Below are 56,344 nucleotides of genomic sequence, written 5' to 3' on the forward strand. Positions count from 1 at the left end.
TTTGTAGCCATGTAAACACTATATGAACATGCGCTGACCTCGCGCGACACACTACCGTTAGCGGTCACAATAAAGGGTCATAACCAGCGGTTATGACCCTCACCGATCAGCTTTCACGCGTCACGCCGTGGTTGCGAAGCCGGGCTTTCGGCCTCGCGCCCTGCATTCTGGGCGGATTCCGAAGCAAGTTCCTGTCCAGGCTCGCGAGCCGCGCCATCACGAGCGGCACCATCACGAGCCGCGTCCGAACCAGCACCTTCACGGCCAGTCTCCTCACGAGCCGCATGAGCGACCGGCATGGACGCATGCTGCGCGCCCTCGCGTACCGCCTCCATCGCCCGGTTTTCGGCCTGCATCTCAGGAATGCGATGCTTGAGGTAGGGGTACATCGTCGCCACGGTCAGCAGCACCACGGCGATGGCCATGCCGATGAGCACATACTGGGCCTTGAAGAACAGGATCATCAGCGAACCGAATGCGATCAGCGCCGCCCATCCCCACAGGATGAGCACGGCGCCGCGCACCGAATGGCCGATGCGCAGCATGCGGTGATGCAAGTGCATGCGATCCGGATGCATCGGGGACTGCCCTTTGGCAAGACGCCGCACGATGGCCAGGCACATGTCGAGCACAGGCAGGAACAGCACCAGAATCGGCAACAGGATAGGCATGAACACCGGCAGATAGATGCTGGCGTGGATGGATGCGGGATCCAGTCGCCCGGTCATCACAATCGAGGCGCAGGTGATGAGGTAGCCGAGCAACATCGAACCGGAATCGCCCATGAAGAGTTTGGCGGGATGCCAGTTGTGCAGAATGAAGCCCACACAGATGCCGACCATCATCACATCGATCAGCGTGGCCAGCGAAGCGTAGCTGGGCGAATACCGGGCGATGATGTAGGAGTAGATGGCGAATGCGATGCCGCCGATGGCCACGATGCCCGAGGCCAGGCCATCCAGACCGTCCACGAAGTTCACGGCGTTGATGGACGCCACGATGAGGAATGCGGTGATCGCCATGGACAGGCTCGGCGAAGCGGTGACCAGAGAGCCGCCGAACGGCAACGATATGATCTGCAGACCGCCCCATGCCACGAACACGGATATGAGCAGCTGGCCGGCGAGCTTCAGCATCCAATCGAGATCCCACAGGTCGTCCGCCATGCCGAGCAGGCTGATCATGATGCCTCCGGCGAGAATCACCCACATCTGGTAGTTGCCGGTGAACAGCCCTGAAAGGAACATGGTCTTGCTGGCGAAGATCGTGGCCACGGTGAAGCCGATCAGCATGGCGAGGCCGCCCATGCGCGGGGTCGGAATGGTATGCACGTCACGTGCACGTACCTCTCCCACGGCGCCGATTTCAATGGCGACATGTCGGATCAGCGGCGTCACCAGCCAAGTGACGCCACCGGCAATGGCAGCAATCAGCAGATAGATTCTCACGCGCCCAGTCCTCCGCCGTTCAGGTGAAGGGCCTTGCGGATCAGGCTTTGCGCAATGACTCCTTCACGCAGGATTTCGATGCCGTCCCGGCCATATGGGTCGGCTTTCACCACAGTGCTGGAAACGTGCCCCGGCGTGGAGCCGCCGTCCAGATACAGGTCGATCTCATCACCGAACGCTGCAATGGCCTCGTCCACGCTTTGCGCGCTTTCCTCACCGGAACGGTTCGCGCTGGATGCGGCGAGCGGACCGGTGGCGTTCAGAATCTCAAGGCACAGCTGGGAGTTGGGGATGCGAATGCCCTGAGTGCCCGGGCGGCCATCGGCGGTGTCGGCCAATGTCGCCAGCGTGCAGTCGGGGCGGCCCACCGCAATCGGCGAGAACGCGCCGGGCAGGAACGCGGCGGACAGCCGGTTCAGGGGCGAAGGCAGGTCGAGGCCGAGCTCGTCAAGCTGGTCGATGGACGACAGCAACACCTGCAACGCCTTGTATCGTGGGCGATGCTTGAGTTCGTAGATGCGCGAGATGACTTCCCGGTTGCGCGGATCGCAGGCCACACCGTATACGGTGTCCGTGGGGATGACGATCACTCCGCCTTCGCGCACAACGCGCGCCGCCTGCGCCAGTGATTCATCCGTGATCTTCAACGCCTGTGCAGACCCCATAGCTGTTCGCCATCTCCGTTCACTTGTCATAACCAACAATCCACTATTGCATCATCGCACCACGACGTGCGTCAAGTGGCGAGACCACGAACCTCATCCTTACATCTGCATCCATCCCATATGCCCGTGTTCTTTCCTCCTCACATTTCCTGATACCAGTCCCGTGTCTATGGCGAGCGACGATTATGGTTGACGCATAGGCTTTGTGATGGCCATTGTCGAACTGGTGTTGAAGGAGTGTCCCATGAGCATCGCAACCGCAACCGAACTGCCTCCCGTCGAGCCGCGTCTGCCGCGTGCCAGCGAGCGTGAGGAGATGCTGGCCGGCAAACTGTATAATCCGGCCGACCCTGAGCTGGTCGCCCTGCGCGACAAGGCCGCCGATCTGTGCACCCGGTTCAACGCCACCTCCCGCGCCGATCATGCCACTCGAGCCGCAATCCTCGACGAGCTGCTTCCCGGCCACGGCAAGGGGCTAGATGTGCTTGGCCCGATTTTCTTCGACTACGGCTGCAACACCACCATCGGAGAGCGCGTGTTCGCCAATTTCAATTTCACCGTGCTTGACTGCAATCCGGTGACCATCGGCGATGATGTGCTGTTCGGCCCGAATGTCTCTCTGCTGCCGCCGATGCATCCGCTGCGCTGGCAGGATCGCAATGTGCGACAGGCTCCTGACGGTTCGATGTACGACTATGAATACGGCAAGCCGATTGTGATTGGCTCCAACTGCTGGTTCGGCGGCAATGTGACGGTAATCGGCGGCGTGACGATTGGCGAAGGCTGCGTGATCGGCGCCGGATCGGTGGTGACGCGCGATATTCCGCCGCACACGGTGGCAGTGGGTAATCCCGCCCGCCCAATCAAGGAAATCACTGATAAGGACGCGTCTGTTCTGCAGTATTACGCACAGTGAATGATGTAATCATCGGAAATCGTGGGATGCAACTGCAATTTCGGCGCAAATGCAATTGCATCCCACTTCTATAGCGCAATGCTTATTGCCATTTATGCAAAAATGGCGGATTTCCAACGATTCCTCTAGTGAGCCCGTGAGATGTGACTGCGGATTTGCGGGATGCAATTGCGATTCAGGCGATAATGCAATTGCGTCCCACAAATCATAAGGAATCAACTACTTTTCCGCGAACAGGTACCGATCGCGTCCGGTCCAATCCTTACCAGTGGAAGCATTGACAAACCCAGTAGCTCGTGCGTAAGCCACAAGCCGGTCGCCTTGGCTGATGTCGTGCTCCATAACCAGCGCTCCATCCGCCTTCAGCAGTCGATACGCACGTTCGATGATTCGTTCCGGAATCAAAGTGCCATCCGCGGAACCACCATACAGCGCCAATTCCGGATCCCAGTCACGAACTTCCGGCTGCTCGGGAACATCAGCTTGCGGAATATACGGCGGATTGGTGATGACCATATCCACAGTGCCGTCCAGCTGGGCCAAAGTCGCCAGTGATGTAGCATCACCAATTTCCAGCTGATAGTTCGACGCGATGGATGGATACCGCTTGGCTGTGCGCGCAAGGTTATGCTGCGTCCATTCGGCGGTGTGCGGGGAAAGTTCCACGGCCCATACTTGGCTGCCTGGTACTTCGCTGACCACGGCAAGCCCAATCGCGCCGGATCCAGCACATAAATCAACCACTCGCGGATGCATGAGCCCATGTTGGGTTATCCAATCAAGCCCTGCTTGCACCACGGTTTCGGTCTCTGGCCGCGGGATGAACACGCCGGGACCCACTTCAAGATCGAGATAACGGAACGGTGCGTGGCCCACAATATATTGCAACGGCTCACGCTTGGCTCGGCGCTCGAGCATCGCCCGGAACCGCGCATCATCGAAGCTGATGGTCTCCCCCATCAACAGAGCCTTATCGATATCGCGCAATTCCATGCCAGCGGCTTCAGCCAACAGCAGCTTCGCATCATGGTCCGGCGTCTCGATGCCGGCCTCGCGCAGCTGCACACCTGCGTCCCGAATCACGCTATCTACGGTTGCCATTGTCTCCCTATCCGACCGCAATCCAATTGTTTCAACATAAAGGAGGGGCTGGCTGGGACATGTGATGTGAGACCGTAGGCTTGGCCGAACGGCCTTGAGTGTGTCGAACATCATATGTCCCAGCCAGCTCCGGCCAAGCCACGTTATTGAATCAATGAAACCTACTGCTGATTTGCGAGACGATCAGCTTCGTCGGCCTGAATATCCGAGTCGATAACGGCCTGCAAATCACCATCCAGCACAGCATCCAAGTTGTATGCCTTGTAGTTGGTGCGGTGATCGACGATACGGTTTTCCGGGAAATTGTAGGTGCGGATGCGCTCCGAACGGTCCAGCGAGCGCACCTGGGAATGACGCATATCCGCAGCTTCGGCGGCCTCCTGCTCATGCTTCATGGCCAGCAGGCGGCTCTTCAGTACTCGCAATGCGGCGGCACGGTTTTGAATCTGGGACTTCTCATCCTGCATGCTCACCACGATGCCGGTCGGAATATGCGTCATACGCACAGCGGAATAAGTGGTGTTCACCGACTGGCCGCCAGGACCGGAACTCATGAAGATATCAATCTTCAGATCCTTCGGATCGATTTCAATCTCGTCATCGTCTTCGTCGGCTTCCGGGAACACAATCACGCCAGCGGCGGAGGTCTGGATGCGGCCCTGCGATTCGGTGACAGGCACTCGCTGCACGCGGTGCACACCGCCTTCATACTTCATTGAGGCCCATACACCGTCTTCCGGAGCCGGAGTGCCCTTGGCGCGAATGGCAATCTGCACGTCCTTGACACCACCAAGCTCAGTGGTGTTTTCAGACTGAATGTTCACGGTCCAACCGCGCTTTTCCGCGTAACGCGTGTACATGCGCAGCAGGTCTCCGGCGAACAGTGCCGCTTCCTCACCACCGGTACCAGCCTTGATTTCCATGATGGTGTCGCGGGCGTCATCGGGATCGCGTGGAATCAATGCGGTCCTAAGCTTTTCCTCGGCGGCCGGCAGTTCGCCTTCCAACCGCTTGGCTTCCTCGGCAAAGTCCGCATCTTCACTTGCCATCTCCTGAGCGGCTTCCAAATCATCCTTGATTTGCAGCCATGCCTTATAAGCGCTCACGATGGAGCCAAGTTCGGCATGACGACGGCCCAGCTTACGCAGTTTGTCGGGATTGGACACAATCTCAGGACTTGCCATCTGTTCTTCGATGGTCTGGTACTCCTCAAGCGCGGTCGCAGCCGCTGGGAATTGTTCGTCTGCCATTACGTTTCTTTCCAAAGTCAACAATTACTGTCTTGCATGCGCGTTTCACATGCGCATAGATACAAAAACGCCAGTCCTTAGGAGAGCATGCCGAAGCATGCCGACCGAGCGGACTGGCGTGAAGTATGCTACTTGCTCTTCTTGCCGTAGCGCTTCTCGAAGCGAGCAACACGACCACCGGTGTCGAGAATCTTCTGCTTGCCGGTGTAGAACGGGTGGCACTGAGAGCACACGTCAACGAACATGTGGTCTTCCTTGCCAGCGGTGCGGGTCACGAAAGTGTTGCCGCATGAGCAAGTCACCTCAACCAGGTGATAATCAGGATGAATACCCTGCTGCATTTTACGTCTCCTATGGATTCGGGGGACCCGGGTCGCAATGCCCCTATGGCATAGCGTGAACCGGAACCTGAAAGATGTTACTCTCGTACATGGACGTATACGAGTGAGAATGAGTGGGGCCGCAGGGGCTTGGACCCTGGACCGGGCGGCCTCGGTCCAGGGTCCAAGCCCCTGCGCGGCCGCGCATTTTTTCGACTGTTCACCTTAGCAGCCTGAGTGGTCCTACATTCAGATGACCACAAGGGAGGTGGTCAATATGAGAATGCAACCACAACCGTGGCCAGACTCGTGGAAGGAAACCGCAGAGCAATGGCTGGTCTATCTGACGGCGTGCGGACGCGCCGCCACAACCATTGAAACAAGAAAAAGAAAACTTGCCGGCTTCGCACGCTGGGTTGAGAAACCACCGGAAAAGGTCACTCGCACCGACTGTGAAGCATGGATGGGCCGCGAGCATCTGGCAGCGGAGACGCGCAAGGGCATTCGGGCAACGTTGACCGGATATTTCGAATGGATGCACGATCACGGCTTCATCGATGAAGACCCTGCTGCAAAATTGCCGCATATCGCCGGTTCGCGCCCTCATCCGCACCCGTGCCCCGATGCCGGTATACGGATGGCGATGGAGGGAATGAGTGAACGCGACGCGCTCATGGTGAGACTTGGAGCCGAGTTGGCTCTCAGGCGTAGCGAGATAGCCCAGATACGCGGCACCGACGTAATGACGGACGTGTTGGGGGAACGCTGCCTGATAGTGAACGGCAAGGGAAACAAGCAGCGGCTCATACCGTTGACTTCCGAGCTTGCCGACCTTATAACCAAGGCCGGTGACGGCTGGCTGTTCCCTTCCCGGAACGACGGCGGCAAGAGCCATATCCGACCGGAGCGCGTGGGAAAGATAATCAGCCGTCGCCTGCCAGAGGGTTATTCCACCCATAGTCTGCGCCACCGCGCGGCCACGCGCGCCTATGTGCAGACACGCGATCTACTCGCCGTGTGCGCCCTGTTGGGTCATACGAGCGTGGCGACTACGCAAAGGTATGTGGCCATGCCTCCCGAACATCTGAGAGGCATGGTAGCCGCGTTGGCGGTGTGATTCACCATTTAATCGCGTGCTGGGCGCGGGACTTGGCACTGATGGGGTTGTCCTTCCACCATGCCCAGAGCGCCGCGCCAATATTCCACATCAACGCCACCAGCTGGTTGATGGTGTCGTCCGCGATGGGGATGGTGTCAACGCCGAACATGACCAATGCCGCGTTGACAAGACCCAGCAGCAGCACGGCGAAGCGTGCGATGGTTGCTGCGCTCACGCCCGGAGTGCGCTGGTCCCCGCCTTCCACCTGTTCCTCGTATTCCTTCATTGTTCAGCCTTTCTTTTCGGTGGCGGTCATGCTGATTTCCAGCGAAGAGAGTTTTGACTTCACCGCGTCCTGCACGATCTTGGCGATTTCGCCGGGGTCGGCCCCCATTGACTTGCTGAGTGCGTCGATTGCCGCCGATTGCGCCGCTTCGGTCGTCTTGATGGATGCCAGCGTGTTGTCGGTGATTTCCGCCGCCCTGGTCATCCACGGCCCCTTGCTGCTGGTCTCCATTTCCGGCACGCCCGCCTTCTTGAGGACCGTCAACTGGTCAGGTACTCCGATGTATTTGATTCCGGTGAGGATGTTCCAGTAGTAGACCTTTCCTGTGTCGAGGTCGTTGAAAAGCATTTCTGCCATGTCGTTTCCTTTCCTTGGGGTTGTACCGCCGTTCAATAGTTGGTTTGCCCTGGTGATGACGCGGGCCACGTCCAAACCGTTGATGGTTCTGTCGGGGCAACCGGCATGAGTGGTGCCCGGCACTTCCCTGTGAAGCACGATGTTTCCGCGTCGTCCGCCCGTCTCGTCGTGCCATAGTTTCGTCCAGCCGTAGCGGCGTGCGATGTCCGCGCAAAGTCGCGCGGATGCCTCGTATTCGGCGGCGGTCGGGGCGATGCCGGCGATGCCACCAGCGTGCTCGATGCTGATGCCCGAACAATCGCTTGCCATGTTCGCGTCGCACCATGCGCCGTTAGCTTCGTCCACCCATTGGTAGATCGTGCCGTCCGTTCCTACGCCGTAGGTGCTGGATGCCCTGTAGCTGGGTCGTTGGAAACATGCGTTGGTTCCTTCGAGGCTGCCGACCATGATGTGCAGGGTGATATGGGTGACCTTGTAGCCGTTGCGCCCGTTGTAATGGTTCGGGCTTCCTTTCCATAAGGCCTTTGAATAGCCGACCATGTTGCTCCTTTCAGTCGTCGTGGTTGAAGAGGCCTTCGGGTGGTTCCGGTGGTGGCGGTGGCGCGCGCCTGTAAATGGCGTCCACCAGCTGGCGGTTCCATTGCCATAAGAGCGCGTTGTCGGCCTGCATCTGCTGGGCCAGCCGGTAGGCTTCCATGCGGTCGCGTGCGGCGGTGACGAGCTGCTGGGCGAATGCTCCAAGCACGATGCCGATGACACCGACTATTGCCACCAAAACGTTTTCGCTCATGTGTTCTCTTTTCTTAAGGTCGTGGTTCGCAGGGTTACGGGTTCCAAGAGGTCAAAGGCGGTGTAGTCGCACGTGTTTTGCAGCCGAACCAGACCGTGAGGCATAGCCTGACATGGCCCAGGAAATTCAAAAGCAAGCCGCAAATCGTGGGATGGTATGCAAATGACAATCTGTATTCCTGCTCGATAACCGACTGGACTACGGACGGCTGTGTTTTGAATATTAAGAACGTGGGGGAAGTCGCCAATCAGATTGACGGTTTCGTGTATGCCATCGCGTGGGGTGAATTCGCCTAACTGAAGGTGACGCCGGCCGGTATCGGTAGGGTGCACGGCGTGTGAATGCAACGGTCTCCATTCGTCAAGGAACCGATCACGGTGATATTCCCGTCCGTGCCCCATGTGGCCTGCTTGCCGAAATTCCCGGACTGTATCGCCCATAAACACCCCAACGGCACGGGCGCTGATGGTTTCACGCCCGACGAATACAGGAACACCGGGTAATTGCCTACTGTAACGGTGCTTCTGAAGCCGGTGAGGTTCACATGAATCAACCCCAGTGTCGGGTTCACGAGTATTTCATTTGCGCCGCCATATAAGTCGGGGGCGAACGATCCGGTGTTCTGCATTTTGAATTTCGCGGACCTGTAATCCTGCGTTAGCTGGTTTTTGAGGGTGTCGAGCATTGCGCTGGTGGCGTAGGGGAGCCATGCCGAACCGTTCCAATAATATGGTCCGTTGTTTGATTCGGTGGGGTCTGCGGTCACGTAGCCGGTTTGGCCTGTGGTGCCTTTGAGTCCGGCCAGTGTCTCCAGGGTGGTGGCGATGACGGGTTTCACGCCTTCGGGGGTGTTGCGGTTGTCCACCTCGTTCAATGCGGTTTCCACGCCGTTGGCCATTTTGGCGAATTGTTCCGGCGCGGCGGATACAAGGTCATTGCCTTCGAGATAGGGGATGCCGTAAATGGGTGTCGTCTTCATTACTGTTGTTGTCCTTCCCAGTTTGGTTGGTCGAGTGGTTTCGGCTGTTCGAAGTCGTGTATCAAGCCGAGTTCGGCCAAGCTCATGACGGTTTCAGCCCATGTGGCGGGCCATGCCTTCAGGTCGGCCCATGTGGATGAATCCGTTTGGACGAGTGGTAGCGGCCATAGGGTGACTTCGTTTCTGAGGACTGGCGTGGAGTCCTGCCAGTCGAACGTGAGCGTGCCGCCGATGGCGGTGTATGCGCCGCCTGTGGCCGGCCTGTTCGATTCGTCGGTGAGCTGGCCGCTTCGCATGCCCTGGAATATGAGTGGGCCCGGTGGTGAGGTCAGGTAAAGTTCCGGGTGCTCTGCGGGGTCTATGCGCCGCCCGTCGAACACGATGGTGTCGGGTGTAAGTCGCCGGTCCTTGGTTTCAATCCAGATGGCCGTCTGCTGCCGGTCGGTATCCGATGGTTTCCAGGTGGCGCCGCCCGCTCGGGTGAACACGCCACCGCTGTCGTCCTGCAACGTCATATCACTTTCGAGGGTGATGCTGGACTGGGTGGCGGTCAGGTTGGCGGGCAGTCGGTTCTGATCCGTTAGCGTGGCTTCCGCTTCCTCGAAACCTAGCACGCCTTTATCGTCGGCCGTGGCCTTCTTTCCCTTAATCACGAGTTGGGTCACGGGTTCCGGGATGGTCAGGCCTTGTTCGTCATCGGTTTCCACGAGCTTGGCGCTGATGGCGGGGGTTTCGTTGACGGTCATCACGCCTTCAACGGTCACGCCGATGGTGACGGGACTGTTCAACGGCGTGTATTCCACGCGGCTTGCATCCTTGTGCGGCACCTCGTACCACAATGGTAGTTCCGGATGATGCGCGTAGAGCCGGTGCAATAGGTCCAATTGGGTCGGGTATTCGTCCACGCCGTAGGATGCGGGGGTGCCGGTGGTTTCGAGTCCGGTGGCGTCTGCTGATGGCGCGCCGGCTTCGATGGCACGCCTGTTCAGCTCGTTGAGCCTGTCCGCTGTGGTGGTGTTGACCCAATGCTGTTCGTTCCATCGCGTGTCCGTCGAGGTCGGCCCCTGGCTGGCCAATCGTTTCCACAGCAGCAGGCGGCCGGATGCGCTCAGTTTGAGTTTCCAGCCGTCACGGTAGGCGGTGGCGGTGCCGCCGTTGCCGATGATTCCGTCGAACAGGGTTATGGCCGTGTTGTCAGGTGTTCCGGGTATGGAAGGCGAATAAGCGGAGTGCAGACGGCTTAGTGGGTTCTTCTGCGCGCCCCATGCGCCCATATCCGTGGTGAGCATGTTCCACGTGGGTTGTTCGGTGATCTGCACGAGCAGTCGCGCGCCGGCCAGTGTGATGGCGTGGCCTGTCAGCCAGCCTTTCCGGTCGCGTATGGTGAACGTCATCACGGAGGGGTCCGGCTGGCTGTCGATGTTCTGCACGCCCCATTCGATGCTGAATGTGCTGAACGCGGCTATATCCTGTTGCGGGTCGTTGAGGCCTGTCCAACCTTCGCCCCAGTCGATGAACATGTAGGGTTTCTGCATGTTATGAACGCTTCCTGTCCCAGTCGCGCAATACCTGGCGTATGCGCTTCGCCGCGTCTTCTCCGTCCAATACCCCGTTGACTGTGATGTTCACCGTCATGGGCTGGATGGAGGGCGTGCCATCGAAGCCGGCTTGCACGCCGAAGCTCATGCCGGCCAGTCCGCCGTTGATTCTGGCGATGCTGCGGCGCACGTCACGGTCGAAACCGGTGGTGAGGCCTTTGGCGAAGCCTTGCATGATAAGGCGGCCGTTGTTTGTCAATAGAATCTTGTCGTAGCTGGGCGGTCCCTTATGTTCCTTGATCCAGTCGGCTATTCCGCCAACGAATCCGGTGACGTTGTCCCATGCGGCCTTCAGACCATTGAGGAAACCGTCAATAATGCTCTTGCCCGCATTGTAGAGCGTGTTTCCCACGTTGCCTATCGCGTTCAGGATGCGCCCCGGCAATCCACGGAACCAATCGACCACGTTGTTCCATGTGTTCGTAACGGACTGCGCCGCGTTGCTGAAGAACGCTCCTATTCTTCCAGGCAGTGCCTGGAAGAAGCCGATGATGTTGTTTACGCAGGTTCCTAGCCAGTTGGTGAAATTCGACCATATCTGACGGCCGGTCTCGGTCTGGGTGAAGAACCACACCAATGCGGCCACCAATGCGGCTATGGCGGTGATGACGAGCATGATGGGGTTGGCGTTCATCACGAGGTTGAACGCTGCCTGCACGCCGGTGGCGAGCTTGGTGGCGGCCTGCCATACGCCTATCGCCGTCTGCCATGCCTGATAGGCGGCCACCGCGCCGCCGATGCCGACGACGAGAGAGCCGAGCCATTGCGCGTTTTCCTGCATCCATGTTCCCGCCGCGTCCAACGTATCGGCGATGGCGTCGAGGATATCGCCGAACGTCCGTGATGCGTCGGCTCCCGCGTCCAGATTGCCGGTCAGTCCGAAGGTATCGGCCGCGAACTGGACTATGGGGCCCAGCACAGCGCCCACGCCTTGAGTGAGGCTGTCGAATCCGGCCTTTACCGAATCGGCGCGCGATTTCACCGCGTCGAACACTCCTATTGCCGTGTCGCGTATGGTGAGGATCGCGGAGACCAGGCCACTGTCCTCGCTGACGTTGAACGCCTGCGCGAACTCGCTGGTAAAGGTCCCATCCTTGACAAGCGAGATGATGCCCTTGAGCGCGCTCGTGGCCTTGGAAGAGAACGCCGTGATTTTCTCGGCCGCGCCTCCTATCGCGGAGGTGACCATTGGTTTCACGAGGTTGAAGGCGTCCGTGAGCCCACCGGTCACGGCGGCTTCGAGATTGCCCAACGCGCCTTCCATCGTCTGCGTCGATGTGGCGGCCTGTTTGGCCACGTCGGTCATGCCGAGTTCCATTATCGCGGCGTTGAATTCGTCGGCGGTTATCTCGCCTTCTTCCATTGCGTCGCGGAAATTGCCGGTGTAGGCTCCGGCCTTCAGCATGGCTTCCTGCAACCTGCCGGCCGCACCGGGGATGGCGTCGGTGAGCTGGTTCCAGTTCTCCGTCGTCAGTTTCCCGGCTCCGGCGGTCTGGGTCATGACCATTGCCACCGATTTGAACGTTTCGGCGTTGCCGCCCGCCACGGCGTTGAGGTTGCCGGCCGCTTCGGTCAAGCCGGTGTAGTCGCCGATGCCGTTGGCCGCCAACTGGGCGGTGGTGTTCTGGATGGTGGACAGGTCGTAAACGGTTTCGTCCGCGTATTTACGGGCGGCTGCGGTGGCCTTGTCCACGGCGGCCGTGTCGATGCCGGCGAAGCTCATGGTGTTCTTGAACTTGTCGGTGCTGTCGCTCATCTCCATGACGGCCCCGGTGAATCCCTTGAGCTTGTCCCAGAGCATGCTTACGCCCTTGGCGGCGATGTTGCCCATGAACGAGCCGAAAGCGGACGCTTTGGCGGTGGCCTTCTCGAACGCCTTCACCGCGTCGTCGCTGTTGCCGGTGATTCTAACCGACATTATGGCGCTTTTACCCATGTTCCACCTCCTCCATTCGGGTCATCTCCTCGTTTAGCAGTCGTATGCCGGTGCCCCAGTCCAGGGGGCTTGCCTCGTTCCGCCACTGCCACGGCGTGCCGCCGAAACGGTTGGCGAGCAGGAACGAGAGCATGCCCAGACTGTCCTCGGGCCACTCGGCTAGTCGGTAGGGTTTTCCTCGTCCACCTCGCCCGGTTGCTTGAAGTCGATATCGGCCACGGTGTCGAGCCACTGGTCAAACGGGAGCGTGGTGGTGCCCTTCAAGCGTGAGGCCGCATACGCGGTGTAGTAACTGATGCGTTGCGGGGAGTCCTGCACGCTTCCCCAACCGTTGACCTGCGCGTGTTCCTCGGCCTTGCAACGGGCCCGTGGCGTCATGTCAAGGCGTTCGGTGCGCCCATCCGTATAGGTGATGATGAAATAAGGCATGATTGCCGTCATGTTCAGGCTCCTTTGATCTGGCTCATGGTCTTGTCTATGAATTCCTTGTAGAGGGGTTGCCAGCGGCTCTCGCTCTGGGCCACGCCGTCGTTCACGAACTGGCGGCCTTTGATATGCCTGGCCGGCCAACCGTAATTAATCACGCCCGCGTAGGGAACGGCTTTGCGGCCGGCGCGGATGATGCCGGCCTTCTGGGTCGCGCCCACGCGAACGCTTTTGGCGAGCCTGCCGGTCTTGCCGCGCGTGGTGAGCGCCTGCACGGCCGGCAAAGCCACGTTCGCCGCCTTCCGGTTGACTTCCTTGAGTTCCTTCAGGTCGGCGCCGGCCTTGCGCATGGTCTGCACGAAACGCTTCTGGCCCACGACCATCAGCGCCTTACCATTGCTCATGCGCCGGTGGCGGGGGTGTAGGCGGCATGCTTCACGTTGGTGATGGCGAAGCTGATATCATTCGTGTTCTTCGATTTCACGTCACCGCCGATGGCCACGGGTGAGATGGTCGCGTCGAACGTCCATTTGACGCCGCCGTTCTTGTTCGGGATGAACTCGGCCGGCAACGTCTCGCCCGCATGGTCGAACAGCCAGGTCGCGAGACCGCCTTCGGTGAAGTCGTCGCCCACGGTGCCCTCGAACGTCCATGAGGTCGTCACGTTCGTTTCCTGCGAGCCGTCGAGATAGTTCACCGGGTCGTCACTGGAGTTCGAGGGGTTCAGCTGGGCCTTGGTCAGGTCGGCGGATAAATCCATTGGGTTTTTCTCGTCCGTGATCTTGAACGAGCCCGGCCCCAGAATACGGGTCTTGGTTGCCATGATGGTTCCTTTCCTTAGATTGGGTTCAAAGTGATTTCGTAGGCGGCCAGTTCGCCCGCGTTGGCGAGGTTGAAGCCTGCCGGAACGGCTGACCGTAGGGGGATGTTCGCCTGGTGCATGAGGTCCAGCACGTTGAGGATCACGTCAAGCCCCTTGGCCTGAGTGGTCGGCGTGCCGGCCGTGACCATGAGGCGGAACGTGAGCTGTGGCGGCATGGGGTGCCAGCCGTTCCACTGGTAGTCCGGTGGTTCGATCCAGACGCTGGCCTTGCCTGGAGTGGGTTTCACCGATGCGGGGTCTGTGGTCACTTGGGTGACGAGCCCGCCCAAACCGGTGAGCTTGTCCGAAAGCTCGGCGGTGGCCTGTTCGTAGTCGTTCATGCCACGCCCATTCCGGCTGGTATGCCCAACGCCCTGAGTTTCGGCCAGGCGGCGCGCAACGGGTCGGTGCTGATTCTGAACGGTTCCACACCGTCCACGGTCAGACCGACGATGCCGTTGCGCGCGTCCTTGGCCTGCCACAGGTCGAGGCCCACGGTCAATACCACGTCGTCCATCACCGGGGTGGGTATCTCATGGCCGGTGACGTGCGGTTTCAGGTAGGCGCGAGCCGTTTCGAGCATGCTCGAAAGCTCAGGCCTGTCGTCAACGTCCAGCGTGCCGGCCAGTTTGGCGAGCCGGTCGGTCAACGGGTCTTCCTCCGAATCGCTCATAATGCTGCTTCCTTCCTAGATTTTGTAGAGTTGCGGGGTGACTGAGCCCGCGTAGGTTTCAGTCGGGTTCAGCGTCAACTGGCAGCGCACCGATGTGGGTTCGGTGAGCGTGAACGATGCCGGCGCGTTATAGATGGTGTCTGGATTGGATGGCGGGTATTGGAGCCTCGGCGTAGGATAGACTCCCGTTCCTTGCATGGAGAGCACATAGTCACCAGCCGCCAGAACGATATCCTTGTAGATGCCGCCCCACTGCGAGGGGGTGCCATTCAGCATGTAGGCTTCGCCGTCTCTCTCGCATTTCACCCCGTAAGCCGAGGTTGATTTTAAAGTGGGCCATAGGTTCATGGCACTAATCCCCCCCCCCGATGCGTTTGTGTCATCCGGTGGTGTCCACTCGGTCGGAGTGGAGCCTTGTTCCAACTGCAATCTCACATCAATCGGCCCGAACGAATCGTTTGAATCATTCAGGTATCGACAGAACCCGCATTTGATGCCCTTGTCGATCTGCTCCTGGCTCAGGCTGAAGGTGACAGCAGTCTTGCCTGCCGCCATATACGCGATGCGGTCTTCTCCAGGGGTCAGGGTTCCGCTCCAGACTCCGGCGTAGATGTTCGCAGGTAATTTTTCCTGCACTGATAGGGAGTACTGGCCTGGCTGTGAAACGGCCGGGGTCGGCCAAGCGAGGCCCGCCCCTGGTGTCAGGCCTTCATCCCCGGTCAGCGACAGTGATTTGTCGGCATTCACCTTGGCGGTGAACCCGTTCGCGGTCGCCGGACCGTATGCCGTGAGATTGCGGGAGGGGGTCACGCTTTTGGGGAGAACTTCACCGGTAGGATGCCCTGCTTGAACGTGGTGCCGAACGCGGCGTAACCGTAGACGCTGAACTGGCGGGTCAGGTTGATGATGTTGTCTGCCTGAAGCTGGAACGGCGCGCCACCCGACTCCCACATGGTGACGGCGGTCTTGTCCATGAACACCACGGTGCCTTCCGGCGCGCCGTCGAGCATGTTCACGTCGCGGCGTAGAAGTCGGCCGGTGATGCCTGCCGGGTCCAGAGAGCCGAGCGTGGTGGCCCCCTGGCCGGAAACGTCAAGGAAACGGTCTCCCTCGTCGGTCAGGTGCGCGATCTGCTTGAACACGTCGGGGCTTACGCCGATGTAGTCAAGGCTGGCGTTCACGTCATCGAATTTCGCGGCCGCGTCGATAATCAGGTCAAGCCAGTCGTTCGGTTTCATGTCGGCGGCCGTCTTGGCGACGGTGAGCTTGTCCGCGTCGGCAACGCCGGCGATGGCACCGTACAATGCGGTGCGTGCGGCGGCTTCGGTGGCCTTCGCGTAGGCGTTGGTGAGCGCGCGCATGTAATAGTTGACACCGCTGGCCGGCATGCGGTCGATGCGCTGGCGGGTCAGGTCGCCGTAACCGCCATAGGTGTCGATGGTGGCGGACTCGTCGCCGAACGTGATCTTGCCGAACGGGAGCGGGTCGCCTTCCTTGGCCTGCTTGCCCACGGTCGTGGTGTCGGTCTTGAGCACCAGATAGCTCATGGTCATTCCCTCGGCCGGCAACGTCTCATGGGTGAGCAGGCCGGCGATGCGGCGCTTCTGTTCCAACAGTCGGATACGGTCATTGATCCACGTGGGCTGAGGGTCCACGTCCGCGACGGTGGAGCCGGTGTAATCACGTTCCAACAGTGCGGTGTATGCCTGGCGTGCGGCGTCGGCCTTGCCCTGGTCATCCGAAACGAGGGCCTTCACTAGTTCGCCCTGATTGCGGTAGGCGGACAGCGGAGAGCTGGAGTTCGCCGGCTCCAGTCGGCTGGTCAGGGTGGTTTCGATGCTGCGCAGGCTGTCCGCCTGTTCGTCCTGGCGGGACTGCAAAGAGTCCAGCAGCTTCTTCAGTTCCTCATCCATTGGTTTTCCTTCCTGTTTGTTGCGATGGTTGGTGATTTTCGCGTTTTCATACGCCGGCCAGCTGACCAGCGACGTTTCCAAGAGGCGGACGCGGCGGCGGTGCGTCACTCCGTCTTCGTCCTTGCTGTTCTCCAATGGCACGAAGCCGACTGACAGCGAGTCCAAAGCGCCTTCGTCCAACAAGGCCACCGCGTCGCGTCCCTGCTGGGTGTCGGCGATGCGAGCGGTGATGTGCAGGCCGTCTTCCCGGTTCTCGCCGTTGGTGATGCTGCCGATAAGCGTGTCGTGCTGGTAGTAGAGCTTGGCATTGTCAAGCCCTTCAAACACGGTGTCGGGGTCGAACGTCTCACGTTCGCCCCACACGTCGATGATGTCGCCGAACGGTACGGCGATGCCTTCCACGGTGCGGCCGTCGCCTTCCTTGGAGCGGGTGAGCCGTCTTCCCTTCAAACCGATTTCATGCTTCATCGTTCTGGGTTCCTTCCTGACTGGTGCCGGCTTCGGCCAGCGGCGGCATGCCTTCGTGGGCTCGCGCCTCGTTGACGGTCATCACGCCGGCTTCGATGGCGGTCTTATAGGTTTCCATACGGGTCTTGGTGTCCGAACGCCGGAATGCGTCCCAACCGAATTCGACCACATGGCCGCGTGGTATCACAGTGGATAAAGCGTCACGCATGGGTTGCACGTAGGCGTCCAGGGTGAAGTCGGCGAACTGGCTCCATTCCTGTTCCACATTCGAGTAGGTGAGGCTGCTTCCCGATTCGGCCAGCATCAGCTTCGGCGGGATGCCGAACAGGCGGGACAAGAGCGTGGTATCGAACTTCTGCGTCTCCAAGTACTGCATATCGGCGGGTGAAAGCAGCAGTGGCGTGTATTTCATGCCAGCGCCTATCACCTTCACGCCCTTCATGTTCTTCTCGAACTGGCGTTTGGTGTTTTCCGAGATCTCGTTGTTAATTATCTTGTCCGAGCTGAGAATGCCGGAGGGTTGCGCGGGTTCCTCGAACCACAGGGCCTTCGCGTCGCGCGCGTCCATAGCGCCGTTGATTTCCGCGCGGCCGGCCTCGATGGGACCGATGCCGTGCATGCGCCCCGGAAGGCTCACGAACGGAAGGTGCAGAATATCCGCGTCCTGGTAGGTGCGGCCCAGGTATCCGTAGCGTTTGATGGGGTTGGCCGGGTCATTCGAGATGTTATCGATGGTCACGAGCGATGCGGGGAGCACGCGCAAGCCCTTCACGCTGCCGTCAAGGCCACGCAATTTCAGCCAGAATGCCTCGCCTCGCACGATCAGGTCGCCCACGGTGAGCTTCACGAACTCGGTGCGGTAGCGGTTCGGATCAGGGCGTGCGATAACGTCGGCCTGCGGGGTTACCTCCACGCCGTTGCGCAACTGGCGGATAGGCAAACCTGCTATCGAGGTTTCAAGAATCTGAACCGCACGGAACACGGTGCTGAAGTGCATCACGTCACGATCCGCCGCCACGCGGGACGGTGGAGTGGCCAATGGGCCGTCATCGCTTGTGGCGGCACGGTAGGCTGGTGCCAGCGTGTCGATGATGCGCTCGAAAAGATTCATGCGCCCATGAATACCCGTAAAAAAAATATCTCGCCACGGTGATGGGGTATCTAGGGGTATCTAGGGGTATCTACGGGTATCTAGGGGTATGCGGTCGGCGTGTCGCGGGTTAGAACACCTGTATGTCGTCCACGTCGAACGCGGGTAGGTGCATGTAACCCCAGTAAGCCATTGTCATGGCCTCCATCGCGTGCACGTCGCCCGCGTTCCGGTTCCATAGCCATGCGTCGCCGCTTTTCCTTTTCGCGGCGGTGCACACCTGCTCGTCCAATAACCGGTCGGGCGCGTGTTCCACGGCGTGCTGTTCCAAAGCGCTCACCAATGATTGCGGCGCGGTTATCGCGTCCGCCGCCCTCAAATCGGTGAGCCGGTACGCGGGTTCATAGGTGGCGGGGTCGATGGTCGATGCGAGCACGTCGGCCAACGCAGCCGATGGGCCACGCCGGTCAATGCAGATGGGAGCCCTGTAGACGGCCTGGAGCTCACGAAGGAATTGCGGGGCCTGCCCGGTGCCGTCGAGTTCCTTCACGATCTGCACGATGGGCGGCCTATCGCCGCGAGCGATGCAGGCGGCCACTATGGTCTTGCCGGCTCCCATAGTCACGCCCACGCCGAAACACAATTTGAGCCCGCGTGATGGTTTCACCGGCTGACCGGTTGTGTCCGCCCATAGAATCGAGTCTATGGCGCGTTCGGTCACTCCATCGTCGCGAATGTTGCCGAACGCGCGCGCCCATCCTTCCGCGTCGTCGTCGAACTGCTGCCTGAATTCGGCCAACTGGTTGAAGTCGAACAGGTGGCCAGCGCCTGGATGATAGGCCCAGATGGTTTCCAAGTCCTCGGGGTCTGCGTCGAACGGGATACCGAAGTCGAAGAACGCTGTGCGTTTCGGTATGTCGCCGGCGCGCAACCGGTCCAGACGGTCGTTGAAGTATTCGCTGTTTCCGTTGCCCTCGGTGGATGTCCACCAGATTTGCGGTCTCACTCCGGTGAGCTTCAATCGTGTGGTGGTGGTCGGTATGAAACCGTCCTTGAGGTTCTTGGCCTGCTGCTTCGATAGGCTCCATACCTCGTCCACGTTGATAAGATCGCCCTGCACGCCGTGGCCTGCCGCCTCGGTCGCACCACCCGGTCTTAATTCACTGCCGTTGCGAAATTCCAAGGACATGCTGCCGTTGCTCATGCGTGGTTCCTTCGAGAGGCGACGCAACCGGCTTTTACGCCATGACTTCACGAAGTCGCGGAACTGGTCGTTAGCGTCCTTGCCGGTCTGCGCGAGATACCAGGTCTTGCGATCCGGGCCCCACAGGGCGTTACGCACGTCGTAGCTTTTCGTGATGGTCGTTTTGCCCGCCTGGCGTTGCACGGTCAATACCAGTTCGTCATACCAGTAGGTGCCGGTCGCCGGGTCGATTTCGCTGATAACGTCTATCACCTGACGTTGCCACGGGATAAGCGGCTTGCCCAATAGGGTGCTGAACCTGGCGACAAGAGCGCCGTCTGTCTCACGGTCGGGGTTGCGCGGCGTCGCATGACGCGGCTTCAGCTCTGGCGGCTGGCTGTGATTCATCGAGCGGCCTCCTGCAAAAGGTCGCTGAGTTCCTGGTCATCGTCCACGCCCTCGTACATGGTTTCAAGCTGTTGTATATAGCCGAGAAGGCTGGTCATGTTCCTTGAGATTTCACGTCCGCGCGAATTCTGCACGTCGATGTTGCGGGCGATGGAAAGCATGGACGAATAGATGAAGTCGGCCATCGGGTTGTCTTCCTTGCCATGCCGATATTCGGTGATGAACTTCTCGGTGGCCTTTTCCTGCGGACCCTTGACCAGTCCGGCGTTCTCGAAACCCTCGAAACCTGCCATAACGATTTGCTCCAATCAGAGTACTGGTGTATTTTCCCTAAATGAAGCTATTTTTCCTGCCCGGTTTAGGGGTTCCGTCCCTATTTCCGGGCTTTTTTATTTATCCTGTGGGGAACCAAAAACGGTGAGGCGCGGGCTGTTCCTTAGCCATCGATTCCAAAAAAACGAGACGGTCACCAGCCCGCAAGCCAATCGTCTTCATCGGTTTCGGTTTCCACGGGCTTCGATGCGAGACCCAAGGCCGCGAGCCGTTCGCGCCGCTCGTTCAGCCTCGCATCGATGGATGATTGGGTGAGCCCGAGCCGATACCACTGGAGTATCGCGCGTTCCTCACCACGCACTCCACTCGCCCTGGCCTTGCATCTCTCCAACACCTCACGCTTGCCTGGATCACATACCACGATGTCATAGTCCAGGCTTATCCACTCGTCCAACAGTCGAGGACTGCGCGGGGTCATGGGCATGGCCTTCACCAGCCAGATACCCACGGGCTCCACCACACGCACCGCCCTGCGATATGCGCCGTACCATGCGCCGGTCGCCATGTCCCTGAGCCACTGCTGGCCATGATGCTCCACACCATCACCAGACAGCAGAGCCCCAGCCAACACGTCGAAGTCCAGCACGATATCGCCGGGTTGCCTGTGCATATCCACATACGTGCTCTTCCCACCGCAAGGCGGACCAATCACCGCGTGTATCGAAGCACCGTAATGGTTCAACGTCCTATCACTGCGAAGGCTGTTGCAATGCTTGCAAGCTCTGCGGAGGTTGCTCACGATGGTGGGACCGCCCGCACGATCCGGCACGATGTGGTCGGTGGTATCCGACACCCTGGCGCATCCCGGCATATCAAGCCAGCAATCATTACCCCAGCGTTCCATGACCTCGGCGGCGATACGCGGCGGTACCCGCTGCCTATCCTTCCTTGCCGGCATGCTTCCACCTCTCCACCTCGCTACGCTCATAACGCACGAGCCGGGAGCCCGGCCAGCGCGTCCACTTCGGACCCATGCCCACCGACTGCCGCCACTTACGCACCGTATCCGGTTTCACGCCCAACAGGTCGGCCACCTCCACCGTCGTCATATACTCGCCCATAATCACCTTCTAGAACAGTGGAATGCTGGTCTGCACATGGTCACGCGGCTGACTTTGCGGGTTGCGAGGTTTCCGGCTCAAACGTTCCGAGCGAGCCAACGCCCATTTACGGAAGTCCCGACTATCCACATACCACGTACCCTCACGCCGGTAGATACGCAAACCAAAGCGTGCGAGGTCGCGGAACTCCACCAACGTATCCACGCCCAACACACCAGCCACCTGGAAGTACTGAAGCTCGGTGATGCCCAGCTTGCCGGCCTGTTCGTCCACACGATCCGCAAACCACCGCAGATACTCGGCGGCATCCCACGGGTCGCACAGATCGGTCAGGTACTCGAACAGGTGAGGCTTATTCGATTTGCCCATCAGTCCACCAGCCATCCATAAGCACCCGCATACTTGGCCAAAGCCTCGAACGCCTCCCTGGCATCCCAGCAGCGCATCCCGTACTTACGAACCTTGGAAGGCGGGCAATCGGCGCGGCGCATCATCTCCCACAGCTGGTTATCGTCAATCCTTCCGGTACGGCGCACCAGGCCACTCCAACGCGCGATCTGCTCGGCCGTGACAAGGAACGATTCGGTGGTCTTCCTGGCGGCGATGAAGTCATGCAGTTTCGGAAGACTCCTAACCGCGCAATCCTTCAAAGTTTGTTCGAACGTTTCCCTGCTCATCTATCAACCTTTCAAACACATGTACCAACCACCCCTTCACCTCCCATCAACCTTCGGGTGGTGAGGGGAGCAGAGCGGGTCAAGACCCAGAAGACTTCGGCTGAAAAACGCATTACACGCTTTCGCGGAAGTCCTCTGATTGGGTCTCGCGCTGCTTGGGAATGCTTCGTAACGGAGCCGGTCCTTCGCTTGCAAGAGCAGGCTGATGCCTGCCAGGAATGGTCCCCCATGACAGCCCCACACAAGCGTGTGGCATGGCCGCCCGATTCTGCCTTTACCGGCGGCTGTCAGGGGTCGGTGGCTCTCTCTTCGTCTCACAACTACCGCTAGAGCAAAGCGGCGGACTTCCCGCCACCACAGCGGGCATAGGTCGCCTAACCGCTAGCCATACGGCGGTATCACAGGCATTCCATTATGAGTGGCCAGAACAAGGCGCTGGCACGCCAACAAAGACGGGGGCTACTCGGGTTCCGGCATAATAGCCAGCACGCCGATAAGGTTTCTGACTTCTTCCGGCGTGAACACGTACAGTTTTGACCTGAAGTCCTTACGCCGCGTGTGCGGAGTGATGCACAGCAAAAGGCAACCGTTCACTGTCCGAGTGGACTGGAACCTATAGCCCATATCTTCTTCGGCTGGCGGTTTCTGCCTGCTCAATTCGACCACCCCAGAAACTCACCAAGACTCACGAACGCGAGAGCGACACCGAAAGCGAACAACACCAGTGGACTCAACAGCAGCAGGCACACGCCTTGCAACAGCTTCCTCATGATTCACCCCGATTCACAGCACCATGAACACGCTCGGGAACACCGGCCAACACCATTGCCGTACACAAGCAGACGACTCCCAGCAATTCCCAGAAACCCATCACCGTGAAAATCAAGCCCACGAACACGGTGCAGAACGTGAGCACCGACTTATAGATGGTTGACAAGCTTCGCCCTGACATGACGCGCCTTCCTTATCTCTTCCGCAAAACGGCGATTGATACGAACCATGTCGCTCATGCTCAGATCACGAATCACCAACGATCCCTCCTCACACGAGATGTTCAGCATGAACCTGTACGGGTCGCCCGAATCCTCCACATGGGTAAGAACCGGGTCGAACACGTTAACCGAACTCTCAGGGTCGAACCTGCTCATAACCTCACCTCCATCGGTACGTCTGCTTTGCAAGCAGAGGGTTGACAACGTTTAGGTTCCTTCCCCCGCCGTAGGCTTGATAAGGAAGAAAAGAAACAAGCCACAAACCGAAGGAAGGAAGAATAATGGGAGTTGACGTGATGGCTTCGCTTGCTTTTGCCGGTATTTCCACCGTCGCGGCCGTTGGGGCCGCAATAGCGGCGGTAATAGGCAATAAGAAAGCGCAGGGAGCCAACGACATCGCCACGCAAGCGCTCGGGAAGAGCGACAAAGCGAACGAGCTGAGCGAACGCGCGAACCAAATCGCACAAGATGCGCTCGAAGTCAGCAGGAGCCAGCACCTGCGAGAGACGACGCACGAGGTCGTCGATTGGACACTCGAGATTGATGACGCAGGAGTGTTCACCCTGTCCAATATCGGCACCGATTCTGCCTGCAATGTGGCTGTAGTCATCACGGGTGTTCCCGAGGAAGGATGCGAGTCCGCAGAATGGAGACTCAACGAGTCTCGGAGGATACAACACGACATTTCGGCCGGCCGCCAAATCATTATCGATACCCCGCAAATACGCGATGTGGTCGAGCAGGCCAGAACAACCTTCCTTTACATCCCCGGCGTCTACGATCACAGGGCGCACATGGATATCGAGGTCACAATCTACTGGGAAAACTCCGTAGGAGTCCTCTCTTCGAAGGTCATTAAGCGTCATTTCGACTAGAATCTGCGCCGGAGTCATCACGCCACCTCCAAGGGTTTCGCGTAATCGGAACGGCCGGTGAGATAGTCCAGGCTCACGTCGAAGTAGTCGGCGATACGCGACAAGTCACGAAGAGTGAAATTACTGCGCCCATGCAGCTTGGCGTTAAGAAGCTGGAATGAAATACCCATTTCTTGAGCCAAGGAACGCTGAGTGATGTGCTGCTGCCTCATGAGTCCCCTCAATCTAGTTGACACGGCATCAGACGTACAGACTAAAACCATGTGTTACTTTCTACAGCCAAAATAGCGCTACATCAAGTAAGACACACCGAAAAAGTAAAATGTGGTTGTATTATGTAGTTATGACAGCAACAATGAATATGCCAAAAGCGAAGGTAAACGCACAGGATATTGTGGCCGCTAACGTAAACCTGATGATTACGGCGCGACACCTTCAGAAGAAGGATCTAGCCAACGCATTAGGTTTAGCCCCTCAAACGATTGCGCGTAAGCTACGTAGCGAAATTACCTGGACTATTAACGAGACTCAGGCGGCAGCAGATTTTCTCAATACAGATGTGGCAACGTTGCTTAACCCTAATCTGACCATGCATGAGCTGTTAGGGTATAAAAATACCGCCACCTCGGATGAGTCCAAGAATGGCGGTATTTCTGCGAGTAATGAGTGGGGCCGCAGGGGCTTGAACCCTGGACCGGGCGATTATGAGTCGCATGCTCTAACCGACTGAGCTACGGCCCCACATTGGTTTGCATCGGCAAAAGCCAACCTTAATAGTGTAGCACGGTGGCCAGCCTGCGCCTCGCCCTGCGCTACTTTCCTTGCTCCGTCAGGTATTCCAACGGATTGTCGATGAACCTGCGCAGCCCCAGCTCCGCGGCACCGTACATCGAGGGATGCTGCGCCACCGGCGGCACGCAGACGCGAACCTGGATAGCCGGATAGCCCAGAATCTCCGAACGCAGTCGCCCTTCGAGCACATTGCCCAGCTCGTCTCCGAAATGCGACCACAATCCACCGAGCAGCACCGTGTCGACATCCGTCAGATTCACTGCGGAGGCGATGGCGGAAACCAGTGCGTCAACGGCCTTGTCCACCACTTTGGCGGCCACCTCGTCTCCGGACCGCCAGCGGTTCAGGAAGGATTCGATGGCCTTGGCACTGGCGGCCTCATCGCCTTGGGCGATCCCGGCAGCCTCCACCAAGGCGCGTCGGCCGGCGAACACCTCCAGACAACCGTGGCGGCCGCACCGGCACAGCGGACCGTCCATCGCCACGGACACATGGCCGATCTCTCCGGCGAAACCGTGGGAGCCGGTCACCACAGCACCGTCACGCACCACAGCGCCACCGATGCCGACGTCGGTCGACAGGTAGATGAACGAATCGGTGCGGTTCACCACGTTCAGGAAATCGGCCCGTACGGTGGCGTAACCGGGAATCTGCGCAATGGCGGCCATCATGGCCTCGTTGCCGGCCACGGCGTCGAGCCTGCGCACGATATTGAAGCGGCTCAGATCCACGTTCTCCCAGCCGAGGTTGCGCGCCACGAGCAGCCGCATGTCGTCGGTCACGATGCCCGGTAGGGCAAGCCCCGCCCCCACGACGTTGTATCCTTTGCGCTTCAGCTTGCGCTCCAGCGGGAAGGTCATCGCATCGAGTTTGGCGAAGATCTCATTGGGGTCGGTGTCGGTCATGTCTTCATCGACCCATTCCTTGCCCTGAGTGTCGCCGTTGAGGTCGAGCGCGAGGCAACCGTATCCATCGGTATTGATCTGCAGGCCGATGCCGGCCACGCTTCCGCCACGGATGGTCAGCGGCGTGCTGGGTCTGCCGTAGGGGGAATTCGCCACCGGTTCGCCTTCGACCACGATGCCGTTGTCCAACAGCAGCGCGGACAGCAGCGACAGCGTCGCCTTGGTGAGTCCCGTCTCCTTGGCCAGATCGGCGCGGCTCATTGGCTTGTCTGCGCGAAGCATCGTGTCAAGCGTCACTGAAAGATTATGGTTGCGCAAATCCTCCTGATTGATTCTGCGTAGACCGCCCATCGCGCATCATCTCCTCGCCGTTCATTCGCGCCGCATGCCACCGGACCGGTGCATTCCTTGGACGGAATCCCCCGATTGCAGCGGCATGGGTTCGTTCATTATGCATTATGCGTCATCGGCACCGACCAGACATGCGTCATCACATGCTGCAGAGGCTTTCCGACGCGCCAATGCGCCATGAACACCATGTCACGAACACACTATAAGTTCATAACACACTATAGTTCATTCGTCTAACTTATTGGTACAATGATACCGGCACCATTCATTCAGGCGCGCCGGGCAGGCGCTCCAGCCTCGTCGAGGAGGAACAACTTATGGCAACAATCCTGGTTGCGGGCATCGATACATCAACCCAATCCACCAAAGTGCGCATCACCAACGCCGAAACCGGCGAATTGGTACGGTTCGGGCAGGCCAAGCACCCCGATGGCACTTCGGTGAACCCCGAGTTCTGGTGGAAGGCGTTCCTTCAGGCCGCCGAGCAGGCGGGCGGCTTGGACGACGTCTCTGCCCTCGCGGTCGGCGGCCAGCAGCACGGCATGGTGATTCTGGACAAGCAGGGCAACGTGATCCGCGACGCCATGCTGTGGAACGACACCAGCTCCGCCCCTCAAGCCGCCGCTTTGATCGAAAAGCTCGGCGAAGCGCCTGCAGAAGATGGCGAACCGGATGACGTCACAGCCCGAGGCAAGCAGCGCTGGGTCAAGGCCGTCGGCTCCTCCCCCGTGGCCTCCTACACGCTGACCAAGGTGGCTTGGGTCGCCGAGAACGAGCCGGAGAACGCCAAGAAGATCGCCGCGATCTGCCTGCCGCACGACTGGCTGAGTTGGCGTATCGCCGGTTATGGCCCGGTGCCCGAAGGCGAGGACGCCCATCTCGAAGCGCTGTTCACCGACCGCTCGGACGCCTCCGGCACCATTTATTACGATGCCGCCCATAATGAATACCGCCGCGACCTGATCGCCATGGTGCTCGCCGCAGCCGAGGGCGATGAAGCGGCCAAGGCCCATGCCGAGTCCATCGTGCTGCCGCAGGTACTTGGCCCCACGCAGGCCGCACCGGTCAAGGCCTCCCCCGCCATCGCCGGCAAGGATATTGAAGGCGGCTGCATCCTCGGCCCCGGCGGCGGCGACAATGCCATGGCATCGCTGGGCCTTGGCATGGGCGTCGGCGACGTGTCCATATCGCTGGGCACCTCCGGCGTGGCCGCAGCCATCGCCGAGAACCCCGTCTATGACCTGACCGGCGCCGTGTCCGGCTTCGCCGACTGCACCGGCCACTATCTGCCGCTGGCCTGCACCATCAACGGCTCGCGCATTCTGGACGCCGGCCGCGCGGCGCTCGGTGTGGATTACGACGAGCTGGCCGATCTGGCGTTCAAGTCCGAGCCGGGCGCAGGCGGCATCACGTTGGTGCCGTATTTCGACGGCGAGCGCACGCCGAACCGCCCGGATGCCACGGCGAGCCTGACCGGTCTGACCTTGCACAACACCACCAAGGAGAATCTGGCGCGCGCGTTCGTTGAGGGCCTGCTCTGCTCCCAGCGCGACTGCCTTGAGCTGATCCGTTCGCTCGGCGCCGAGATCAACCGCATTCTGCTGATCGGCGGCGGCGCAAAGTCCGTGGCGATTCGCACGCTGGCCCCCTCTATCCTCGGCATGGATGTGACCCGTCCCGCCACCGACGAGTATGTGGCCATCGGTGCTGCACGTCAGGCCGCATGGGTGCTTTCCGGCGAATCCGAGCCGTCGGCTTGGAAGCTCACCATCGAGGGCGTGGAAACCGGAGAGCCCACCGAAGCCGTGTACGCCACCTACGCCAAGGCACGTGGCTGAACCTGACTCGCAACGCTGATAACAACTGCTGATAACAACTGAATAACGATTGCCCCACCGATGCCGCCGAGTGAGTCCCTTTGCAGCAGCCATTCTCCGTGATGGCCTGCCGCAGAGGGTTCGCTCGGCGGCATTGCCATATGCACAGAGTCAGGCGATGCGGCCTATAATCAAGTCATTTGGATAACGTCTGGAGAAATCGATGAATGATCGCTCACGCATGATGACGTATGCCCTGGTCGCCATGGCATGCATCGTCTGGATCTGGCAGTCCGTCAAAGAAGCGGTATCGAACGGTACCGCATTGGGCACCACGACCATCATCTTCCTGGTGTGCATCGGCATCGCCGCCGTCTATTGCATCGTCAGCGCATTGGTATTGTGGTGGCGCCAGCCCGGTAGGAATGACGAGGATTCCGCTAGCCAAGACAACGAAAAGAACACCCAAGCCGGAAGCGGAGCGGAAGACGGCAACGAAGAAGACAGGGCCAGCTCCGACATCTCCGATCACGCTTCCCGGCAGGAACACTAAACGCAATGGAGGCAACTGCAACCATGTCAACCATCATCAGCATCGTTTTGGCCGTTGTCTGCATTCCATGCGGACTGTTTCTGGGACTGATCCCGATGAAGGCCAGCGAAGTGACCACCAAGCAATCCAAGGCGTCGCAGCTCATCAGCTTCGTCATCGCACTGGTATTCATCGGCCTGCTGGTCGCCGGCCACGATCTGGAGACCTGGGGCATCGTCATCGGTCTGGTCATCGGCTTCGCCATCGGCAAGATTCCGCCGCTGCACGCGTGGGCGCTGGCCAAGTGGCCGTTCCTTGAGCCCAAGAAGCCCACCGCCGCGCCGAAGCGCGTGAAGAAAGCCAAGAAGAAGTAGGCTTCTTCCTGTTTTATATATAACAAGGCGTTATGCGCGTGGTTTCATGAGATACCATGCGCATAACGCCTTTTCGCATCTGAATTATTGCCGCACCCGCCACATCCTCATCCGAGACCGGCGCGAAGCAATACCTCGAGACAGTTCAGCAGGATTCCTCCGCTTCGAACAGCGCGAGGAACTTGGGCCTCCAGACATACCGGGTCGAGACAAGCACAAGGCCGGCGGCGGTGAGCACAGCACCGACCGGAGCTGCGATCGGCGCCACAAACAGCAGCACGACATAGACCACGGCAAGTACAGCGAGCGCGAACAGCAGCTTCTGATGAGCGTTCATGACATTATCTCCATTGACGTTGCAGGTGTTGCTTGAATGATCACGTATTTAGTTCGATGATTTAACCATATAGCATGATTGCAATCAACGCAAGCCGAAACGCCCTGCCGTCCACCCGTATAATCCGGCAGACGGCAGTGAATCATTCGGCTATCATCAGCGGCTGCAAATGACCCGGGCGCCTGCAAGGCATCCCACGAATCCTCCCGCCCACTCTGTACTTAGGAAACGCGCATCGCATTGTCCCAGCAGGCGAGCCTTCGAACCATCGGCATGGATGATCATCGCCACATCTCGATCAGCATTGTCGACGTCCGCAGCCGATACCCGACTGGCGAGAAATTGCAGACAGTTATTCCGCAAACGCACACCGAACCATTCTCCTGGTTCGGCATGTCCCAAATCCAACAGGGATTCTTCGCCCCGATCAACAATGGATGCCTGCAGCCGGTCATCAACAAGTCTCATCGTCACGGCATGCGTAGAATCCTGATGCAGCATCAGCTCATGCCCCGGGCGAACCATAACCGCATAGTCCAGTGAATCCACGCGCATGAACCGATAGCCGTCACGTCCGCGGACGCTGACCGAGCGATTGTCTTCCGAACCGATACGTTCAGCGCAGATGTACGAGCCACGAGCATCATCCGTGGTTTTCCCCCTCCCCTGCACAAGAGAGTCCACGGCATGCAGCGAACCGTCGTCGTCCACAGTAACGAAGATTACGTCCGGTAGACGTCCTAGACCGGGAGCGACCACCGGCCAACCGGGATCCGCAGCATCGTCCTGCTTGGTGGGGCCATTGCCCTCCAGCTTCCATGAAACAGGGTTACGCTCCCAAACAACCGGCGCGACGAATGTCTCCCTGCCCAGATAGCTGAATAACTCCCCTTGCTCAGCCCCGGGCGTTTCACGCACACCAAGGCAAGCGAGCAACCAGCCAGCCTGAGGATGGCACAGCAGATCGGCATGGCCCACACACTGAATCAGTTCGTCATTGCCCAGATGACGATGCGTAAGTATCGGATTCTTCTTGCACGCTTCGAACAGGCGATCATATTGCCCCACGACGCTGTGTTCGGTTTCGCGCGCCGGCTCGATCCATGTATCGCGAGCGGCAAGCTCACGCTCGAACCCATGAAGCGCCGCCGCAAATCCACGGGGCGCATAGGTGCGCATCATCATCTCGCTATGCTCGAAACTCGTGCCACCTTCGGCGGTCATCAGATACAGCCATTCACCCAAACGATACAGATGCGGCCCTTCAGCCCATACCGCGTTGACGCCATATCCACGCCAGATCACGGTTTTATGGCCTTGCAGCATCCATGTGTCTGGGTCGATGGGTTGCGTCCAAACCTCGGTTTGCCCCTCCCACTGCGGCTTGACCGCCGGACGGGTCTGTGTCCACCAGACCGTGCCATCACTGTCTTCGAAGATATCCGGGTCGATGCCTTCCGCACCCGCAACCCAATACGGGCCATGCCATGGGCCCTCCAACGCATCCGACGTAATCACGAAATTGCCTTGCGCGGCACGGCACTGTTCGATGTCTTCCGGCGCACATCCGGCGGCAAGCGCCTTCGGCTCGTTCACACGCGCCACAGTGCAAACAATCGCATATCGCTTGCCGATGCGCCGAATGGTCGGCGCGTACAGGCCACCGGAATCCTCGACCCCGTCGATCAGCAGCCGATGGGCCATCGCAGCATCCACCGCATCGCCAACATGTTCCCAAGACACCAGGTCCCGCGTCACATGAATAGGCAGCCCCGGCGTCAGCTCGAATGACGAGTTGACCAGCACGATTTCACCACGCATGTCATCCCATATCCATGAGGGATCCGGATACATGCCCCGCAGCACCGGATTGGCTGCTATGCGCGGGCGCACGTCTGAAGACAATGATTGAAATGTTTCGTTATGCATACAGATAGAACCTTTCTCTCATATCGACGTATGCGATGCTCTGTTCTCGTTTACAGCAATTCAGGTGTTGCTTCCGGCCCAAAGAAACGAAAAGCGCTGAAGGCGGCCGAACCGCCGCATTCCTCGGTCGGCAGCAGAAACAGACCTATTCGACAGCCGATGAAGTAGTCCAGCGTGTAATACAGGGGGTGTATGCCGCCCAGACGCGTCCAGCATGGAATTGGTGATGCGGGATCCAAATACTCGAAAGCGACCTTGTCTTTCTTGTCGGTGAAGTCATAAATGGCTTTCAACACCACTGAAGAACCACGTAATTCCGCCGCATCATATTCGGTAGCGGGGCTGTCGTAATCACCATCGCCCCAGATGGACTCATCCGTACGAGGTTTGCCCTGCACACTCACTCTGAATACGCCGTCGCTGGCTTTGGTCACTGCAATGAACCGGTAATACCCCTGCACTGCCGCCAAACCTGCGAAGTCACCGGTCTTCAGCATGGAGGCGTCGACTGCAACCTCCGCCATGCACCGTGGACCGACTGTACGCTGTGTCAACGTATTCCAGGCATGGCTGAAACTCTGAGTCACTGTGCCGCCGCGCAATAGCAATGAGCCAGGTTGATCAGTAACCGACCAAGCGTCACGATGAGGATTGTGGTTGAACTGCCAGAACGGCTTCAGCATACCGGACGAGACTTCACCATCCGCATTGGAGTCATAGAGGAAATCATCATCGCCGTTCAGCGGCTCATAGCATCGTTCCGCATCATTGGTTGGCGTATGTATTTCAAACGGAACTTTTCCGTTGATGCCAAGTACTGGAAAACCATCCTTTCCAAACCGCATCGGCATGATCGTAGGCACTCTGCCGACCGCTCCCCGATCATGCATCATGAAGGCATACCATTGGCCGTCCGGCGTATCGACCATGCCGCCCTGAGCATCGCCCAGACCGTGGAATCCAAGATCGTCATCAAGGATCTCCCGTGATACAAACCGCCCGTCCAAAGCATCAGACATCAGACACACTTCGGTTTTGCGGTGCCCCCGTCTGTAATGGCAGGTCCATACGTAGTAACGGCCTCCATGCTTGTAGATGTGGCTCCCTTCATAACCAAGATCGGATTCGGGATCGTCCTGTGCGATGACCCGATTGAGCCCTCCTGGCTTTGGCCGGCTCAGATCCGGCTCCAATTCCGTCAGATGCAGCTGCATATTGCCGTAGACGATATATACGCGGCCATCGTCGTCGTACAACACGCTGTTGTCATGGTAGAAGCCTTCAATCACGCGCTTCGACCATGGGCCTGCCGGATCGGCGGCTTCCAGCACATATGTCTTCTGCGTATCGTTGGCGGTGAACACAATGGAGAACGTCCCATCGTGATAACGCAACGAAGGCGCCCACATTCCGCAGCCGTACGCGTTACGCCCAGGCTCCTCCAGTCGTTCGGCAGCGGTGCTTTCAAGTTCGTCATAGGCATGCGCCACAAATTCCCAATGAATCAGATCAAAGGACCGAAGAATGTCGCACCCAGGCATAAGGAACATCGTGGTGGACGCCATGTAGTAGACGTCATTGACCCGAATAATGTCAGGATCCGGGAAATCACTGTATATGACCGGATTACGGCCGGCAATACCAGTCGCCGCGATGGTCCCTTTGGCGCCGCTCATATCCGCTCCCCGACACCATTCGAACCGATAGACGCCACTCAACGCCAGAACGGCAAAGGCATAGAGGAAATTGTCATAGTAACGACGATGTCCCACACGCATAGGCGTGTTCCACAACATATGAACCCAGACCCGCGCATTGGCCACAGCATCCGGTTCCGCCGAATGCATCGCCGCCAAAGACCCCTGGGCCGTAGCGGCAAGGAACCCGACCGGGTGCAGCACCCGCTCATCAATCGGAGTGCCATCCACCGCATATGCGCACGTACGATCGTGAGTCAGGAAGAAACGCTGCAATGCGGCAACACGATCGCACAGTATCGGATCGGTGACGCCATTCCAGCTTGCATCCAGACCGATATTGGCTGCGGTCCGGTAGGCATCCGAAAAGAACCAATCATGCCGCCCGAATCGTGCTTCGGTATGCGGCGTGCCATCATAGAGCGCATATTCAGGATTCATGCCGGTCCGGGCGTCACACGCCGCCTCCAGATATGCGCGACTTGCGGAAGCCGCCTCATGCCAGAATTCACGATCCTGTTCATCTGCATGCGCAGCGAATACTTCATAGAAATGTGGCAGATGATATGACGGATCACTCCATTCGGTTTCGGGAATGAACTTGATGAGCTTGTTGCCGGCATTCCACATCGGTTCGCCGGATTCGTCACGCCCTTTGTGCACGCAATAGTGCAATAGCTCACGAGCGCAGGCGGCGTAATCATAGATGCCATCACGGCTACCCCAACGGCGGTCGGCAAGGAACAGATCCATTGCGAAGTATTCCTCGCCATCCGGCGCCGGACCGTCCGCACGCTCGGAACCATCCGGCCGCACCGACCAGGAGAAGTAATGGGCGTGATGTCCGTCGGCCATGTACATGTACTTCATGACCCAGCCCCATAAACGGTCGAACACATCCTGTCGGTCGTATTGCACAGCGAGCATCATCGCATAGCTCATGCCTTCGGTGCGTACATCATTGTTGCCGGTGTCCATCACATAACCGAGGCCATCATCTGTCTGCCAATAGAATTTGTTCGGCCCCTCGAAAATCTCATGCCAGACCTGCGCCACACGCGCGTCGATCTGGCTGCGAGAGTATCCGCATGTGGCGAACAGCGACTGCACCGCACCGTTGGTAGTCATCACGATCTCCTTACCGTAACTTCCTTGTTGTTCTTATTGTTCCTCACAGGATTGCCGCGGCCACCCTGCGGCAAGGTCGCGCAAACGCAATCGGAACGGTGCCACCAAGACGCCATATTCATTGCAGAGCAACCCGTCATCCGGATTGTTGCGCCACGCATAGCGCAATTCATCAGGCGTGCGACTCGGCATCGACAAGGTTACTTGACTGCCTTCTATTGTTGCGTTTGCCGACACAGTACCGCCATCGGACCAGACAAAGGTGAATTCTCCGGGTTCGTGTCCGTCAATGGTGGATATGCGGCTGGGTGCCGATTCCGCAGCAGTAGCAGCAGCGACCCTGTTCGAGGCAATCGGACAATCCCCGAAAGTAAGCACCATGGACCCATCTGATGCCTTGGCTTCGGCCAGTCGAGGCTGCCTGACCGACAACGGTTCGCCGTACACCAGTTGCCGAGCCGCTTGGAAGAGACGCTCTGCAATCGGTTTTTTGTGCGCCGGATGCAGGTCATTCCAATCGCCGGCATCAAGAGTGACGACAGTGGCCGCGTCAGGCACCATTTGGGAAACCTCCCACTGCGCCTCGCGCACTACCGGCCAGCCACCATCCTCTCCAACACAGTCGATGGCAAAGTTCGGTAGCTGGACGATCAGGAACGGCAAACGCTCCTGATTCCACCCGACCCGCCACATCCCAATCATGGAGGCGAGCATATCCCGATAGAGATCCGCCCAATCACCGGTGTTCGACTCGCCTTGGTACCACAGCACCGCACGGATACGGTACGGCAGGCATGGGGCAAGCATGGCATTGTACAATCCGACCGGCTTCCATCGGACAAAATCCTCCCACGGACAATCCTGATCCGCCTCGTGAAGCACGGCATAGCGCCATCTGCCGCCAAGATCATGCACATCATCGCCAATGGCCATGGTCATGGCCTTTCCGGGCGTCACACGGCCGGCATCATGCTCGCATACAAGTCTGATGAGCAGTTCATTGCGGCCTTCTCGCAGTACGCCGGCTGGAATGCTGTAATCGCGGGGCTCATACTGGTTCGTCCGCCCGCCCAGCAGCTGGCCGTTCAGCCACGTGTGTTCGGCGTCGGACATGGTGCCCAGTTGCAACGACGCCGGCTGTCCATCCGCAGAGGCCGGAAGATATATGGTTTTTCGCAATTCGAGTTCACCACGGAAGCCCGCTAGGCCTTGATCCGAGAAGAAGTTCGGCAATGACATCGAACGCCACTGCAGGAGCTTCGGATCCGTATCAACGCTCGTGTCATGCTGCCAATCCCATTGACCCAACGGCAGCCAGCTTCCTGTCTGGGGCGCCTGGTCATATCCAAGCTGCCGATACCAATGGTCCCGAGCCGCTATGCTCTTGCGGCTGCGCGCTTCGGCAACGCCTTTCCCCATATATGGCTGCAGCGTCTGCAGTATTTCCGGGAAATCCTGCAACGACTCTGCGCTCATCCACGATTCAATGGGAGACCCTCCCAAGGAGACGTTCAATAGTCCCACCGGAACACCGAGATGCTCTCGTAGCATGCGGCCGAAGAAATAACCGATCGCACTGAAGCCAGGCAGACCTTGTTCATCGCATACCGACCAAGCCGCCTGCTCATGATCTTGCCGAGGCCCCTCGAAATCGTACCGGGGAGCGACCTTGTATTGCCGTAGCAGAGCATCAGGTTCACGTTTGAATTCGCCGGGATATTCCGCTTTCACCCATGCCATGGGAAGTTCCATGTTGGACTGACCGGCGCACAGGTAGACCTCACCCACATAGACTTCACGGTCCATGCGCTCGGAATCCTCAGCCTGCACGGAGAGCGTATATGGGCCGCCGCTAGTCAACGGGTCCAATTCCACGGACCAGGAGCCATGTCGGTCTGCCGTCCCGGCAACGGTTTGACCTTGCAATCCAACCGATACGCGGCATCCGGGCTCCGCCCACCCCCATATGGCGACCGGCATGGACGATTGCAGTACGCAACCGTCATCCAACAGCTTTGGCAATCGCAGCATATGTCTTTCCTTCCGTACGAAGAGACCGGCGAGCGGCGTGTTTGTGCGTCATGCAATCCGTCGGCTGCGGCCATCTGCCGCACAGTGTGCGCGAGCAGACGGCCGCAGTCAATCGAATCAATTCCGGATACTCAACTGTTTCACAGCGAATGCCTACGCAAGGCAGTCAGCGCACCGGCAACGGCGAGCAGCGCAATCGCACCCGCCAGCAATGGCAGCACACTGGAACCGGTGTCGGCGATGGACGCGCCATCCTGCTTGGCGGCGGTGTTGGAATGTTTGTTGTCCGCATCGCCGGCATTGTTATCGCCGGCATCTTCCTTGCCGTCATCAGGGTTGACTGGCTGCGTCTGCTTCTCGGTGACAAGACGGGCGACACCCCAATCTTCGGCGGTCTTGTAGCCGTCGCTCTTGAGATTGGCCCAGTTGAGAGTGCCCACTCGGGCGCCGTCCTTGGCATCGTTGATCTGGAAATCAAGACCCTGGAAGGTTCCCGCATGGTCGCCTTCGCCCAGGTCAATGGCCATTTCGACCGAATAGCCACCATCCACGATCTTCGCACCATAAGCGACCCTTGCGGCTTGCACATCCGTTGCGGCGCCGGAGCCGAAGGAGAGTTCCTTGCCGTCCGCGGAGACACGAATCTGCTGGATGTCATCGGTGTATGCCGTGCCCTTGGTATTGCCACGGTCGATGAACACTTCGACGGAGTCCTTCTCCCACGGGTTGCTGTTGGTCAGGCTCACATTCGGATCCTTGACCTGCACCAGCGCATAGAGCTTGTTGCCTTTCCACAGTGTTTTGGCAGTGGCCTGGGCTTCTACCTGACCGACACCTGAGGTGACCGCGTCCAGCGATACCTCATTCGCCTGCTGCCACACGGCATCCGTACCATCACCGTCAACAACCGGCGCTTGCGCATCCGCCGGCACCGCATTGGTCTCGGTGTAGTACAGCTGCTGAATCAGCGACATGGTGCCCTTGACGTTACCTGCATTCCACCCATTGGTCTCATTGGTGGCGGCATCAGTGGCTTGCACATTGGCGTCGATGGTCGTGTTTTCGGCAGTGGCCGCAGGTACGGTCACCACGGTCTGATATCCAGTGCCGTCAGCACGCTCGACGACAGCAGCAGTGGCACCGTTGTCGGCCTTGCTGGTAAGACGGTCGACCACATATCGCGCATCGCCGACCGTAATGGTCACGGCATCGCCTTCGGATCTGGTCGCGTCGTTGATATCCGCATAAGTGGTCAAAGTGCCGTCATTCCAGTACGACAGGAACTTGCCGGTCACCGCGCCCTCGCTCTTGGAGAACGGTACCGAAGGAAGCTTCGACCAGATGGAGGCCGATCCTGCCGTGGTGCCATCGGAAGGCAGCGCCGCATCCACAGTGGCTTCGGCGGATTTGAACACATTCATCGTCTTGATGGTCTCAGGCAGATTGTCCTTGTCGCCAATGAAACCGGTGTAGGCCGGCTTGGCCCGATACTCGTCGTTGAACAGCAACGGCGCGCCTTCGGAGTTTCGCCATGACCTGCCATCATTGACGCCCCACACGCTCACCGAGAAGAACTGGTGATGCTTCTCCTGTTGCTCTTTGATGATCTGGTTCATCTTGTAGTAGAACTGGCCTTGCTCAACCAGTTTGGCCTGTGTGACGGGAGTGCCGGTGGCAACATCCAGCTCGGTGATGGCCTGCTTCTTGCCGAAAGCGCTCATGGTCTCAAAAGCGTTCTCCACATTGGCCGTGCTGGTGGTCAATTGGATGTGCATCTGATGACCGATGCCGTCGAAAGGCACGTTGCGCTCGACCAGTCGTTTGATCAATGACTGATAACGTCCCAGCTTGCCGGCGCTGTCGGTGTTGTAGTCGTTGATGAACAGCGTCACCGGATGGGTTACGCCAGGTTCGGCGTATTCGCCGTTCAGGTACTGGTTGGCGTATTCGAATGATTTGTCGATGTAATCCTCGCCGGTGATTTGGTACCACAGCGAGTTACGCATGCCGTTGGTTTCCGGACTATCACCGTCATTGATGGTCTCGTTCACCACGTCGAATGCCTTGATCGGATTCGTGTCACTGCCGAATTTGCCGAACTCGTCAGTGATGGCCTTCGCGACATTTTCGATGTGCACACGCTCACGCTCCAGCATCTGGTCCTTGCTGGCCAACGCGCAGCCTTCGATAACGCCCGCAGTCGGATTCTGATCCTCGCAGTTCTCGTCAGCCTGGAAGAACCAATCCGGTGTCTGACTGTGCCAAGCCAACACGTGACCATATACCGCCAGACCGTTGTCCGCAGCGAAATGAAGCAGCGTCTTCGCGTTTTCGGGCATGCTGAACTCGTGAGCATCGTTGTACCAGTATTCAGGCTTCATATCGTTTTCCGCCGTAATCTGGTTGAAGTTCTTCAGCACGACCTGTTTGGCCGCATCATTGCCGACCTCACGGGTATCGATGGCCACGCCGGCATTCATACCGAGCGCGCCATAGGCGTCCTTGATCGAACTTGGAGTCTCGAACACCGCCGTCGGCTCTTGTGCATAGACGCTGGGAGCAAGTGCGCCACCCATCAGCAACAACGCCGTGGATGCGGCGATCGCAATGCGGGACCATCGTCGCATCCCACCATTCCGATACTCTTGACTGTGCTCCATGCTTGTCTCCTTTCATTTTGGCAACATGGATGCGTTGTTCCGGCTCCATCGGAACAACGCTTGGAGTCATGCCCCACGCACGGCTCCAAGCTTGCGGATTCCATAGGAATCCTTTTATTCGGCTTCGGTCTCCCGGTAATCGAAGTAATCGAATACGGCCTCCTTGCCATAGCCGGCGAGATCCACTGCGGCAAGGCCCACAAAGGCACCGGTGAAGAAGCCTCCATAATGGCTGGCCACATAATCATCGGAAAGCACTGCGGCATCCAGCGTGACCGGAATCTCATGCCAGGATTCTCCGTCGAACGAGTACTCGTAGGTGTAGGTCTTGGTGCGCACCTTGGTACGAAGCCATATGGATTCGACGTCATCCGGTATTGCGATGGCCTTGTCTTTGAGGAATGAGGTATACCCGTCGAAATCGTTCTGGGCGACTTCAATTACCCGCTTGCCGCAGTCCTCGCACCAAGTGACGAATGCCCACGACCAGCAGATATGGTTGTAGAAGTTCACGAGTCCGGCCATTTGCATGTAGTTGTCCGGGGTGAAGGTCACCTTGGTTTCGGCATCAAAGTCGAAGGCCTGCCAACGGCGGCCGATCAGCGAAAGCTCGAACAGGTTGGACAGCGACCCCTGCCCGCGTAAGGTCAGCGCACCGCCGCCCACACGTCCCATGGCGTCAGTAAACGGCACACGCAGAGTGTTCCAATTAGGATCGAGAACATCCGACTCGAACTCATCATGCTGGGAATGGTCTATAGGGGCATCAGTGACGATGGCATCATGCGGCGCTTCGACAAACCGTTTACCGGCATGTCCACCGACCACATATGGCCAACCGTCTTCATCCCATTCGACTTTCTGGATTGAGGTTTCCCGTCCGAGCGTGCACCATCCGCGCACTCCGTGGGACGATTCCGTATCATGTCTCCAAGGACGCCCGCACAGGGAGGCGTAATACCATTCGCCACCGGTGGTCTCCACCAATGCGCCATGTCCTTGCTTCTGCAGGTAAGTGTCAGGCGTATCGAAATTGGAGATGAACGGGTTATGCGGGTCGCCCTCGAAGGACTCGGCATCCAGCGTACGGGAGCGGGCCACGGATTCCTGATGCTCATACTGGGTGCCGCCCTCGGCGCAGAACAGGTAATACCAACCGTTGATCTTGTACAGATGCGGCCCTTCGACAAGTTTCACTGCCGTGCCCTGCCAGATGGTACGAGCCGTCTCCGGTTTCAGACGCATGGTAGCAGTGTCGAATTCGGTCAGCGTGATGCCATCGAACGCATGATGGTATTCGCGGAAATCCCAGGTCTGCTGAACCAGATACTTGCGGCCATCGTCGTCATGGAAGAGGCTGGCGTCGAAGCCCACCCCGTTGATGCGGATCGGTTCGCTCCATGGGCCGTGGATGTCTTCGGCGGTGACCAGATAATTCGCACAATCCTTGAACGCCCCGTTGACGATTTTCACGTTCGAGTAGACCAGCCAGAACCTTCCGTCCGCATATGACAAGTCCGGGGCCCAGACACCTCCACCGGATGGGTTGCCTTTCATGTCCAATTGGGAGACGCGGTTTAGGGGGCTGGGCAGCAGATTCCAATGGACCATGTCCTTGGACTCATGCAGCCTCACGCCCGGCCACCAGTCGAATGTGGAGTTGGCGATGTAATAGGTGTCGCCTACACGGATCATCGAGGGGTCGGCATTGAATCCGGGAAGCACCGGGTTGGAGATTTTCATGTTCTTCTCCTCATTGAAAAGAATCGGCCGTGCCGCGGGAAGGTTCCGAGAAAGGAGGAGGCGCAAAGGAATCACCCCGAAAACAGCTCGGAAGCCGTCCTTCCCGCAGCACAGGTATGGAATGTGATGATTGATGGGCGAAGTGTGATTGCCGGTCACACGATTCAGCCCTTGACCGCTCCGGTCAGACCGCCCACGATCTTCTTCTGGAAGATGGTGAAGCAGATCAAGGCGGGCAGCATGGCAAGCGAGGTGAAGGCCAGCACTCGGGCGGTGTCTACGGAGTGTTCCGAGCTGAACATCTGCACACCGAGCGGCAAAGTGTATTTGCTGTCGCTACTGAGCACGAAGAGCGGGAGCATGTACGAATTCCAGCTGCCGACGAATGTCAGAATGCCTGTGGTCGCCACACCGGGCATGGACAGCGGAATGACCATGCGGGCGAAGAATCCGAGACGCGAGCAGCCATCCAGAAGCGCCGCCTCCTCGAGCTCCATCGGAATGGATTGGAGGAATGGCACCAGAATGATGATGGTCTGCGGCAGACCAAAGGCGATCTGCGGCAGAATGATGCCTGCAAGCGAGTTTGACAGTCCTAGGTTGCGAATCATCAGATACAGCGGAGTGATACCGACCGTCATCGGGAACATCAGGCCTGCGGAGAACAGCGCATACATCAGCGGCGCGTAGCGGAAACGGTATCGGGCGATGACGAAGCTCACCATGATGCCGAGCACTACCACACCTATCATCGTCGAGATGCCGACGATCAGAGAGTTGACCAATTCACCCCAGAAGATGTCGCTGGTGATCACCTCGACGTAGTTGTCGATCACCCAAGGATTCGGCAGTCCGGCAGGATCGTTCGTGATCTGGGAATTGGTGCGGAAACCGCCGAAGATGATATACAGCACCGGAGTGACGCAGATGGCGACCAGAACCAGCGAGAAGAAATACACGGCAGGGTTGCCCCAAGGTGTCTTGGATGAAAGCCGGTATCCGTTCTTGGCGGTGTATTTTGTTGACGTGGAGATTGCAGCTGACATTTCACTTACCTCGTTCACTGTGCGGCCTCAGCAAGACGCTGGGCTTCCTTGGCGCGCTTCGCCGCGCGCTTCTTCGCTTGCTTCTGCTCGGTCAGTGCACCGTCCAGATCACGGCTCAACACGAAGCGCTGATATGTCAAAGCCACAATCAGGGAGATGATGAAGATGATGAGGGCGACTGCGGAACCATAGCCGTAGTTGCCGGCCCCTCGGCCTTCACGCACCATGTAGGTGGCCATGGTGGACACTCCTGCCGTGGTGGATACGTACTGACCCCAGATGATGTAGACCAAATCGAACAGCTGCAGGGAGCCGATCATCGACAAGAACACCCAGATGCGCAGGGTCGGTGCCAGCAGCGGCAGCGTGATGCTCTTCTGCATCTGCCAGAAACCGGCGCCATCCACCCTGGCGGCCTCATACAGCTCCTCGGGGATGGACTGCATGCCGGCGAGCATGAGGATGACGGCAAAACCGATGTATTTCCAGCTGATCAGCAACAGCAGCGTCCAGATTGCGATTTTCGGATCGGCCAGCCAGTCCGGCCCTTCGATGCCGATTTTGCCGAGCAGCTGGTTGACTGCTCCGGTCTTCTGCAGCAGCAGGCTCCAACCAGTGCCGACGATGACTTCGGACACCACATAGGGTACGAAGATGAGGGTGCGGATCAATGCGCGGCCTTTGAATTTCTGGTTGAGCAGCAATGCGAACAGAATCGCCAGCGGCGCTTGGATGACTAAGGAGCCGACGACGATTTCGAAGGTGTGCAGGATGGCCGCTTGGAAGTTGGGATCGCTCAGAGCGGTGACGTAGTTCTGCAACCCGACGAACTTTCCGTTCTTCGAGGGGGTGCCGAAGCCCTTCCACTTATAGAATCCGTAGTACGCGCCCAAAATGATGGGAAGAATCACAAAGGCACAGAACAGGATGATGGCCGGTGCGGAAAGAATGAAGATCTCGATGTTGCGGCGTACCTTGCCGTCGGTGACGCGCTTGCTCCGATGTTTCACGGATACGTTGGTGTTGCTTGTACTCGTCATGCTCTTACTCCACAGATGTTGTTAGCGATTCATCGAATGGCGGCTGCGGAAACGGTGTGACAACCGCATCCGCAGCCAGCCTTGCGATGGTGATCAGCCCTTGGCCGCAGCGTCCTGCATAGCCTTGACGATGTCTTGCGAAGAGCCCTTGCCAGACAGCATGTTGACCACGCCAGAGTTCAAAGCGGTACCGATATTGGTGCCCAGAGCGGTGTCCATCCACAGCTGCATGGAAGAGGACTGGTTGAGGAACTCGAGCACCGCCTTGAGGGATTCATCAGTCACGGCTCCGCGGGCTGCGGTCGAGGCGGGGATGGTGGAGAACGCGGTCGCGTACTTCTCCTGATTGTCCTTTTCGGCCATGAAGTTCACGAAGTCGACGGCGATGTCGGGAGCTTCGGGGTTCACCTGGAAGTAGGTGACGCCACCCATCAGAGCACCGTCTTCGCCCTTGCCGCCGTCAACGGAGGGGAAAGCGAAGAAGCCGAGATCGGCCATCGGCTGCTGGTCAGGGGTGAGATCCTTCAGCACGCCCGGCTCCCATGCGCCCATCAGTTCCATAGCGGCCTTGTGGTTTGCCAGCAAGCCGGCGGAGGAGTTGGCGCCCTGCTGGGCCGTGGTGGTCATGTATCCTTCGTTGAAGACATCCATGTCCGCCAATTCCTTCAGATCGTCACCGGCCCGAGTCCAGCACTTGTCGGAGAAGTCCTGCTTTTCTGTGCCCTTGGAGTATACGGACGGCGAGCATTCGCGCAATGCCAGCCAGTAATACCAGTGCGCCGCCGGCCATGCGTCCTTGCCGCCCAGTGCAATCGGCGTGATGCCCGCATCCTTGAGCTTCTGCGCGTCGTCCTTGAGCTCGGAGAAGGTGGTGGGAGCCTCTGTGATTCCCGCCTGCGTGAACAGGTCCTTCGAATACCAGATGCCGCCCGGCTCAACGGAGACCGGAACGCCATAGACCTTGCCGTCAAAAGTGGCTGCGGAAAGGGTGGTCTTCATATCGGTCTTGACGGTATCGGAGATCTTGTCCGTCAAATCCAAGGACTGGCCTGCGTCAATCATCTCCTGGGTCTTCGCGCCGCCAAGAGACATGTACACATCAGGGCCGGATGCAGGATCCTGCATGGCGGTCTGGAGCTTGCCAGCGAAGTCTTCGTTCTGGATGGCCTGGATCTCGATCTTCACGCCCGGGTTCTTCTTTTCGAACGCAGCGGCAAGATCGGCCCAATACTGCTTGCCGTCACCGGACGAGGCATTGTGCCAGAACGTGATGGTCTTATCGTCATTGGCATTGCTTGAAGTGCCGCAGCCAGCCATGCCGATCAGCGTCGCAACGGCCAACGTAGCAGCTGCAATGGTCTTGAACTTCATTGTCGTCTCCTTTGTATGTTCACGCCATTAGACATGTACATTATCGAAAGTTTCGAAGTGTTTTCAGCAGCGGATTTATTGAGCAATGCAAGTAATTACGCGGATTACGCAATAACCAACAGGCCTCGTTCACCATCTGTGCCGTTGACACCTTCTTCAACTCTGTCGAAAACCAACTTTGTATTTTCGATATCTCTATCATAAAACCGACTTAGTTTAATGAGCAAACTAGAGCGGTACGTGTTTACAATCAGAAAAATGGCTTAATATCAACCTTTTTGAAGTATCGAACTACTCAAATACCGAAAATTGACTTTCCGAAAGTTTCGAATATACTATTGCGTAGTACAACGATAAGGGTGATTACCAATGAGCGCTACACCGCAGAAACCAACAGCCGAAAACAAAGTCAAACTTTCGGACATCGCCAAACAGACCGGATATTCCCTGGCCACGGTCTCCAAAGCGCTTAACGGCAAGGCGGACATCTCGGACACCGCACGCAGGACCATCGACAAAGCGCTCAAAGACAGCGGATATGTCCGCAGAATCTCCCCCGAGCGCAAGCAACAGACCATCGAGGTGGTATTCAGGGATTTTGAGACCATCTGGGCCTTGGAGGTGCTCAGAGGCATCATCCGGGAGACCAAGCAGCATGGCATCAACGTAATGGTGGCCGAAAGCGGCGACCGTCAGCATCCCGATTCAGCATGGGTGGAGGGGCTCATCGAGCGTCATCCGATTGGCGCCATCCTCGTGTTTTCCAACCTTACCGAAAAGGAACGCGATCTCTTCAAATCACACAACATCCCATTCGTCGTTTTCGATCCGTCCGGCAGCCCGACATTGGATGACCTCTCCGTGCAGGCGGACAACTGGACAGGAAGCGTCATCGCCACACGTCATCTGCTGGAGCTAGGCCATAAAAGAATCGGCATCATCACCGGACCGGACGAGATGCTATGCTCTCGCGCCAGGTTGGACGGCTATTCCGCGGTGTTGGCCGAACGCGGCATCCCCACATCCCCTGAACTCATCGCAGAGGGGGATTTCACCACGCCCGGCGGCTACGAAGGGGCAATGGCGCTGCTCGAAGACGAACACAACCGCCCCACCGCCATCTTCGCCGGTAGCGATCTGCAGGCCATGGGAGTGTATGAAGCGGCAAGGCAGCTGAAAATCCGCATACCCGAAGACTTGTCCGTCATCGGCTTCGACGACATCCAGACCTCCGCTTATATGGGCCCGGCACTTACCACAGTCCGCCAACCGCTGCAAGACATGGCGTCCACCGCAACCCGGATGATCATCGACACCACTGAAGGCCGCACAATTCAGAAACGTGTGATTCTTTCCACCTCGCTTGTGGTTCGCGACAGCACGCGGCGTCTAACCCACGCCAAGGCATAGCTCCCTGATCATTCGGGCGTACAACGAGAGCCGCTGCCGACAACAGTGTCGGCAGCGGCTCTCGCGGAGGAAGGAAGAAGAAAGGAAGAAATCAGAGAAGATCTTGAGCGGTCATGAATCCACCAGACAGACCCACGACCTATTACCGTTGGTATGTGCGCGGCTCAACGATTGCGACGCGCACATATAAACGATTTTGCTGTCATTATCCTTTGTATGTGCGCACCGCCTTCGTGATGGTGCGCACATACAAAGGAATTCAATTCATAGACGAGTCAGTCGCAGCTCACTCGACTTCGGACAGGGCGTCGATGATGTAGTTGTTGATCGTCGCCTTGACGGACTCGAGGTGATCGGACTTGGTGGCGGCGATGAGCTCGGACTGCGGCTTGTCAAGGCTGTAGGCCTCGAGGTCGGCCAGGGTGACGTTGCCCTCGTCGATGTCCTTGCCGATGCCGGAATCGTAGGAGCTGTAACGCTCGGCCATGAGATCCTGGATGAAGTGATCCTGGTTCATTTTGTCGGCGACCAGCAGGCCTGCGGCGTAGGAATCCATGCCGGCCACGTGGGAGCGGAACAGATCCTCGGCGTAGAAGGAGGTACGACGCGGCTTGGCGTCGAAGTTCAGGCCACCGCGCGGGCCGATGGAGCCGGCCTGCAGGACCTCCCACATCACGGCCACGGTCTCGTAGAGGTCGGTCGGGAACTCATCCATATCCCAGCCGATGAGCTTGTCGCCCTGGTTGGCGTCGAGGGAGCCGAGGAAGCCGGATTCGCGGGCCACGCGGATCTCGTGCTGGTAGGTGTGGCCGGCCAGGTTGGCGTGGTTGCCTTCGAGGTTCAGCTTGAACACGTCGGTCAGGTCGTAGGTGCGCAGGAAGTTGATGGCGGTGGCTGCATCGAAGTCGTACTGGTGCAGCGTCGGCTCCTTCGGCTTCGGCTCGATGAGGAACTGGGCGTCGAAGCCGATCTCCTTGGCGTAGTCGGCGCACATGTGGAAGAACTTGGCGATGTGGTCGGTCTCGCGCTTCATCTCGGTGTTCCACAGGTTCTCATAGCCTTCGCGGCCGCCCCAGAACACGTAGTTCTCGGCACCCAGGCGCTTGCCGATCTCGAGGCTCTTCTTGAGCTGGCCGCCGGCATAGGCGTAGATGTCGGCGAACGGGGAGGTGGCGGCGCCGGACACGAAGCGCGGGTTGGTGAACAGGGAGGAGGTGTTCCACAACAGCTTGACGCCGGTGGCCTTCATGTTCTCCTCGATCTTGTCGACGACCTTGTCGAGGTTGGCGTCGGTCTCGCGCAGGGTGTCGCCTTCAGGGGCGATGTCGCGATCGTGGAAGCAGAAGTACTCGACGCCGAGCTTCTGGAACAGTTCGAAAGCGTAATCGACCTTGGCCAGAGCCTGATCCATCGGATCGGTGTACTTGTAGTACGGACGGTGTGCGGTGCCGGTGCCGAACGGGTCGACGAGCTCCTGGTTGAAGGTGTGCCACCAGGCGACGCCGAAGCGCAGCCAGTCCTTCATCTTCTTGCCGGCGACGACCTTATCGGCGTCGTAGTAGTGGAAGGCGAGGCCCTCCTTCGGTCCCTTGGCGCGGCCGACGTACTCGATCTTATCGATATCCCACAGACCCATTTCGTGAGCTCCTTTGCATGTGCAGTAGTGGTTACTACGAATGACAAGTACATAATAAAACCACTGAACTATATTTGTCAAACGACTGAATTAATAACCGATCTTGCGGCGTGTTGCCTGCGAGCACAACGGTTTTCAGAGCATCCGGAGATTATTCGACCCGACAAATCACTGAAGGTCAGCATCACAGGCATCATCGCCGCAAGCCCCTTCACACCGAATCTGACGGCCGCCTCGAACAATCCAGCGCCGGCCACCATCGCCAGCGACCATAGCCCACGACCGCCGTCATACCAACAAAAACGGCGGATCACCCCTTCGCGATCCGCCGAAACCGTGTACGTTCTCTGTAAGCCTTCCCGTATGCCTTGCACCCCCTTCCTGTGCGCTTGCCGGCCAACACTATCCCCGACCGTCACCTCGAACCACTCAGGTTCACACGCACACCCGATTCAGGAAACGGTCGAGCACACTGGTGTTGCGCAACGACACCGTATCCTCCCAACCAAGCCCGGTGTCTTTGGCGCGCCCGTAGAAGAACCGCAGCAACCCTGCCACATCAGGCGTATACCCCGCATTGCGGAATTCCTTGGCTATATCCGCTTTCGCATCGGGCGCATCCGGTCTGCGGGCCTCATACAGCGGTATCGCGCATGAACGCCATATGCCGCGGGCGTGGGCGATGCGGTTGACGATCAGCCCACCATGAGCCCCGTCATATTGCGCGGCCGCCATTGGATCGAACACGGAGTAGAACTCGCCATGGATGAGGTCCTCCACCATCAGCCGCCCTTGGACGGCGTTGGCGTCCCTAATCCAGAACATGGAGGCGAAATTGCTCTCATCCACTTCCCGCAAATCACCGAGAGCCGCATCCCCCACTCCCCCGTCGTGATCATGCAGATATTCCGCTGCGGCCAGGAACGGCGAGATACCGCGCAAGGCATCGTATTCCAATTCGACACGCGGCCCCTCGGGCCCGATGCCGGCGATCTCCACGCCCGTAATCCGGCAGTCGAATGAGAACCAGTCGAGGAACGACCATTCCACGAGCTGGAGGACGTATTGCGAATGGGGTTTGAACGGATTGAGGTTCACCTTGCGGTAGAACTCACGGCGGGCGTCGTCATAGACGGTGCGGCTGAAGCGCTTGAACATCTCCACCACGTCTCTGGTATCAAGCATTGCCGGCGAGCCCGGATCGCCGATCGCGGCAGTTGTAACGGACATCATTGTCCCCTTCCGATAAGTGTGGACGGCGGGCTTCCTTGCCCGCCGTGAGGCACACTGTACGGCGCACGCGCAACCGTCTGCAAGGCCTTCGCCGCCGATGGTGGATATGTGGAAAACCAATGATTCCAAGCGGCACGGAATGTGCATAACCTCACCTGGAATCAGTGGATAACCCCGTTTTCCCCCGGATTGCCCACCGGCCAGCCGCCTGTTATCCACTGACCATGAGTTATCCACACCACTTCTGGCGTGTCGCCCACCATCGGCTGCTGATCCTAACCAGCAACCGACCGGTGCATATGCGCGTCAGCGGTCAGATGATGATGCCGTTGCAGTGGTCGACTTCGTGTTGGATGATCTGCGCGGTCCAACCATTGAACGTGGCATGGCGTGCGCGGAAGCGGCGATCCTCGTAGTCGACTTCGATGCGGCGATAGCGCAGAGTGCGGCGTTCACCGGTCAAGGATAGGCATCCTTCTTGAGTATCGAAGGCACCGTCCGATGAGGTGATGACGGGATTGAGCATCACCGTGATACGACCGCCGAGGTCTTCGTCCACGAAGGCGATGATGCGTTTGCCCACACCGATCATGTTGGCGGCCATGCCCACGCACCGTGACCGATTGGCTTCCAACGTGTCCACGAGGTCTTCAATCACCTGCTCGTCACCAGGCACGGCTTGTTCGGATGGCGTACGCAGAAACGAGCGCGAAGTCATAATAGGGCGTTGCATTATCGGCTCCTGCTTCTTCTATGAGAGATTGTCGTTTTCATCATAAAGCCAATCAATATGCACCGGGCGAACTACTTCACCTCCACGAGTGCAGGTGTGCGGCGCGTGGAGAATCGGAACATCAACGCGGCGAGCACCACACCAAGCACCGCCATGCCAGTGAACACCCACATGCTGTGTGGGAATGCGATCAGGTACGATTCCGCGGCATTCGCCCCATGGTTCGCGGCATTAATCGAAAACTCGGAAATCAACGCACTTGCCACAGCCGTGCCGATGGCACCGGCGAGCTGCTGAATCGTGTTCATCGCGGCGGAGCCATCAGCGTTGAGACGCGCAGGCAACTGGTTCAGAGCGTGGGTCTGGTCAGGCACCAATACGAATCCGGAAAACGCCATAAAGAATGCATAGGCGATGGCCACCACCCACACATTGCCGGACAGCGTCACAAACACCACATCCATAATCGCGGTGCCGGCGAATCCGATAATGATGAACTTGGGTGGAAAGTGGCTTTTCAGCATACTGCCGACTACTGGGGCGGAGACTGCGCCGACCACCGCGCCGGGCAGCAGGGCGAGCGCCGCGATCAGACTGCCCATGCCAAAGCCGCGCTGCAGCAGAATCGGCAGCAGGAAGTTCAGGCCAAGCACGCTGCCGGAAGCCATGAGCAGAATCAACATACCCAGCGTGAACCCGGAGTAGGTGAATACGCGCACTTCAATCAGCGGGTGCTCCATCCTGAGCTGCACCCAGGCAAAAGCGGCGCTCATCGCAACACCGAACATGAGCACAACCCAGAATCGCCAATCGCCATTCCATTCGGCGAAGAAGCTGACGGCCAATATCACGCTGGCCAGGCCGACCGCCACCATAAGCAACGATGGCACGCTGATTGCAGCCTTCTCGCCGTGGCGGATCTCCGGCACGGTGCCGATGCCAAGCAGGAATGCGAGCAGCAGAAATGGCAACATAATGTAGAAAATCCAGTGCCAGTTGAGGTATTCCATGACCACGCCGCCGAATACCGGTCCGATGGCCGGCGCGGCGCAAGTGACCAAGCTGACGATGCCGAGCATCGCGCCGCGCTGTTCCAGCGGTGCCTTTTCCAGAATGATGTTGGTGATGAGCGGCAGCGAGATGCCGGTGCCGAGCGACATAACCAGTCGGGCGGCGAGCAGCATCGGGAAGTTGACGGCGAGCGCACCCAGCAATGTGCCTGCGGCGAAAATCACGATGGCCATGGTGAACAGGGTTTTGGTAGCGAATTTGCGCACCATAAACGGCGAGCTCGGAATCGAGACTGAGAGTAGCAGCAGATAACCGGTGGTAAGCCATTGCACCACCGAGGCACCGATGGAGAATTCTTCCATCAGTGTGGAGTAGGCGATGTTCAGTGACGTTTCCGACAGAATGCCCAGGAAAGTCAGAATCGCGAGCGAGACGACCGCGATGACGAGTGTGTTGGAGACTGGTTGTTTACCGCCGTTCGGCAATGCCGCCGGCTGTGACACTGCATCATTCATCATGTTCACCCTCCATAAACAGTACAGTGCGGTGACTCCCCGAGAGGAATCACCGCACTATATAATCACCGCTGTAATCCGCGCTGCGCCAAGCTGCGCAGTTGGCCGCATTGTGTTATTCGCACACTGTGTTATTCGCGCACCGTATCATTCGCACATCGACAATTGCATACCATGCGCGTATACCATGCGCGCACCGTGCGCATGCTGCAAGACCAGCGAATCGTCCGTGCAGCCAACCACGTCAGCGCAGAGCCAAGTTGGCGGCGCCGATGAGGCCGGCGTCCTGACCGGCGGTGGCCGCCACGATCTTGGCATGGCCACGGTAGGCGCTGCCCTCCAGGAAGCGCGCATAGTTGTAGCGGGCCGGCTCGAGCAGGATGTCGCCGACAGCCACCACGCCGCCGCCGATCACGAACAGGTCGGGGTCGAGCACAGCGGAGACGGCGGCCATGGTGCGGCCGAGCCATTCGCCGATCTTGCCGAACGCATACAGGCCCAGCGCATCGCCTTCCTGAGCGGCTTGGGAGACCATCGGGCCTTCCAGCTTGTTCACATCCCCGCCGCACAGCTCAAGCAGACGCTTGGCGTCCTGCGGACGACGACGGACCGCCGACTTGGCGAAGTGCTCCAGCGCACTGCCGGAAGTGTATCGCTCGGCGCAGCCGCGCAGACCACAGCCGCAGGTGTCGCCGTCCGGAACCATCGGCAGATGGCCCAGCTCGGCGGCCATGCCGAAGGAGCCGCGGTACAGCTTGCCGTCGATGACGATCGCACCGCCCAGACCGGTGCCCACGGTCAGCGCCACCATGTTGCGGCTGCCCTGTCCGGCACCGTGCACGTATTCGCCCCAGCCGGCGCAATTGGCGTCGTTCTCGACGATGACCGGGACCGCATGATCGATCAGCGCGCCGACATGCTCGGAAAGATCGTAGTTGATCCATGCAGGAATGTTCGCGGCGAACGTCAGCGTCTTGCGGTCGGCGCCCACGTTGCCGGCAGCGGAGATGCCGATGGCCTGGATGTCGGTATGACCGGAGGCGACCGCCTCTTTGTACATGGTTGCGATGTTCTGATTGATGGCATCGGCGTCCATCGGCGTCGGAATGCGCCAACGCTGGATGATGCTATCGTTTTCATCGCAGACGGCGGCGGCGATCTTGGTTCCTCCGATATCGATGGCCAGTGTAGTCATGACTCGCTCCTTGAGTACAAAATAACTGTTAAGATACCGGAATGATAACGAAAAGCACTGACTTAATTACCACTAGGTACATAATCTGCACCATAGGCAGCATGTTCTGTTGTGCATGCCCAGCACCTTCAGCCTTGCAAAACCAACGGTTGTTAACGCAAACGTTAGCATTCGGTTTTGCACCAGATTCATGACGCAATGGCGTGTCGCGCAGAAGGATAGTTTGCCGCTGCGCTGCCGCACCGAAGGCATCGAAGACACGGCGAACATGAAAGAACAGGAATCAGACAAAAACAAAAAAGCTTCCGAATCATTCGGAAGCTTGGTGGCGACCCCGGCCGGACTTGAACCGGTGACCTCCGCCGTGACAGGGCGGCGCTCTAACCAACTGAGCTACGGGGCCGTTGTGTTTCGCAATGAAGCACGAGTGGATATATTACAGAAGAACGCCCCGTACGCCAACTCTCGGCGTGTCGCGCCATAATCTGCCATTTGCGGCAACAATCACCACTCTGTCCAGACACACCACAACGACATGCCACAATACGTGCCTCGACAATATGCTGAATGTATGCTGAATCTCAAACCCTCCATGAGGTAGAAGGAGACGATCGTGCGTGAACTTAATTGGGCTACGCTAGGATGCGGTGTCATCGCCAACCAACTCGAACAGGCATTGGAGGGCGAAGGTCGAAAACTGTATTCGGTGGCGAACCGAACCCACGATAAGGGTGTTGCTTTCGCTGAGAAATACGGAATCGGCAAGGTGTACGACACTATTGATGACGTGTTCGACGACCCGAACGTGGATGTCATCTACATTTCCACCCCGCATAACACGCATATTGAATTCCTGCGCAAAGCACTTGGCTTGGGCAAGCATGTGCTGTGCGAGAAATCCATCACGTTGAACAGCGAGGAGCTGAACGAGGCCGTTGCCCTCGCCGCCGCGAATAATGTGGTGCTCGCCGAGGCAATGACGCTGTACCACATGCCGCTGTATAAGAAGCTCAACGAGGTTATTAGCTCAGGCAAGCTCGGCGACCTGAAGCTGATTCAGCTGAACTTCGGCTCCTATAAGGAGTACGACATGGCGAACCGCTTCTTCAACCGCAATCTTGCCGGTGGCGCCATGCTGGATATCGGCGTTTACGCGCTTTCCTTCGTGCGCTGGTTCATGAGCTCCACACCGAATCAGATTCTTTCCCAAGTCAAGCTGGCACCCACCGGAGTAGATGAGCAGGCCGGCATTCTGCTGACCAATCCGGACGGTCAGATGGCTACGGTCACACTGTCGCTGCACGCCAAGCAACCGAAGCGTGGCACTATGTCGTTCGATAAGGGATATGTGGAAATCTACGATTACCCTCGCGGCGAGCGCGCCACCATCACGTATGTAGAGGACGGCCATACCGAGGTAATCGAGGCCGGAGAAACCGCTAAGGCACTGGCGTATGAGGTGGCCGATATGGAGGCCGCTATCGCCGGCGACCGCAGCATCATGCATCTTGACTACACGCGTGACGTGATGGACATGATGACGCTGATTCGCCGCGCCCAGTGGGGCCTGACCTATCCGGAAGAAGAGCAGGATTAACGTTTCCGTTTTCTTATGAAATAGTGGACAGCGCGCTCCTCATCAAAGAGAAGCGCGCTGTCCACTTTTTTATTGCGGCGTCACTTCCGTCAATTCCGGCGGCCGGCGCGTGGAGTAACGGAACATCAGCGAGGCAAGCAGTACGCCAACGATGGCCATAGCACCAATCACCCACATACTTTGTGAGAATGCGTGCACATAAGCATTGGCTGCGTTATCTCCAGCAGCACTTCGCGCCGCCGCAAATTCAGTAATCAATGTACTGGCCACAGCAGTACCGATTGCGCCGGCCATCTGCTGCACAGTGTTCATTACTGCCGAACCATCAGCATTCAATTGGCGCGGCAGCTGATTCAATGCGTGCGTCTGATCAGGCACCAGCACAAAGCCGGAGAATGCCATGAATACTGCGTACGCTACAGCGATCAGCCATATATTGCCGGTCGCGATGATAAATACCGCATCCATTACCGTGACCACAATAAAACCAATCACAATAAACTTTGGCGGAAAATGATTCTTCAGTGAATTGCCAATCAGCGGCGCTGAAATCGCACCGACCACAGCGCCCGGCAATAAAGTCAAAGCTGCCGCCAAACTGCTCATTGCAAATCCGCGTTGCAGCAGAATAGGCAGCAGGAAGTTCAAGCCCAATACTCCACCGGAAGCCATCAGCAGAATGAGCATGCCAAGCGAGAATCCTGAATAGGTGAATACGCGAACTTCCACGAGCGGCTTGCTCATCTTAAGCTGCACAATCACAAATACTGCGAGCACAGCTACGCTCACAGCAAGCACCAGCCAGAATCGCCAATCGCCATTCCAGCTGGCGAAGAAGCTTACTGCCACAATCAATGCGGACAATCCAACAGCAGCCAAAAGCAGTGACGGCACGCTGATGCTTGCCTGTTCTTTATCGCCAGGATGGCGGATTTCCGGCACTGTAGCCATGCCAAGTAGGAACGAGACAACCAAGAATGGCAGCATCGTATAGAAAATCCAATGCCAATTGGCGTATTCCATAACAATGCCGCCAAACACCGGGCCAATGGCAGGAGCGGCACAGGTTACGAGACTCACAATGCCGAGCATGGCTCCTCGCTGCTCAAGCGGCGCTTTCTCGAGAATAATGTTGGTGATCAGTGGCAGCGAAATACCTGTGCCCAATGCCATCACCAATCGTGCGGCGAGCAGCATCGGGAAGTTTACGGCAAATGCACCGAGCACTGTGCCGGCAGTGAAAATCGCCACTGCGGCGACAAACAGCGCTCTCGTGGCAAAGCGGCGAACCATGAATGGAGAGGCTGGAATCGCAACGGACAGCAATAGCAAATAACCAGTGGTCAGCCATTGCACTACGGAGGCATCGATTGCAAACTCCTGCATCAACGTGGAGTATGCAATGTTCAGCGATGTTTCCGAAAGAATCCCCAAAAACGTGAGTATCGCCAAGGAAACCACTGCGATAACCAGCTTTGACTGCACTGGCTGCTTACCACCATCAGGCAACTGTTCGGACGCACTGCGTTCGTTCATTGGACTCCGTTCGCCTTAGATTGTTGTATATCAAACAATTGGATATCCTATCGCCAAATGTTTCGCGAAACTACATGCATCGCCGCGCGCCGCAGCATTCCAGCCCTTCCGATAGCATGGTGGGCGGTAGTTTGACGGGGATTCGATCGTAATGTGGACAGGCAGAGCACCGCTTGGGCCAGTACGCCGAAATCTCACGGAAGCATCACGAGTTATGCTGCAACGCACCGGATGCCCGTGCTCCGATCAGACAACACGACAAGACTAGAAACGGCGAAATTCCAACCTTTCTAAGGAGCAACTGCACCAATGGCAGAATTCGTATTCCAGATGATCAAGGCACGCAAGGCATTCGGCGACCGCGTGATTCTTGATGACGTGACCCTGAGCTTCCTGCCGGGCGCGAAGATCGGCGTGGTGGGCCCCAACGGTATGGGTAAGTCCACCCTGCTCAAGATCATGGCCGGCCTGGAGACCGTGAGCAACGGTGAAGCCACGCTGACTCCGGGCTTTACCGTGGGCATCCTGCAGCAGGAGCCGCCGCTGGACGATACCAAGACCGTGGGCGAGAACATCAAGATGGCATTCGGCCCGATTGCGGAGAAGGTCGCTCGCTTCAACGAAATCGGCGAAGAGATGGCCAACCCGGATGCTGACTTCGACTCCCTGATGGAGGAGATGGGTAAGCTCCAGACCGAGATTGATGCCGCCAACGGTTGGGATCTCGATTCCCAGCTCGAGCAGGCTATGGATGCTCTGCAGTGCCCGGACCCGGACACTCCGGTGAACGTGTGCTCCGGTGGTGAACGCCGCCGTGTGGCACTGTGCAAGCTGCTGCTCGAAGCCCCCGATCTGCTGCTCCTCGACGAGCCCACCAACCACTTGGATGCTGAGTCCATCCTGTGGCTGGAACAGTTCCTGCACCAGTACAAGGGTGCCGTCATCGCCGTCACCCACGATCGTTACTTCATGGACAACGTGGCCGAGTGGATCTGCGAGGTCGACCGCGGCCACCTGTACCCGTACAAGGGCAATTACTCCACCTACCTGGAGACCAAGGCCAAGCGTATGGAAATCCAGGGTGCCAAGGACGCCAAGCTGGCCAAGCGCCTCAAGGACGAACTCGACTGGGTGCGTTCCTCCCCCAAGGCCCGTCAGGCCAAGAACAAGGCTCGTCTGGAGCGTTACGACCAGATGGAGCAGGAGGCACGTAACAACAAGAAGCTGGACTTCTCCGAGATTCAGATCCCGGCTGGTCCGCGTCTGGGCTCCCTGGTGCTGGAAGCCAACCACATTCACAAGGCCTTCGGCGACCGTGTGCTGATCGACGACCTCTCCTTCACCCTGCCGCGTAACGGCATCGTGGGCGTAATCGGCCCGAACGGTGTGGGTAAGTCCACCCTATTCAAGACCATCGTGGGCCTCGAGCCACTCACCAGCGGCGAACTGAAGATCGGCGATACCGTCAAGATCAGCTACGTCGATCAGAACCGTGAGGGTCTCGACCCGAACAAGAACCTGTGGGAAGCCGTCTCCGGTGGCCTCGACTTCATCGAAGTGGCTGGCGTTGAAGTGCCGACCCGTGCCTACGTGGCCAGCTTCGGCTTCAAGGGTTCCGACCAGCAGAAGCTCACCGGCGTGCTCTCCGGTGGTGAACGCAACCGTCTGAACCTGGCCCTGACCCTGAAGCAGGGCGGCAACCTGCTGCTCCTCGACGAGCCCACCAACGATTTGGATGTGGAGACTCTGGAAAGCCTCGAAAACGCACTGCTCGGCTTCCCGGGCTGCGCCGTGGTAATCTCCCACGATCGTTGGTTCCTCGACCGCGTGGCTACCCACATCCTCGCCTGGGAAGGCGACGACGAGAACCCGGCCAAGTGGTACTGGTTCGAGGGTAACTTCCAGGCCTATCAGGAGAACCGTGTGGCTCGCCTCGGCGAGGATGCGGCCCGCCCGCACCGCCTGCACAAGAAGCTCGTGCGCGGCTAATCAGCTCGATAAGCGATAGAAGGCCGTCAC

54 protein-coding genes and 2 tRNA genes (1 of these 56 running past the window's edge) are annotated in these 56,344 nt (G+C 58.5%); 10 read left to right on the forward strand and 46 right to left on the reverse strand.

Translation table 11 applies throughout. The features are described 5' to 3' along the window. From guaB to Tam1G_RS08210, 3 genes are all read right to left on the reverse strand, one after another. Window positions 1-11 carry the beginning of an IMP dehydrogenase gene (guaB, locus tag Tam1G_RS08200; RefSeq protein ID WP_101626127.1) on the reverse strand. 1,540 nt of this gene lie to the left of the window's left edge, so the window shows 11 of its 1,551 coding nt (coding positions 1-11); the start codon lies at window positions 9-11; its stop codon lies beyond the left edge, outside the window. A 102-nt stretch (window positions 12-113) separates the two neighbouring features. Then, window positions 114-1,448, reverse strand: coding sequence for a glycosyltransferase family 4 protein (locus Tam1G_RS08205; protein WP_101626128.1), 1,335 nt, complete (start codon window positions 1,446-1,448; stop codon window positions 114-116). Next, window positions 1,445-2,113, reverse strand: coding sequence for an L-threonylcarbamoyladenylate synthase (locus Tam1G_RS08210; protein WP_101626129.1), 669 nt, complete (start codon window positions 2,111-2,113; stop codon window positions 1,445-1,447). Before Tam1G_RS08210 ends, Tam1G_RS08205 begins: the two co-directional genes overlap by 4 nt. A 244-nt stretch (window positions 2,114-2,357) precedes the next feature. Between Tam1G_RS08210 and Tam1G_RS08215 the strand changes: the two genes are divergently transcribed. After that, window positions 2,358-3,029, forward strand: coding sequence for a sugar O-acetyltransferase (locus Tam1G_RS08215; RefSeq protein ID WP_101626130.1), 672 nt, complete (start codon window positions 2,358-2,360; stop codon window positions 3,027-3,029). A gap of 219 nt (window positions 3,030-3,248) precedes the next feature. Here the strand turns inward: Tam1G_RS08215 and prmC are convergent, their stop codons facing one another. The 3 genes from prmC to rpmE form a co-directional block, all read right to left on the reverse strand. After that, window positions 3,249-4,130, reverse strand: a complete 882-nt coding sequence (gene prmC / locus Tam1G_RS08220; protein ID WP_101626131.1) for a peptide chain release factor N(5)-glutamine methyltransferase — start codon at window positions 4,128-4,130, stop codon at window positions 3,249-3,251. Between the two features lie 161 nt (window positions 4,131-4,291). Beyond that, the gene (gene prfA, locus Tam1G_RS08225; RefSeq protein ID WP_101626132.1) at window positions 4,292-5,380 is read right to left on the reverse strand and encodes a peptide chain release factor 1; all 1,089 of its coding nucleotides are present in this window, start codon (window positions 5,378-5,380) and stop codon (window positions 4,292-4,294) included. Between the two features lie 128 nt (window positions 5,381-5,508). Then, entirely contained in the window at window positions 5,509-5,721 is a 213-nt protein-coding gene (gene rpmE, locus Tam1G_RS08230; RefSeq protein WP_101626133.1) for a 50S ribosomal protein L31, read from the reverse strand. A 256-nt stretch (window positions 5,722-5,977) separates the two neighbouring features. Here rpmE and Tam1G_RS08235 point away from each other — a divergent pair, with 256 nt between their 5' ends. Beyond that, window positions 5,978-6,817 (forward strand): tyrosine-type recombinase/integrase, encoded by an 840-nt coding sequence (locus Tam1G_RS08235; protein ID WP_242689593.1) that lies wholly within the window; start codon window positions 5,978-5,980, stop codon window positions 6,815-6,817. A 1-nt stretch (window position 6,818) separates the two neighbouring features. Here Tam1G_RS08235 and Tam1G_RS08240 read toward each other — a convergent pair whose 3' ends face one another. Genes Tam1G_RS08240 through Tam1G_RS08250 form a run of 3 tightly spaced genes read right to left on the reverse strand, consistent with a single transcriptional unit; the run spans window position 6,819 to window position 8,232 of the window. Further along, the gene (locus tag Tam1G_RS08240) at window positions 6,819-7,085 is read right to left on the reverse strand and encodes a phage holin (protein WP_101626135.1); all 267 of its coding nucleotides are present in this window, start codon (window positions 7,083-7,085) and stop codon (window positions 6,819-6,821) included. A 3-nt stretch (window positions 7,086-7,088) separates the two neighbouring features. After that, a complete protein-coding gene (locus Tam1G_RS08245; protein ID WP_101626136.1) occupies window positions 7,089-7,982 on the reverse strand; it encodes an N-acetylmuramoyl-L-alanine amidase in 894 nt (297 codons plus the stop codon). Between the two features lie 10 nt (window positions 7,983-7,992). Beyond that, on the reverse strand, window positions 7,993-8,232 hold the full coding sequence (locus tag Tam1G_RS08250; RefSeq protein WP_101626137.1) for a hypothetical protein: 240 nt from the start codon (window positions 8,230-8,232) through the stop codon (window positions 7,993-7,995). Window positions 8,233-8,378: 146 nt separating this feature from the next. Here Tam1G_RS08250 and Tam1G_RS11675 point away from each other — a divergent pair, with 146 nt between their 5' ends. After that, a complete protein-coding gene (locus tag Tam1G_RS11675) occupies window positions 8,379-8,528 on the forward strand; it encodes a hypothetical protein (RefSeq protein WP_165781959.1) in 150 nt (49 codons plus the stop codon). On the opposite strand, the gene Tam1G_RS11950 is transcribed toward Tam1G_RS11675, so the two are convergent. The 18 genes from Tam1G_RS11950 to Tam1G_RS08345 form a co-directional block, all read right to left on the reverse strand. Further along, on the reverse strand, window positions 8,525-9,211 hold the full coding sequence (locus tag Tam1G_RS11950; RefSeq protein WP_242689592.1) for a hypothetical protein: 687 nt from the start codon (window positions 9,209-9,211) through the stop codon (window positions 8,525-8,527). The two genes, Tam1G_RS11675 and Tam1G_RS11950, sit on opposite strands and share 4 nt — an antisense overlap. Then, the gene (locus Tam1G_RS08265) at window positions 9,211-10,746 is read right to left on the reverse strand and encodes a hypothetical protein (protein ID WP_101626139.1); all 1,536 of its coding nucleotides are present in this window, start codon (window positions 10,744-10,746) and stop codon (window positions 9,211-9,213) included. The genes Tam1G_RS11950 and Tam1G_RS08265 overlap by 1 nt, the downstream gene beginning before the upstream one ends. Window position 10,747: 1 nt before the next feature. After that, window positions 10,748-12,745, reverse strand: a complete 1,998-nt coding sequence (locus Tam1G_RS08270; protein ID WP_101626140.1) for a tape measure protein — start codon at window positions 12,743-12,745, stop codon at window positions 10,748-10,750. A 159-nt stretch (window positions 12,746-12,904) separates the two neighbouring features. Further along, a complete protein-coding gene (locus Tam1G_RS08275) occupies window positions 12,905-13,186 on the reverse strand; it encodes a hypothetical protein (RefSeq protein ID WP_242689591.1) in 282 nt (93 codons plus the stop codon). Between the two features lie 2 nt (window positions 13,187-13,188). Beyond that, window positions 13,189-13,575: an HK97 gp10 family phage protein gene (locus Tam1G_RS08280; protein ID WP_101626141.1), complete on the reverse strand. Its 387-nt coding sequence runs from the start codon at window positions 13,573-13,575 to the stop codon at window positions 13,189-13,191. After that, window positions 13,572-13,994, reverse strand: coding sequence for a hypothetical protein (locus tag Tam1G_RS08285; RefSeq protein WP_101626142.1), 423 nt, complete (start codon window positions 13,992-13,994; stop codon window positions 13,572-13,574). Before Tam1G_RS08285 ends, Tam1G_RS08280 begins: the two co-directional genes overlap by 4 nt. A 14-nt stretch (window positions 13,995-14,008) precedes the next feature. After that, a complete protein-coding gene (locus tag Tam1G_RS08290; protein ID WP_101626143.1) occupies window positions 14,009-14,374 on the reverse strand; it encodes a hypothetical protein in 366 nt (121 codons plus the stop codon). Next, window positions 14,371-14,706, reverse strand: a complete 336-nt coding sequence (locus Tam1G_RS08295; RefSeq protein ID WP_101626144.1) for a hypothetical protein — start codon at window positions 14,704-14,706, stop codon at window positions 14,371-14,373. The genes Tam1G_RS08290 and Tam1G_RS08295 overlap by 4 nt, the downstream gene beginning before the upstream one ends. A gap of 15 nt (window positions 14,707-14,721) precedes the next feature. Continuing rightward, complete coding sequence (locus tag Tam1G_RS08300; RefSeq protein ID WP_101626145.1) at window positions 14,722-15,516, reverse strand: hypothetical protein; 795 nt, start codon at window positions 15,514-15,516, stop codon at window positions 14,722-14,724. Then, window positions 15,513-17,087, reverse strand: coding sequence for an HK97 family phage prohead protease (locus tag Tam1G_RS08305; RefSeq protein ID WP_101626146.1), 1,575 nt, complete (start codon window positions 17,085-17,087; stop codon window positions 15,513-15,515). Before Tam1G_RS08305 ends, Tam1G_RS08300 begins: the two co-directional genes overlap by 4 nt. Further along, window positions 17,077-18,198 carry a phage portal protein gene (locus Tam1G_RS08310; RefSeq protein ID WP_101626147.1) on the reverse strand — a complete coding sequence of 374 codons (1,122 nt, stop codon included), beginning with the start codon at window positions 18,196-18,198 and terminating at the stop codon, window positions 17,077-17,079. Before Tam1G_RS08310 ends, Tam1G_RS08305 begins: the two co-directional genes overlap by 11 nt. Window positions 18,199-18,307: 109 nt before the next feature. Further along, window positions 18,308-19,768: a hypothetical protein gene (locus Tam1G_RS08315; protein WP_101626148.1), complete on the reverse strand. Its 1,461-nt coding sequence runs from the start codon at window positions 19,766-19,768 to the stop codon at window positions 18,308-18,310. Beyond that, window positions 19,765-20,061: a hypothetical protein gene (locus Tam1G_RS08320; RefSeq protein ID WP_101626149.1), complete on the reverse strand. Its 297-nt coding sequence runs from the start codon at window positions 20,059-20,061 to the stop codon at window positions 19,765-19,767. Before Tam1G_RS08320 ends, Tam1G_RS08315 begins: the two co-directional genes overlap by 4 nt. 173 nt (window positions 20,062-20,234) lie before the next feature. Continuing rightward, window positions 20,235-20,999 (reverse strand): HNH endonuclease, encoded by a 765-nt coding sequence (locus Tam1G_RS08325; RefSeq protein ID WP_101626150.1) that lies wholly within the window; start codon window positions 20,997-20,999, stop codon window positions 20,235-20,237. Further along, on the reverse strand, window positions 20,980-21,162 hold the full coding sequence (locus Tam1G_RS08330; protein WP_207553027.1) for a helix-turn-helix transcriptional regulator: 183 nt from the start codon (window positions 21,160-21,162) through the stop codon (window positions 20,980-20,982). The genes Tam1G_RS08325 and Tam1G_RS08330 overlap by 20 nt, the downstream gene beginning before the upstream one ends. Window positions 21,163-21,171: 9 nt before the next feature. Then, window positions 21,172-21,531: a hypothetical protein gene (locus tag Tam1G_RS08335; protein ID WP_101626151.1), complete on the reverse strand. Its 360-nt coding sequence runs from the start codon at window positions 21,529-21,531 to the stop codon at window positions 21,172-21,174. Further along, window positions 21,531-21,839 carry a hypothetical protein gene (locus tag Tam1G_RS08340; RefSeq protein ID WP_101626152.1) on the reverse strand — a complete coding sequence of 103 codons (309 nt, stop codon included), beginning with the start codon at window positions 21,837-21,839 and terminating at the stop codon, window positions 21,531-21,533. Before Tam1G_RS08340 ends, Tam1G_RS08335 begins: the two co-directional genes overlap by 1 nt. A gap of 920 nt (window positions 21,840-22,759) precedes the next feature. Beyond that, window positions 22,760-22,987 (reverse strand): hypothetical protein, encoded by a 228-nt coding sequence (locus Tam1G_RS08345; RefSeq protein ID WP_101626153.1) that lies wholly within the window; start codon window positions 22,985-22,987, stop codon window positions 22,760-22,762. 125 nt (window positions 22,988-23,112) lie between these two features. Here Tam1G_RS08345 and Tam1G_RS08350 point away from each other — a divergent pair, with 125 nt between their 5' ends. Then, window positions 23,113-23,706: a hypothetical protein gene (locus Tam1G_RS08350; protein WP_101626154.1), complete on the forward strand. Its 594-nt coding sequence runs from the start codon at window positions 23,113-23,115 to the stop codon at window positions 23,704-23,706. Between the two features lie 17 nt (window positions 23,707-23,723). Here Tam1G_RS08350 and Tam1G_RS08355 read toward each other — a convergent pair whose 3' ends face one another. The 3 genes from Tam1G_RS08355 to Tam1G_RS08365 all read right to left on the reverse strand — a co-directional run bounded on the left by Tam1G_RS08355 (window position 23,724) and on the right by Tam1G_RS08365 (window position 25,754). Then, window positions 23,724-23,969 (reverse strand): helix-turn-helix domain-containing protein, encoded by a 246-nt coding sequence (locus tag Tam1G_RS08355; protein ID WP_101626155.1) that lies wholly within the window; start codon window positions 23,967-23,969, stop codon window positions 23,724-23,726. Window positions 23,970-24,373: 404 nt separating this feature from the next. Continuing rightward, window positions 24,374-24,447, reverse strand: a tRNA-Ile gene (locus tag Tam1G_RS08360). 71 nt (window positions 24,448-24,518) lie between these two features. Then, the gene (locus Tam1G_RS08365) at window positions 24,519-25,754 is read right to left on the reverse strand and encodes an ROK family protein (protein WP_101626156.1); all 1,236 of its coding nucleotides are present in this window, start codon (window positions 25,752-25,754) and stop codon (window positions 24,519-24,521) included. A 317-nt stretch (window positions 25,755-26,071) separates the two neighbouring features. On the opposite strand from Tam1G_RS08365, the gene Tam1G_RS08370 reads away from it, so the two are divergent. From Tam1G_RS08370 to Tam1G_RS08380, 3 genes are all read left to right on the forward strand, one after another. Next, entirely contained in the window at window positions 26,072-27,592 is a 1,521-nt protein-coding gene (locus Tam1G_RS08370; protein WP_101626157.1) for a xylulokinase, read from the forward strand. A gap of 220 nt (window positions 27,593-27,812) precedes the next feature. After that, window positions 27,813-28,124 carry a hypothetical protein gene (locus tag Tam1G_RS08375; RefSeq protein WP_243394876.1) on the forward strand — a complete coding sequence of 104 codons (312 nt, stop codon included), beginning with the start codon at window positions 27,813-27,815 and terminating at the stop codon, window positions 28,122-28,124. A gap of 5 nt (window positions 28,125-28,129) precedes the next feature. Then, window positions 28,130-28,477, forward strand: coding sequence for a hypothetical protein (locus tag Tam1G_RS08380; RefSeq protein WP_101626159.1), 348 nt, complete (start codon window positions 28,130-28,132; stop codon window positions 28,475-28,477). 145 nt (window positions 28,478-28,622) lie between these two features. Here Tam1G_RS08380 and Tam1G_RS08385 read toward each other — a convergent pair whose 3' ends face one another. The 9 genes from Tam1G_RS08385 to Tam1G_RS08430 all read right to left on the reverse strand — a co-directional run bounded on the left by Tam1G_RS08385 (window position 28,623) and on the right by Tam1G_RS08430 (window position 43,459). Further along, window positions 28,623-28,814, reverse strand: a complete 192-nt coding sequence (locus tag Tam1G_RS08385) for a hypothetical protein (RefSeq protein WP_101626160.1) — start codon at window positions 28,812-28,814, stop codon at window positions 28,623-28,625. Window positions 28,815-28,970: 156 nt separating this feature from the next. Beyond that, window positions 28,971-30,743: a glycoside hydrolase family 43 protein gene (locus Tam1G_RS08390; RefSeq protein ID WP_101626161.1), complete on the reverse strand. Its 1,773-nt coding sequence runs from the start codon at window positions 30,741-30,743 to the stop codon at window positions 28,971-28,973. A gap of 50 nt (window positions 30,744-30,793) precedes the next feature. Next, entirely contained in the window at window positions 30,794-33,568 is a 2,775-nt protein-coding gene (locus Tam1G_RS11955; protein ID WP_242689588.1) for a glycosyl hydrolase family 8, read from the reverse strand. Between the two features lie 33 nt (window positions 33,569-33,601). Further along, window positions 33,602-35,599: a sialate O-acetylesterase gene (locus Tam1G_RS08405; protein ID WP_101626162.1), complete on the reverse strand. Its 1,998-nt coding sequence runs from the start codon at window positions 35,597-35,599 to the stop codon at window positions 33,602-33,604. A gap of 140 nt (window positions 35,600-35,739) precedes the next feature. Then, entirely contained in the window at window positions 35,740-38,259 is a 2,520-nt protein-coding gene (locus Tam1G_RS08410; protein WP_101626163.1) for an endo-1,4-beta-xylanase, read from the reverse strand. Window positions 38,260-38,373: 114 nt separating this feature from the next. Then, on the reverse strand, window positions 38,374-40,002 hold the full coding sequence (locus Tam1G_RS08415; protein ID WP_101626164.1) for a glycoside hydrolase family 43 protein: 1,629 nt from the start codon (window positions 40,000-40,002) through the stop codon (window positions 38,374-38,376). Between the two features lie 164 nt (window positions 40,003-40,166). Continuing rightward, window positions 40,167-41,048: a carbohydrate ABC transporter permease gene (locus Tam1G_RS08420; RefSeq protein ID WP_101626189.1), complete on the reverse strand. Its 882-nt coding sequence runs from the start codon at window positions 41,046-41,048 to the stop codon at window positions 40,167-40,169. Window positions 41,049-41,062: 14 nt separating this feature from the next. After that, window positions 41,063-42,088: a carbohydrate ABC transporter permease gene (locus tag Tam1G_RS08425; protein WP_101626165.1), complete on the reverse strand. Its 1,026-nt coding sequence runs from the start codon at window positions 42,086-42,088 to the stop codon at window positions 41,063-41,065. 93 nt (window positions 42,089-42,181) lie between these two features. Then, on the reverse strand, window positions 42,182-43,459 hold the full coding sequence (locus tag Tam1G_RS08430; RefSeq protein WP_101626166.1) for an extracellular solute-binding protein: 1,278 nt from the start codon (window positions 43,457-43,459) through the stop codon (window positions 42,182-42,184). Between the two features lie 369 nt (window positions 43,460-43,828). Here Tam1G_RS08430 and Tam1G_RS08435 point away from each other — a divergent pair, with 369 nt between their 5' ends. Then, a complete protein-coding gene (locus Tam1G_RS08435; protein WP_101626167.1) occupies window positions 43,829-44,869 on the forward strand; it encodes a LacI family DNA-binding transcriptional regulator in 1,041 nt (346 codons plus the stop codon). Between the two features lie 286 nt (window positions 44,870-45,155). On the opposite strand, the gene xylA is transcribed toward Tam1G_RS08435, so the two are convergent. The 6 genes from xylA to Tam1G_RS08465 all read right to left on the reverse strand — a co-directional run bounded on the left by xylA (window position 45,156) and on the right by Tam1G_RS08465 (window position 51,595). Beyond that, entirely contained in the window at window positions 45,156-46,505 is a 1,350-nt protein-coding gene (gene xylA, locus Tam1G_RS08440; protein WP_101626168.1) for a xylose isomerase, read from the reverse strand. A gap of 435 nt (window positions 46,506-46,940) precedes the next feature. Next, window positions 46,941-47,738, reverse strand: a complete 798-nt coding sequence (locus tag Tam1G_RS08445) for a hypothetical protein (protein WP_242689587.1) — start codon at window positions 47,736-47,738, stop codon at window positions 46,941-46,943. Between the two features lie 313 nt (window positions 47,739-48,051). Further along, the gene (locus Tam1G_RS08450) at window positions 48,052-48,471 is read right to left on the reverse strand and encodes a peptide deformylase (protein WP_101626169.1); all 420 of its coding nucleotides are present in this window, start codon (window positions 48,469-48,471) and stop codon (window positions 48,052-48,054) included. A gap of 71 nt (window positions 48,472-48,542) precedes the next feature. Then, window positions 48,543-50,000 carry a DHA2 family efflux MFS transporter permease subunit gene (locus Tam1G_RS08455; RefSeq protein WP_242689586.1) on the reverse strand — a complete coding sequence of 486 codons (1,458 nt, stop codon included), beginning with the start codon at window positions 49,998-50,000 and terminating at the stop codon, window positions 48,543-48,545. A 241-nt stretch (window positions 50,001-50,241) separates the two neighbouring features. After that, complete coding sequence (locus Tam1G_RS08460) at window positions 50,242-51,192, reverse strand: ROK family glucokinase (protein ID WP_101626170.1); 951 nt, start codon at window positions 51,190-51,192, stop codon at window positions 50,242-50,244. A gap of 326 nt (window positions 51,193-51,518) precedes the next feature. After that, a tRNA-Asp gene (locus tag Tam1G_RS08465) sits at window positions 51,519-51,595 on the reverse strand. 210 nt (window positions 51,596-51,805) lie between these two features. On the opposite strand from Tam1G_RS08465, the gene Tam1G_RS08470 reads away from it, so the two are divergent. Continuing rightward, the gene (locus tag Tam1G_RS08470; RefSeq protein WP_207553026.1) at window positions 51,806-52,789 is read left to right on the forward strand and encodes a Gfo/Idh/MocA family protein; all 984 of its coding nucleotides are present in this window, start codon (window positions 51,806-51,808) and stop codon (window positions 52,787-52,789) included. Between the two features lie 69 nt (window positions 52,790-52,858). On the opposite strand, the gene Tam1G_RS08475 is transcribed toward Tam1G_RS08470, so the two are convergent. After that, window positions 52,859-54,325, reverse strand: a complete 1,467-nt coding sequence (locus Tam1G_RS08475) for a DHA2 family efflux MFS transporter permease subunit (RefSeq protein WP_101626172.1) — start codon at window positions 54,323-54,325, stop codon at window positions 52,859-52,861. Window positions 54,326-54,634: 309 nt separating this feature from the next. On the opposite strand from Tam1G_RS08475, the gene ettA reads away from it, so the two are divergent. Next, entirely contained in the window at window positions 54,635-56,314 is a 1,680-nt protein-coding gene (gene ettA / locus Tam1G_RS08480) for an energy-dependent translational throttle protein EttA (protein ID WP_101626173.1), read from the forward strand. Window positions 56,315-56,344 lie beyond the last annotated feature (30 nt).

Source organism: Bifidobacterium imperatoris (assembly GCF_002860405.1).
GTDB lineage: Bacteria > Actinomycetota > Actinomycetes > Actinomycetales > Bifidobacteriaceae > Bifidobacterium > Bifidobacterium imperatoris.

What these genes read in the sequence shown, in the direction of transcription:
- Tam1G_RS08270 (WP_101626140.1), bottom strand. Translation starts at nt 12,745, where the DNA reads ATGGGTAAAAGCGCCATAATGTCGGTTAGAATCACCGGCAACAGCGAC.
- Tam1G_RS08215 (WP_101626130.1), top strand. Translation starts at nt 2,358, where the DNA reads ATGAGCATCGCAACCGCAACCGAACTGCCTCCCGTCGAGCCGCGTCTG.
- Tam1G_RS08455 (WP_242689586.1), bottom strand. Translation starts at nt 50,000, where the DNA reads ATGATGAATGATGCAGTGTCACAGCCGGCGGCATTGCCGAACGGCGGT.
- Tam1G_RS08450 (WP_101626169.1), bottom strand. Translation starts at nt 48,471, where the DNA reads ATGCAACGCCCTATTATGACTTCGCGCTCGTTTCTGCGTACGCCATCC.
- Tam1G_RS08380 (WP_101626159.1), top strand. Translation starts at nt 28,130, where the DNA reads ATGGAGGCAACTGCAACCATGTCAACCATCATCAGCATCGTTTTGGCC.
- rpmE (WP_101626133.1), bottom strand. Translation starts at nt 5,721, where the DNA reads ATGCAGCAGGGTATTCATCCTGATTATCACCTGGTTGAGGTGACTTGC.
- Tam1G_RS08415 (WP_101626164.1), bottom strand. Translation starts at nt 40,002, where the DNA reads ATGAAAATCTCCAACCCGGTGCTTCCCGGATTCAATGCCGACCCCTCG.
- Tam1G_RS08370 (WP_101626157.1), top strand. Translation starts at nt 26,072, where the DNA reads ATGGCAACAATCCTGGTTGCGGGCATCGATACATCAACCCAATCCACC.
- Tam1G_RS08325 (WP_101626150.1), bottom strand. Translation starts at nt 20,999, where the DNA reads ATGCCGGCAAGGAAGGATAGGCAGCGGGTACCGCCGCGTATCGCCGCC.
- Tam1G_RS08315 (WP_101626148.1), bottom strand. Translation starts at nt 19,768, where the DNA reads ATGAATCACAGCCAGCCGCCAGAGCTGAAGCCGCGTCATGCGACGCCG.
- Tam1G_RS08405 (WP_101626162.1), bottom strand. Translation starts at nt 35,599, where the DNA reads ATGCTGCGATTGCCAAAGCTGTTGGATGACGGTTGCGTACTGCAATCG.
- Tam1G_RS08435 (WP_101626167.1), top strand. Translation starts at nt 43,829, where the DNA reads ATGAGCGCTACACCGCAGAAACCAACAGCCGAAAACAAAGTCAAACTT.
- Tam1G_RS11950 (WP_242689592.1), bottom strand. Translation starts at nt 9,211, where the DNA reads ATGAAGACGACACCCATTTACGGCATCCCCTATCTCGAAGGCAATGAC.
- Tam1G_RS08240 (WP_101626135.1), bottom strand. Translation starts at nt 7,085, where the DNA reads ATGAAGGAATACGAGGAACAGGTGGAAGGCGGGGACCAGCGCACTCCG.
- Tam1G_RS08335 (WP_101626151.1), bottom strand. Translation starts at nt 21,531, where the DNA reads ATGGGCAAATCGAATAAGCCTCACCTGTTCGAGTACCTGACCGATCTG.
- Tam1G_RS08475 (WP_101626172.1), bottom strand. Translation starts at nt 54,325, where the DNA reads ATGAACGAACGCAGTGCGTCCGAACAGTTGCCTGATGGTGGTAAGCAG.
- xylA (WP_101626168.1), bottom strand. Translation starts at nt 46,505, where the DNA reads ATGGGTCTGTGGGATATCGATAAGATCGAGTACGTCGGCCGCGCCAAG.
- Tam1G_RS08345 (WP_101626153.1), bottom strand. Translation starts at nt 22,987, where the DNA reads ATGAGCAGGTTCGACCCTGAGAGTTCGGTTAACGTGTTCGACCCGGTT.
- prmC (WP_101626131.1), bottom strand. Translation starts at nt 4,130, where the DNA reads ATGGCAACCGTAGATAGCGTGATTCGGGACGCAGGTGTGCAGCTGCGC.
- Tam1G_RS08330 (WP_207553027.1), bottom strand. Translation starts at nt 21,162, where the DNA reads ATGGGCGAGTATATGACGACGGTGGAGGTGGCCGACCTGTTGGGCGTG.
- Tam1G_RS08210 (WP_101626129.1), bottom strand. Translation starts at nt 2,113, where the DNA reads ATGGGGTCTGCACAGGCGTTGAAGATCACGGATGAATCACTGGCGCAG.
- Tam1G_RS11955 (WP_242689588.1), bottom strand. Translation starts at nt 33,568, where the DNA reads ATGACTACCAACGGTGCGGTGCAGTCGCTGTTCGCCACATGCGGATAC.
- Tam1G_RS08285 (WP_101626142.1), bottom strand. Translation starts at nt 13,994, where the DNA reads ATGGCAACCAAGACCCGTATTCTGGGGCCGGGCTCGTTCAAGATCACG.
- Tam1G_RS08305 (WP_101626146.1), bottom strand. Translation starts at nt 17,087, where the DNA reads ATGAAGCATGAAATCGGTTTGAAGGGAAGACGGCTCACCCGCTCCAAG.
- Tam1G_RS08310 (WP_101626147.1), bottom strand. Translation starts at nt 18,198, where the DNA reads ATGAATCTTTTCGAGCGCATCATCGACACGCTGGCACCAGCCTACCGT.
- Tam1G_RS08275 (WP_242689591.1), bottom strand. Translation starts at nt 13,186, where the DNA reads ATGACGGCAATCATGCCTTATTTCATCATCACCTATACGGATGGGCGC.
- Tam1G_RS08390 (WP_101626161.1), bottom strand. Translation starts at nt 30,743, where the DNA reads ATGCATAACGAAACATTTCAATCATTGTCTTCAGACGTGCGCCCGCGC.
- Tam1G_RS08430 (WP_101626166.1), bottom strand. Translation starts at nt 43,459, where the DNA reads ATGAAGTTCAAGACCATTGCAGCTGCTACGTTGGCCGTTGCGACGCTG.
- ettA (WP_101626173.1), top strand. Translation starts at nt 54,635, where the DNA reads ATGGCAGAATTCGTATTCCAGATGATCAAGGCACGCAAGGCATTCGGC.
- Tam1G_RS08410 (WP_101626163.1), bottom strand. Translation starts at nt 38,259, where the DNA reads ATGGAGCACAGTCAAGAGTATCGGAATGGTGGGATGCGACGATGGTCC.
- Tam1G_RS08235 (WP_242689593.1), top strand. Translation starts at nt 5,978, where the DNA reads ATGAGAATGCAACCACAACCGTGGCCAGACTCGTGGAAGGAAACCGCA.
- Tam1G_RS08340 (WP_101626152.1), bottom strand. Translation starts at nt 21,839, where the DNA reads ATGAGCAGGGAAACGTTCGAACAAACTTTGAAGGATTGCGCGGTTAGG.
- Tam1G_RS08365 (WP_101626156.1), bottom strand. Translation starts at nt 25,754, where the DNA reads ATGGGCGGTCTACGCAGAATCAATCAGGAGGATTTGCGCAACCATAAT.
- Tam1G_RS08420 (WP_101626189.1), bottom strand. Translation starts at nt 41,048, where the DNA reads ATGTCAGCTGCAATCTCCACGTCAACAAAATACACCGCCAAGAACGGA.
- Tam1G_RS08265 (WP_101626139.1), bottom strand. Translation starts at nt 10,746, where the DNA reads ATGCAGAAACCCTACATGTTCATCGACTGGGGCGAAGGTTGGACAGGC.
- Tam1G_RS08425 (WP_101626165.1), bottom strand. Translation starts at nt 42,088, where the DNA reads ATGACGAGTACAAGCAACACCAACGTATCCGTGAAACATCGGAGCAAG.
- Tam1G_RS08350 (WP_101626154.1), top strand. Translation starts at nt 23,113, where the DNA reads ATGGGAGTTGACGTGATGGCTTCGCTTGCTTTTGCCGGTATTTCCACC.
- Tam1G_RS08385 (WP_101626160.1), bottom strand. Translation starts at nt 28,814, where the DNA reads ATGAACGCTCATCAGAAGCTGCTGTTCGCGCTCGCTGTACTTGCCGTG.
- Tam1G_RS08295 (WP_101626144.1), bottom strand. Translation starts at nt 14,706, where the DNA reads ATGAGCGATTCGGAGGAAGACCCGTTGACCGACCGGCTCGCCAAACTG.
- Tam1G_RS08375 (WP_243394876.1), top strand. Translation starts at nt 27,813, where the DNA reads ATGATGACGTATGCCCTGGTCGCCATGGCATGCATCGTCTGGATCTGG.
- Tam1G_RS08280 (WP_101626141.1), bottom strand. Translation starts at nt 13,575, where the DNA reads ATGAGCAATGGTAAGGCGCTGATGGTCGTGGGCCAGAAGCGTTTCGTG.
- prfA (WP_101626132.1), bottom strand. Translation starts at nt 5,380, where the DNA reads ATGGCAGACGAACAATTCCCAGCGGCTGCGACCGCGCTTGAGGAGTAC.
- Tam1G_RS08460 (WP_101626170.1), bottom strand. Translation starts at nt 51,192, where the DNA reads ATGACTACACTGGCCATCGATATCGGAGGAACCAAGATCGCCGCCGCC.
- Tam1G_RS08355 (WP_101626155.1), bottom strand. Translation starts at nt 23,969, where the DNA reads ATGGTTTTAGTCTGTACGTCTGATGCCGTGTCAACTAGATTGAGGGGA.
- Tam1G_RS08245 (WP_101626136.1), bottom strand. Translation starts at nt 7,982, where the DNA reads ATGGTCGGCTATTCAAAGGCCTTATGGAAAGGAAGCCCGAACCATTAC.
- Tam1G_RS08320 (WP_101626149.1), bottom strand. Translation starts at nt 20,061, where the DNA reads ATGGCAGGTTTCGAGGGTTTCGAGAACGCCGGACTGGTCAAGGGTCCG.
- Tam1G_RS08290 (WP_101626143.1), bottom strand. Translation starts at nt 14,374, where the DNA reads ATGAACGACTACGAACAGGCCACCGCCGAGCTTTCGGACAAGCTCACC.
- Tam1G_RS08250 (WP_101626137.1), bottom strand. Translation starts at nt 8,232, where the DNA reads ATGAGCGAAAACGTTTTGGTGGCAATAGTCGGTGTCATCGGCATCGTG.
- Tam1G_RS08445 (WP_242689587.1), bottom strand. Translation starts at nt 47,738, where the DNA reads ATGATGTCCGTTACAACTGCCGCGATCGGCGATCCGGGCTCGCCGGCA.